Source organism: Streptomyces sp. NPDC002623 (assembly GCF_053592635.1).
In genome coordinates this window covers 1-56,819 of record NZ_JBSFWB010000045.1, presented here as the reverse complement: position 1 = coordinate 56,819, position 56,819 = coordinate 1, and the positions used below count along the sequence as shown (strand labels likewise).

General features: G+C 70.1%; 49 protein-coding genes and 5 pseudogenes (1 of these 54 running past the window's edge). 31 read left to right on the top strand and 23 right to left on the bottom strand.

Features of this window, described 5'->3' with window-relative positions:
- The 5 genes from ACWD4O_RS42725 to ACWD4O_RS42705 all read left to right on the top strand — a co-directional run.
- A protein-coding gene (locus tag ACWD4O_RS42725; RefSeq protein WP_451288447.1) for an alpha/beta hydrolase crosses the window boundary here: on the top strand, window positions 1-813 show its 3' portion. The gene continues 249 nt to the left of window position 1, outside the view; the window shows 813 of its 1,062 coding nt (coding positions 250-1,062); its start codon lies off the left edge, out of view; the stop codon is at window positions 811-813.
- A complete protein-coding gene (locus tag ACWD4O_RS42720; RefSeq protein WP_451288446.1) occupies window positions 810-2,432 on the top strand; it encodes a CocE/NonD family hydrolase in 1,623 nt (540 codons plus the stop codon). Before ACWD4O_RS42725 ends, ACWD4O_RS42720 begins: the two co-directional genes overlap by 4 nt.
- Window positions 2,433-2,621: 189 nt before the next feature.
- On the top strand, window positions 2,622-4,883 hold the full coding sequence (locus ACWD4O_RS42715; protein ID WP_451288445.1) for an ATP-binding protein: 2,262 nt from the start codon (window positions 2,622-2,624) through the stop codon (window positions 4,881-4,883).
- A gap of 196 nt (window positions 4,884-5,079) precedes the next feature.
- A complete protein-coding gene (locus ACWD4O_RS42710; protein WP_451288444.1) occupies window positions 5,080-6,153 on the top strand; it encodes a ribosome-inactivating family protein in 1,074 nt (357 codons plus the stop codon).
- A 77-nt stretch (window positions 6,154-6,230) separates the two neighbouring features.
- Window positions 6,231-7,964, top strand: coding sequence for a LamG domain-containing protein (locus ACWD4O_RS42705; protein WP_451288443.1), 1,734 nt, complete (start codon window positions 6,231-6,233; stop codon window positions 7,962-7,964).
- A 58-nt stretch (window positions 7,965-8,022) separates the two neighbouring features.
- On the opposite strand, the gene ACWD4O_RS42700 is transcribed toward ACWD4O_RS42705, so the two are convergent.
- Entirely contained in the window at window positions 8,023-8,238 is a 216-nt protein-coding gene (locus ACWD4O_RS42700; protein ID WP_451288442.1) for a hypothetical protein, read from the bottom strand.
- A 41-nt stretch (window positions 8,239-8,279) separates the two neighbouring features.
- On the opposite strand from ACWD4O_RS42700, the pseudogene ACWD4O_RS42695 reads away from it, so the two are divergent.
- Both ACWD4O_RS42695 and ACWD4O_RS42690 read left to right on the top strand, forming a co-directional pair.
- Window positions 8,280-8,486, top strand: a pseudogene (locus tag ACWD4O_RS42695) (oxidoreductase C-terminal domain-containing protein); the annotation flags it as partial.
- Between the two features lie 230 nt (window positions 8,487-8,716).
- Complete coding sequence (locus ACWD4O_RS42690) at window positions 8,717-9,103, top strand: helix-turn-helix domain-containing protein (protein WP_451288455.1); 387 nt, start codon at window positions 8,717-8,719, stop codon at window positions 9,101-9,103.
- 229 nt (window positions 9,104-9,332) lie between these two features.
- Here the strand turns inward: ACWD4O_RS42690 and ACWD4O_RS42685 are convergent, their stop codons facing one another.
- The 4 genes from ACWD4O_RS42685 to ACWD4O_RS42670 all read right to left on the bottom strand — a co-directional run bounded on the left by ACWD4O_RS42685 (window position 9,333) and on the right by ACWD4O_RS42670 (window position 14,515).
- Window positions 9,333-10,961 carry a CocE/NonD family hydrolase gene (locus ACWD4O_RS42685; RefSeq protein ID WP_451288441.1) on the bottom strand — a complete coding sequence of 543 codons (1,629 nt, stop codon included), beginning with the start codon at window positions 10,959-10,961 and terminating at the stop codon, window positions 9,333-9,335.
- A 187-nt stretch (window positions 10,962-11,148) separates the two neighbouring features.
- Window positions 11,149-12,012: a mycofactocin-coupled SDR family oxidoreductase gene (locus ACWD4O_RS42680; protein WP_451288440.1), complete on the bottom strand. Its 864-nt coding sequence runs from the start codon at window positions 12,010-12,012 to the stop codon at window positions 11,149-11,151.
- A gap of 40 nt (window positions 12,013-12,052) precedes the next feature.
- On the bottom strand, window positions 12,053-13,144 hold the full coding sequence (locus tag ACWD4O_RS42675; RefSeq protein WP_451288439.1) for an LLM class flavin-dependent oxidoreductase: 1,092 nt from the start codon (window positions 13,142-13,144) through the stop codon (window positions 12,053-12,055).
- 60 nt (window positions 13,145-13,204) lie between these two features.
- Entirely contained in the window at window positions 13,205-14,515 is a 1,311-nt protein-coding gene (locus ACWD4O_RS42670) for an aspartate aminotransferase family protein (RefSeq protein WP_451288438.1), read from the bottom strand.
- A 287-nt stretch (window positions 14,516-14,802) separates the two neighbouring features.
- Between ACWD4O_RS42670 and ACWD4O_RS42665 the strand changes: the two genes are divergently transcribed.
- Entirely contained in the window at window positions 14,803-16,323 is a 1,521-nt protein-coding gene (locus ACWD4O_RS42665) for an APC family permease (RefSeq protein WP_451288437.1), read from the top strand.
- A gap of 68 nt (window positions 16,324-16,391) precedes the next feature.
- On the opposite strand, the gene ACWD4O_RS42660 is transcribed toward ACWD4O_RS42665, so the two are convergent.
- Window positions 16,392-17,327 (bottom strand): helix-turn-helix domain-containing protein, encoded by a 936-nt coding sequence (locus tag ACWD4O_RS42660; protein ID WP_451288436.1) that lies wholly within the window; start codon window positions 17,325-17,327, stop codon window positions 16,392-16,394.
- Window positions 17,328-17,659: 332 nt separating this feature from the next.
- Here ACWD4O_RS42660 and ACWD4O_RS42655 point away from each other — a divergent pair, with 332 nt between their 5' ends.
- Window positions 17,660-17,998: a cupin domain-containing protein gene (locus tag ACWD4O_RS42655; protein WP_451288435.1), complete on the top strand. Its 339-nt coding sequence runs from the start codon at window positions 17,660-17,662 to the stop codon at window positions 17,996-17,998.
- 392 nt (window positions 17,999-18,390) lie between these two features.
- Entirely contained in the window at window positions 18,391-18,894 is a 504-nt protein-coding gene (locus tag ACWD4O_RS42650) for a flavin reductase family protein (RefSeq protein WP_451288434.1), read from the top strand.
- Between the two features lie 17 nt (window positions 18,895-18,911).
- Here the strand turns inward: ACWD4O_RS42650 and ACWD4O_RS42645 are convergent, their stop codons facing one another.
- Window positions 18,912-21,119: an ATP-binding SpoIIE family protein phosphatase gene (locus ACWD4O_RS42645; RefSeq protein ID WP_451288433.1), complete on the bottom strand. Its 2,208-nt coding sequence runs from the start codon at window positions 21,117-21,119 to the stop codon at window positions 18,912-18,914.
- 111 nt (window positions 21,120-21,230) lie between these two features.
- On the opposite strand from ACWD4O_RS42645, the gene ACWD4O_RS42640 reads away from it, so the two are divergent.
- Window positions 21,231-21,854 (top strand): TetR/AcrR family transcriptional regulator, encoded by a 624-nt coding sequence (locus tag ACWD4O_RS42640; protein WP_451288432.1) that lies wholly within the window; start codon window positions 21,231-21,233, stop codon window positions 21,852-21,854.
- A gap of 91 nt (window positions 21,855-21,945) precedes the next feature.
- Here the strand turns inward: ACWD4O_RS42640 and ACWD4O_RS42635 are convergent, their stop codons facing one another.
- Entirely contained in the window at window positions 21,946-25,164 is a 3,219-nt protein-coding gene (locus ACWD4O_RS42635) for a bifunctional cytochrome P450/NADPH--P450 reductase (protein WP_451288431.1), read from the bottom strand.
- Window positions 25,165-25,462: 298 nt separating this feature from the next.
- Here ACWD4O_RS42635 and ACWD4O_RS42630 point away from each other — a divergent pair.
- Window positions 25,463-26,172: pseudogene (locus ACWD4O_RS42630) on the top strand (AMP-binding protein); the annotation flags it as partial.
- A gap of 94 nt (window positions 26,173-26,266) precedes the next feature.
- On the opposite strand, the pseudogene ACWD4O_RS42625 reads toward ACWD4O_RS42630, so the two are convergent.
- The 4 genes and pseudogenes from ACWD4O_RS42625 to ACWD4O_RS42610 all read right to left on the bottom strand — a co-directional run.
- A pseudogene (locus ACWD4O_RS42625) lies at window positions 26,267-26,461 on the bottom strand (IS701 family transposase); the annotation flags it as partial.
- Window positions 26,462-27,160: 699 nt separating this feature from the next.
- Window positions 27,161-27,841, bottom strand: coding sequence for a DsbA family oxidoreductase (locus tag ACWD4O_RS42620; RefSeq protein WP_451288430.1), 681 nt, complete (start codon window positions 27,839-27,841; stop codon window positions 27,161-27,163).
- Entirely contained in the window at window positions 27,841-28,008 is a 168-nt protein-coding gene (locus ACWD4O_RS42615; protein WP_451288429.1) for a hypothetical protein, read from the bottom strand. The genes ACWD4O_RS42620 and ACWD4O_RS42615 overlap by 1 nt, the downstream gene beginning before the upstream one ends.
- 27 nt (window positions 28,009-28,035) lie before the next feature.
- Window positions 28,036-28,776, bottom strand: a complete 741-nt coding sequence (locus ACWD4O_RS42610) for an SDR family NAD(P)-dependent oxidoreductase (protein WP_451288428.1) — start codon at window positions 28,774-28,776, stop codon at window positions 28,036-28,038.
- A gap of 62 nt (window positions 28,777-28,838) precedes the next feature.
- Here ACWD4O_RS42610 and ACWD4O_RS42605 point away from each other — a divergent pair, with 62 nt between their 5' ends.
- Window positions 28,839-29,558 carry a TetR/AcrR family transcriptional regulator gene (locus tag ACWD4O_RS42605; protein WP_451288427.1) on the top strand — a complete coding sequence of 240 codons (720 nt, stop codon included), beginning with the start codon at window positions 28,839-28,841 and terminating at the stop codon, window positions 29,556-29,558.
- A 213-nt stretch (window positions 29,559-29,771) separates the two neighbouring features.
- Here the strand turns inward: ACWD4O_RS42605 and ACWD4O_RS42600 are convergent.
- A pseudogene (locus ACWD4O_RS42600) lies at window positions 29,772-30,092 on the bottom strand (DUF1330 domain-containing protein); the annotation flags it as partial.
- Between ACWD4O_RS42600 and ACWD4O_RS42595 the strand changes: the two are divergent.
- The 8 genes and pseudogenes from ACWD4O_RS42595 to mftG form a co-directional block, all read left to right on the top strand.
- A pseudogene (locus ACWD4O_RS42595) lies at window positions 30,010-30,684 on the top strand (AMP-binding enzyme); the annotation flags it as partial. The pseudogenes ACWD4O_RS42600 and ACWD4O_RS42595 sit on opposite strands and share 83 nt — an antisense overlap.
- A gap of 276 nt (window positions 30,685-30,960) precedes the next feature.
- A complete protein-coding gene (gene mftA, locus ACWD4O_RS42590; protein ID WP_451288426.1) occupies window positions 30,961-31,101 on the top strand; it encodes a mycofactocin precursor MftA in 141 nt (46 codons plus the stop codon).
- A gap of 11 nt (window positions 31,102-31,112) precedes the next feature.
- Window positions 31,113-31,451, top strand: coding sequence for a mycofactocin biosynthesis chaperone MftB (mftB, locus tag ACWD4O_RS42585; RefSeq protein WP_451288425.1), 339 nt, complete (start codon window positions 31,113-31,115; stop codon window positions 31,449-31,451).
- The gene (gene mftC, locus ACWD4O_RS42580; RefSeq protein WP_451288424.1) at window positions 31,448-32,671 is read left to right on the top strand and encodes a mycofactocin radical SAM maturase; all 1,224 of its coding nucleotides are present in this window, start codon (window positions 31,448-31,450) and stop codon (window positions 32,669-32,671) included. The genes mftB and mftC overlap by 4 nt, the downstream gene beginning before the upstream one ends.
- Before the next feature lie 10 nt (window positions 32,672-32,681).
- Window positions 32,682-33,884: a pre-mycofactocin synthase MftD gene (gene mftD / locus ACWD4O_RS42575; RefSeq protein WP_451288423.1), complete on the top strand. Its 1,203-nt coding sequence runs from the start codon at window positions 32,682-32,684 to the stop codon at window positions 33,882-33,884.
- Between the two features lie 2 nt (window positions 33,885-33,886).
- Window positions 33,887-34,723: a mycofactocin biosynthesis peptidyl-dipeptidase MftE gene (gene mftE, locus ACWD4O_RS42570; RefSeq protein ID WP_451288422.1), complete on the top strand. Its 837-nt coding sequence runs from the start codon at window positions 33,887-33,889 to the stop codon at window positions 34,721-34,723.
- Window positions 34,723-36,138, top strand: coding sequence for a mycofactocin biosynthesis glycosyltransferase MftF (gene mftF, locus ACWD4O_RS42565; RefSeq protein ID WP_451288421.1), 1,416 nt, complete (start codon window positions 34,723-34,725; stop codon window positions 36,136-36,138). The genes mftE and mftF overlap by 1 nt, the downstream gene beginning before the upstream one ends.
- Entirely contained in the window at window positions 36,135-37,679 is a 1,545-nt protein-coding gene (gene mftG, locus ACWD4O_RS42560; RefSeq protein WP_451288420.1) for a mycofactocin dehydrogenase MftG, read from the top strand. Before mftF ends, mftG begins: the two co-directional genes overlap by 4 nt.
- Here mftG and ACWD4O_RS42555 read toward each other — a convergent pair.
- A complete protein-coding gene (locus ACWD4O_RS42555; RefSeq protein WP_451288419.1) occupies window positions 37,664-37,978 on the bottom strand; it encodes a MarR family winged helix-turn-helix transcriptional regulator in 315 nt (104 codons plus the stop codon). The genes mftG and ACWD4O_RS42555 overlap by 16 nt on opposite strands.
- Here ACWD4O_RS42555 and ACWD4O_RS42550 point away from each other — a divergent pair.
- From ACWD4O_RS42550 to ACWD4O_RS42505, 10 genes are all read left to right on the top strand, one after another.
- A complete protein-coding gene (locus tag ACWD4O_RS42550) occupies window positions 37,968-38,219 on the top strand; it encodes a zinc-binding dehydrogenase (protein ID WP_451288418.1) in 252 nt (83 codons plus the stop codon). The genes ACWD4O_RS42555 and ACWD4O_RS42550 overlap by 11 nt on opposite strands.
- A gap of 52 nt (window positions 38,220-38,271) precedes the next feature.
- Window positions 38,272-39,018: an SDR family NAD(P)-dependent oxidoreductase gene (locus ACWD4O_RS42545; protein WP_451288417.1), complete on the top strand. Its 747-nt coding sequence runs from the start codon at window positions 38,272-38,274 to the stop codon at window positions 39,016-39,018.
- 556 nt (window positions 39,019-39,574) lie between these two features.
- Complete coding sequence (locus ACWD4O_RS42540; protein WP_451288416.1) at window positions 39,575-41,704, top strand: hypothetical protein; 2,130 nt, start codon at window positions 39,575-39,577, stop codon at window positions 41,702-41,704.
- A gap of 99 nt (window positions 41,705-41,803) precedes the next feature.
- Window positions 41,804-43,303, top strand: coding sequence for a GT4 family glycosyltransferase PelF (gene pelF / locus ACWD4O_RS42535; protein WP_451288415.1), 1,500 nt, complete (start codon window positions 41,804-41,806; stop codon window positions 43,301-43,303).
- Complete coding sequence (locus ACWD4O_RS42530) at window positions 43,300-44,718, top strand: hypothetical protein (protein ID WP_451288414.1); 1,419 nt, start codon at window positions 43,300-43,302, stop codon at window positions 44,716-44,718. The genes pelF and ACWD4O_RS42530 overlap by 4 nt, the downstream gene beginning before the upstream one ends.
- 67 nt (window positions 44,719-44,785) lie before the next feature.
- Window positions 44,786-45,787, top strand: coding sequence for a GDP-mannose 4,6-dehydratase (locus ACWD4O_RS42525; RefSeq protein WP_451288413.1), 1,002 nt, complete (start codon window positions 44,786-44,788; stop codon window positions 45,785-45,787).
- 44 nt (window positions 45,788-45,831) lie between these two features.
- Window positions 45,832-46,545: a sugar phosphate nucleotidyltransferase gene (locus ACWD4O_RS42520; protein WP_451288412.1), complete on the top strand. Its 714-nt coding sequence runs from the start codon at window positions 45,832-45,834 to the stop codon at window positions 46,543-46,545.
- A 7-nt stretch (window positions 46,546-46,552) separates the two neighbouring features.
- Window positions 46,553-47,452, top strand: a complete 900-nt coding sequence (locus tag ACWD4O_RS42515) for an NAD-dependent epimerase/dehydratase family protein (protein WP_451288411.1) — start codon at window positions 46,553-46,555, stop codon at window positions 47,450-47,452.
- The gene (locus ACWD4O_RS42510) at window positions 47,449-48,111 is read left to right on the top strand and encodes a spherulation-specific family 4 protein (protein WP_451288410.1); all 663 of its coding nucleotides are present in this window, start codon (window positions 47,449-47,451) and stop codon (window positions 48,109-48,111) included. The genes ACWD4O_RS42515 and ACWD4O_RS42510 overlap by 4 nt, the downstream gene beginning before the upstream one ends.
- Window positions 48,108-48,884, top strand: a complete 777-nt coding sequence (locus tag ACWD4O_RS42505; protein ID WP_451288409.1) for an endo alpha-1,4 polygalactosaminidase — start codon at window positions 48,108-48,110, stop codon at window positions 48,882-48,884. Before ACWD4O_RS42510 ends, ACWD4O_RS42505 begins: the two co-directional genes overlap by 4 nt.
- 144 nt (window positions 48,885-49,028) lie before the next feature.
- Here the strand turns inward: ACWD4O_RS42505 and ACWD4O_RS42500 are convergent, their stop codons facing one another.
- From ACWD4O_RS42500 to ACWD4O_RS42460, 9 genes are all read right to left on the bottom strand, one after another.
- Window positions 49,029-49,151, bottom strand: coding sequence for a hypothetical protein (locus ACWD4O_RS42500; protein WP_451288408.1), 123 nt, complete (start codon window positions 49,149-49,151; stop codon window positions 49,029-49,031).
- Window positions 49,152-49,331: 180 nt separating this feature from the next.
- Window positions 49,332-49,781: a TauD/TfdA family dioxygenase gene (locus ACWD4O_RS42495; protein ID WP_451288454.1), complete on the bottom strand. Its 450-nt coding sequence runs from the start codon at window positions 49,779-49,781 to the stop codon at window positions 49,332-49,334.
- A 1,131-nt stretch (window positions 49,782-50,912) separates the two neighbouring features.
- The gene (locus ACWD4O_RS42490; protein WP_451288407.1) at window positions 50,913-51,878 is read right to left on the bottom strand and encodes a restriction endonuclease; all 966 of its coding nucleotides are present in this window, start codon (window positions 51,876-51,878) and stop codon (window positions 50,913-50,915) included.
- A gap of 609 nt (window positions 51,879-52,487) precedes the next feature.
- Window positions 52,488-52,829, bottom strand: a complete 342-nt coding sequence (locus ACWD4O_RS42485) for an alpha/beta fold hydrolase (protein ID WP_451288406.1) — start codon at window positions 52,827-52,829, stop codon at window positions 52,488-52,490.
- Between the two features lies 1 nt (window position 52,830).
- The gene (locus ACWD4O_RS42480; protein ID WP_451288405.1) at window positions 52,831-53,349 is read right to left on the bottom strand and encodes a nuclear transport factor 2 family protein; all 519 of its coding nucleotides are present in this window, start codon (window positions 53,347-53,349) and stop codon (window positions 52,831-52,833) included.
- Between the two features lie 600 nt (window positions 53,350-53,949).
- Window positions 53,950-54,618, bottom strand: a complete 669-nt coding sequence (locus ACWD4O_RS42475; RefSeq protein ID WP_451288404.1) for a TetR/AcrR family transcriptional regulator — start codon at window positions 54,616-54,618, stop codon at window positions 53,950-53,952.
- A gap of 78 nt (window positions 54,619-54,696) precedes the next feature.
- The gene (locus ACWD4O_RS42470; protein WP_451288403.1) at window positions 54,697-55,344 is read right to left on the bottom strand and encodes an FMN reductase; all 648 of its coding nucleotides are present in this window, start codon (window positions 55,342-55,344) and stop codon (window positions 54,697-54,699) included.
- Window positions 55,341-56,429 carry an LLM class flavin-dependent oxidoreductase gene (locus ACWD4O_RS42465; protein ID WP_451288453.1) on the bottom strand — a complete coding sequence of 363 codons (1,089 nt, stop codon included), beginning with the start codon at window positions 56,427-56,429 and terminating at the stop codon, window positions 55,341-55,343. Before ACWD4O_RS42465 ends, ACWD4O_RS42470 begins: the two co-directional genes overlap by 4 nt.
- Before the next feature lie 96 nt (window positions 56,430-56,525).
- A partial coding sequence (locus ACWD4O_RS42460; RefSeq protein WP_451288402.1) for an isochorismatase family protein occupies window positions 56,526-56,819 on the bottom strand: 294 nt, incomplete at its 5' end.

Here is a 56,819-nt window from a genome sequence, read left to right as displayed (position 1 = left end):
GTGGGCGGACGGCAGCCGATAGGCAGTACCCGCGATCTCTCGGTGGACGGCGCCGAGGGCCCGTTGCCGGCCCGGCTCTACGTCCCCCGGGCATCGCCAGGCTCCGACGACGGACTCCTCGTCTTCTTCCACGGCGGCGGGTGGGCGCTGGGGGACCTGGAGGCGTACGACCCGCTGTGCCGGTTCCTCGCCGAGCAGTCCGGCGTACGCGTGCTCTCGGTGGACTACCGTCTCGCCCCCGAGCATCCGTATCCGGCCGGGCCGAACGACGCCTGGGCCGCGCTGCGATGGGCCCATGAACACGCCGCCGAACTCGGAGCGAACCCCGCGCGCGTCGCGGTCGGCGGGGACTCCGCCGGCGGGTCGCTCGCGGCGCTCACCGCGATCCGCGCCGCCGAGGAAGGCCTCCCGCTGCGGCTGCAACTGCTGATCTACCCGGCCACCCGGATCGGTGACTCCGGCCCCAGCCGCAAGTCCTTCGGCGACGGCTACATGCTGGACAAGGAGGAGCAGACCTTCCTGGAGACGCAGTACCTCGGCGGCCAGGACCTCCGTGACCCCGGGCACTCCGTGGGCTTTCGCACGGCGTTCCCGGAGGGCCTCGCCCCGGCGGTCATCGCCATCGCCGGGTTCGACCCGCTCCGGGACGAGGAGAACGACTACGCCGAACTGCTCCGGTCGGCGGGCCACACGGTGGCCGAACGGTTCTACCCGGGGCTCGTCCACGGCTTCGCCAACATCATCGGCTGCGGCCGGTCCTGCCGGACCGCGGTCGAGCAGCTCGCCGCCGACCTGAGATCAGGGGTGTCATGATGCGCCGTAGAACGTCCATCCTGGTCGGCGCGCTGCTGCTGGTGGGTTCCCTGGGCGCGGTCCCGGCCGCCGCCGAGACCGAGAGCGACCAGCTGAGCGGTACGCCCGCGTACTGGAGCTATGACCGCCCGGCCGAGTACGACGCGATCACCACGCATGTGACGGTCCCGACCCGGGACTCCGGGGTGAACCTCGGCTGCGACCTGTACCGGCCAGGGCATGGCGTCACCCCGGCGTCGGGACGCTTCCCCGGCATCGTCGCCGAGTACACCCCGTACTACGCGTTCCGCGGCATCCTCTTCTCGCTGCAGGGCAGATACTTCGCGCAGCGGGGCTACAACGTGATCGTCTGCAACATCCGCGGGACCGGCGACTCGAGTGGCACCTGGACGCAGATCAACTCGCCCGAAGAGACGAGGGACAACTACGACCTGATCGAGTGGTTCGCCGCTCAGTCCTGGTCGGACGGGAGAATAGGGCAGCAGGGCGAGAGCTACGGAGGATTCACCTCCTACCGAGTGGCGGCCCTGCAACCACCGCACCTGGTCGCCATCGCCCCGCAACAGGCCCAGGACAACTTCTACTCCGACAACCCCTACCCCGGTGGTATCTGGGCGACGCCGGGGGCGACCGTTGCCGGTGCACTCAACGGCTGGCCGCTGGACGCGCAGCTCTACAGCGGCTTGCGCATCAACTCCGCACGGGAATGGGCGTTGTGGAAGTCGCACCCGAACCAGGACGACTTCTGGGACCAGATCGCCGTCAGTACCAAGTACGACGACATCAAGGTGCCCATCCTGGCCGCCGGCGGATGGCAGGACATGTACTTCCAGAAGTCGATGATCGCGAACTACGAAGCGCTGAAGTCCCATACCTGGATGACGTACGGCCCGTGGAAGCACACCTACCTCTATGACTACCAGGGGTGTACGCCCCTGACATGTGCGTCGCACGACGCGATCCCGCCCGGCGCGCTGCTGGCCTGGTGGGATCACTGGCTGAAGGAGGACTCCTCGGCGCCCCTCCCGGAGTCGCGGTTCACCACCTACGAAGGGCCGGTCGGCACGGGGTCGGGCTGGCAGCAACTGGCCGACTGGCCGCCCGCCGATGTCCGGGACGAGCGCCTCTATCTCAACGTCGGGGGCCGTTTGGCAGCGACGGAGGGGGCTGCGGGTGAGGTGTCGTACAACCAGTCCGGCTCGATCCTGTTCCCGAACACCTCGGTGTCGTTCACGTCGACGGCCATGACGTCGGACAAGGTGCTCGCCGGTTCGGTGCGCCTGCATCTGATGGCGAAGCTGAGCGCCAGGAACGCGAACTTCTATGCACAGGTCATCGATGTCGGCCCCGACGGTTCCGAGACCCGGATGAGCCAGGGGTTCCTGCTGGCGAGCCACCGGTTGTCGGACCGGTCCCCGAACACGATCACCCCGGGAGTGCAGACCGCCTTCGACTTCGAGGTGTGGCCCGAGCACTGGCGCGTCGAGGCCGGACACCGCGTCCGGCTGACCATCTCCGGCGGGAACCCGCTGGTACTGAGCCCGCAGAGCCCGGTCACGGTCACCCTCGCGACGCGAAGCTCGTACGCGGACTTCCCGTTCCGCGGCGCCGCGACTTAGTACGCCCCTCCGCGACCCGGGATGTGCTCTGGGCCGCCTCACAGAGCGGCCCCCAGCAGCCGGCACGGGCACCCCTTCTCATCCCTCGTGCTAGACCGTCCGCTGCCGGAATAGACTGGTTTGATCGCTGTCCAGGCCGCTTGGACAGCGATACGAGCCACACCCGGGGGCGGTCGGGAGGCGAGAGTCGTGACCACCGAGGCGTCGCGGGCGGGCAACCTGCCCGCGTCGTTCGCCAGCTTCGTCGGCCGTCGGTCGGACGTCGCCGGGGTCTGCGGTCTGCTGCGGACGGCGCGGTTGGTCACGCTCACCGGGTCCGGCGGGATCGGCAAGACCCGCCTCGCACTGGAGGTCGCCGCCGACTCGGCGAAGACCTTCCCGGACGGGGCGTGGCTGGTGGACCTGGCCCCGGTGCGGGAGCCGTCGGTGGTGGCGGGCGTGGCCGCGTCGGCGCTGGGCGTTCCGGACCTGGGCCCCCGCCCCGGCCTGGAGCAACTCGCCGGGTTCCTGGCCGAGCGGCGGGCGCTGATGGTGCTGGACAACTGCGAGCACCTGGCCGGTGCCTGCGCCGAGCTGGCGAAGACCCTGCTCTCGGCCGCGCCCGAGCTGCACATCCTGGCGACCAGCCGCCACACGCTGGGGATCACGGGCGAGCATGTCTTCGCCGTCTCCCCGCTGCCGCCCGAGGATGCGGCCGACCTGCTGCGGGACCGGGCCGCCGCGGTCCGGTCCGGCTTCCAGGTCGGCGACGCGAACCGGGCCGAGGTCACCCGCCTGTGCGCCGAACTGGACGGGCTGCCGCTCGCGATCGAGCTGGCCGCGTCCCGGCTGCGCTCACTCACCGTGAAGCAGGTCGTCGACCGGCTGGAGGACCTCTTCGGCCTGCTCACGAGCGGCAGCCCGACCGCGCTGCCCCACCAGCGCACGCTCCACGGGGCCATCGGCTGGAGCTATGAGCTGTGCGAACCGGCCGAGCGCCTGCTGTGGAACAGACTGTCGGTCTTCGCCGGCGGGTTCGCGCTGGACGCGGTCGAGGGCGTCTGTGCGGGAGACGGCATCGAGGAGGACCAGGTGCTGGACCTCCTGGACCGTCTGGTCGTCCAGTCCGTCGTCCTGACCACCGAGACCGAGGGTGCGCTGCGCTACCGGCTGCTGGAGACCATCCGGCAGTACGGGCGGGAGCGGCTTGCCGCCTCCGGGGAGGAGGAGAGGCTGCTGGACCGGCATCGCGCCTTCTTCCTCACCCTGGCCCGGGGCATCGCCGAGGGCTGGTACGGCCCCACCCAGGTGGAGGACCTGACCCGGCTGCGGGTCGAGCACACCAACCTGCTGGCGGCCCTGGACCGCGACACCGACTCCCAGGCCAGGCTGGAGCTGGTCGACGCGCTGCAGCTGCACTGGTGCGTCGGTGGATTCCTCACCGAGGGACGCCGGCAGCTGGACCGCGCGCTGGCCGGGGCACCCGAGCCCACCGTGGTGCGGGCCCGGGCGCTCGTCACCGCCGTCTGGGTGGCGCAGTCACAGGGCGATCTGGTGGCGGCCGACCGGTGGCTGGACGAGGCCGAAGGTCTCGGCGAGCAGGTGGGCGACCCGGTGGTGCTGGCCTTCATGCGCGGCTTCCGTGGCCTGTCGGCGGAGTTCCGGGGACGGTCGCAGGACGCCGTCACCCGGTACAAGGAGGCGTGGACCGATCTGGCGGCGCTCGGCGAGGCGGAGGCGACCTCCTGGCTGCTCGTACTGGCATGTTCCCAGGCCTACGCCGGGGACCCCGGCGCGGTGAAGACCTGCCGGCAGGTGATCGAGGCCTTCGAAGCGAGCGGGGAACGGTGGGGACGCGCGCTGGTCCTGACGGCACTGGGCCACAACGCCTGGGAACGCGGGGACCGGGAGTCGGCCAAGGCGCTGGCCAGGTACGCACTGCAGTGCATGTCGGGGTTCAACGACTACACGATGGTCGCGCGGACACTGGAACTGCTCGCCTGGGCCACCGCCTCCGGGGGCGGTCATGAGTGGTCGGCGCGGCTGCTGGGTGCCGCCGACGCACTGTGGAAGTACGTCGGCACCGCCATCTCCGCGTTCGGCCCGCACATGGCCGGACACCACGCACGCTGCGAGAAGGCGGTCGTGGACGCTCTGGGGCTGGGTGCGTACGCGCAGGCACTTGCGGAGGGTGGCCGTCACGACAGCCCCGGCCGGGCCATTCGGTACGCTCTGGACCCCGTGCACGAGTCGACGGCGTCCATCGCCGCGGGGCCGCTCTCGCCGCGGGAGCGGGAAGTCGCCGCGCTGGTCGCCAAGGGCCTGACCAACCGGCAGATCGCCTCGACGCTCAAGGTGTCGCGGCGGACCGCCGACCGGCACGTGCAGAACATTCTGGGCAAGCTCGGCTTCGGCTCCCGGGCCCAGATCGCGTCCTGGTGGTCCACGACCCAGGTACCCACTGTCCCGTAGCTCGGTACCCACTGCTGTGCCGTACCCGTACCCATTGCCCGGCTTCGGCTACCCACTGGCCAGGCCCCCCTCGGTACAAGTGCGTATCGCGCCGCCGCCGACCGCGCGGCAATGCTCCCTCCACCGACATCCGCCGCGACGGCCTCGCACACCGCGGGGTCGTCCAGCGTGAACGTAGCGCTGTGAAGGGAAAGACATGCGAAGAAAGACTGCGGACGGGACGCTGCGCGCCCGTGCGGTGACCGCCCTCGGCCGTGGCCCGGCCTCGCCGGCCGTCTCGGCCCCGGCGAGCGGGTCCGCAAGCCTTGTCTCCGGGACCGTCGCCAGGCCCCGCCGGACAAGAATCGCCATCCTCGCCGCCATCGTCCTGGCGCTGGTTGCCACGCTGGTCGGCCCCATCGGCGGCGCGCAGCCCGCGCTCGCCAATGACAACAACCCGATGTTCAAGATCGGGGACGACGACGGCTACGACTACGTCAACTTCATCAACACCCTCCGCGCACGCGTCAACGACGGGCAGACCAGCCTGGTGCCCGGCGCGGGCACCGCGTTCCAGGTGAACCACACCGACACGCGGCTGTTTCCCGGTAGTTCCAGCTGGCCCCAGGGGCGCGACGCGCACGACGCGTATGTGCAGGTGGACGTCCGGATGTGGGGCAACGCGAACTTCGTGCGTCTTCAGCTGCGGCGCGCGGACCTGTACATCCTGGGCTGGTGGGACCGGCACAACGTCTACCACTACATGGGCAACCGCACGGTCCCGCAGGCGGAGCGCGAGCGCATGGACAGCGGCAACATGCGCAACGCCAGCAGTACCGCGCGTACTTCGTTCGACGAGAACTACGTCGGCATGCAGACCGCGGCCAACGAGCTCCGCTCGTACATGGCGATCAGCCGCGACACCATCAGCAGCGCGGCCTGGTACCTCTACGACTCGAACAACAACCAGAACATGGCACGCGGAGTGCTGAGGATGACCCAGTGGGTCTCGGAAGCCGCCCGGCAGCGCCCCCTGCGGGACAGCATCGCCACGGTCATGGGCAACAACGGGGTCTACCGCATCGACCCGGGATTCGTCTCGCAGGAGAACAACTGGGGCACGCTGAGCGTCCGCTTCAACTGGCTCCTCGGATTCCCCCAGGGCCACCGCGACCCTCAGCCCCTCACCGCCTACCGACGGGACGCGTGGGGCAACGCCGTCTCGATCGTCCTCTACACGGCGATCCAGTACGCGCAGTACGTCATGGGCACATCGAAGGGCCGCGGCTGACCTCCCGCGGCCTCGGTGCCCGCGAGCACCGCGGCCCTCGAAACGGACAGCAACGTACTGCCTCGAAAGGAAACACCATGCGAAGAAGAACTCCGGCCGGCACGGTGCGCGCAGCCGCCCCCGGCCTGTTCCCGGCGCGACGGCGGATCTCCGTCGCGGCCCTCTCCGCGGCGCTGGTCGCCGGTACGGCGCTGATGACCGCCGCCCCCGCCCAGGCCGACATCACCGACGGCCTGATCCTGCGCTACAAGCTGGACGAGACCTCCGGCACCGTCGCCCACGACTCCTCGGGCAACGGACGCGACGGCATCGTCAACGGCACCACCGGCTGGGCCGGCGAGGGGATGGCCTTCAACGGCTCCAACACCTACGTCAAGGCGCCGGACAACATCATGACCGGGCTCGACTCGATCTCCGTCGACTTCGACGTGTGGATCGATCCGACCATGGGCAAGCCGTACTTCTTCTACGGGTTCGGGAACACCAGCGGCAGCAGCGGCTATCTGTTCACCACCGGCAACACCTTCCGGACCTCGCTGTCGCTGACCGACTACACCGCCAAGCAGGACATCCAGCCGTCGAGCGGCACCTACCAGCTGGCGCGCGGCATGTGGAAGCACGTGACCTACACGCAGACCAGCACCACCGGCACCCTCTACGAGAACGGCGTGGAGAAGGCCCGCAAGACCGATGTGAGCATCACCCCGGGCTCCATCGGCAACGGGACCACGACCGCCGACTACCTCGGCCGCTCCCTCTACTCCAACGACCTGTACTTCAAGGGCCGGATGCGGGACTTCCGTGTCTACGACCGGGCGTTGGACGCCGCCGAGGTGCGGACCAGGGCCAACGCGACCGAGGAGGAGTGGGCGCAGGTGAAGGCCCTGGCCTCCTACAACCAGGCCATCGCGGTCTTCCAGGACCCCGAGATCGGCCCCGTCCTCATCTTCCCCGAGGACTACGCGGGCGACATCGACGACCTGCTGACCCCGCCGGACTGGACCGACGAGTACGGGCAGACCCCCACGTCCTGGCCCACGCCCACGACCGCGAAGAGCCCGCAGTTCACGGCCGCCGACATCGCCACCATCGAGGACGCGGTCATGACGGCGGTGCAGCCGACGGACGGCGGCGGTACCAACTACCGGCTCGACATCTCCTACGACGGAATGAGCGACCGGGTGGTGGCGCGGACCGACGCTCCGTCATCGGTCACCGATTCCCTGGTCTCCGAGTACGAGGACAAGCTGGTGGTCGAGAGCGACGCCGCGGCGTCCGGCCAGTGCGCCCCGCACGAGACCGCCGTCGCCAAGTCACTGGCCACGACCGCGACGCCGACGGGCGGCGCCGACGACGTCACCACGGAAGTGCAGTGGAAGCAGGTCCAGGCCCTGGCCGACTACAACTGCGCGCTCACCGCGTTCGACGACCCCGAGATCGGCCCCGTCCTCATCTTCCCCGAGGACTGCAGCGGTGACATCGACGACCTCCAGACCCCGCCGGACTGGACCGACGAGGACGGGCAGGTCCCGGACTCCTGGCCCACCCCCACCACCGCCAAGAGCCCCCAGTTCACCCTTGCCGAGATCCAGGACATCCAGACGGACGCCGTCGAGGAGATCGCGGGTGCCAGCACCGAGACCACCAACCACAGCGTCTCTGTCCGCTACGACGGAATGAGCGACCGGGTGGTGGTGGAAACCGACGCCCCCGCATCGGTCACCGACCCGCTGCTCACCGCCCACCCGAGCCAGGTCGTGATCAAGCCGGCGGTCGCACCGACCTACACCGACGACCAGCCGGAGCAGTGACCGACCCGCCGGCTCCCGAAAGGGGGCCGGCTCCAGGGCGGAAACGATGTGCGTCCGGTCAGGAAGCTCCGAGTTGGAGCCGCCGGCTCACCTCGATCACCGCGTTGCCGTGATCCGCCTCGACCTCGATCTCGAGGACGGTGCACACCCGGCCGAACGACCAGTAGTAACCGGTCACCTGCATCACCTCGACGATCTCCCGAGGGGACAGCCGCTCCTTGACCGGTGCGAACACCTCGTCCGGGACCGTCGGGCCGGCCACCACCGCGGCCACGAAGCGGGTGAGGGCGCGATCGTCCGCCGAGAGCGCACGCGGCGCCCGAACGGTTTCTCGCCTTCTGGCTCCGCGGGAACCACCTCGTGGCCGTGGGCGGTCTCGACGAGGCGAAGACGGTCCGGGCCGCCAAGGCCGTCCTCGACGCGGGTGCGCCGGTGTCGGCCGAAGTGCTCGCCGATCCGTCCACGGACCTGCGCGCGTTGTCACGGCTACTCGCGCGGCAGGCGCTCTCGTCAGCTGGTTAGGACATGTCCGAGCTTGTGAAATCGGGGGCGGTACAGATGGCGGCAACTGGCGAAATCATCGACGGCTTCTCTCGCCAGTGCGGTGATCAAGGGTGTGGCAGACTCGTCGACATGGGTGAGGCCGGTTCACGAGAGACGAAGCGGGCGACGCGTTCGAAGGGCCGTGAGAAGCAGCGCGTCAAGGATTCTGCGGCGACGCGCGACGGCATACTCCGCACGGCTTCACGACGATCGCCGAACGGGGCTTCGCCCATGTGACGCTCCAGGAGATCGCGGACGACGCGGGTGTCGCACCGGCGCTGGTCAACCGGTACTTCGTCTCCAAGCGCGCGCTGTTCGAGCTGGTGGCGGCCCGGGCTCGCACGGCCTGGTCATGGGACCGGGCTTCTTTCCGCCGCGAGCTGGAGACCAGGATTCGGGAGCCCTTCCAGGGCATGCTCGCGGACGACGCCGAGTCCGAGGCCAAGATTGGCCTGCCCGAGTCCCTCATCATGGGCTTCGGTCTTTTCGGGACCGGAGTGCTCGTGGGAAAGGAGAACGACGAGCGCTTCGTCGGGGACGACGCGATCGTCAGACGTCGGCTCGCCCGCATGATCAAGGCTTGCCTGGACGATTGACCGAGGAAGAGTTCGGGGCGTCTTCAGCTGCGGATCGGCGCCGGCACCGGTCGCGACCACCTCTATGACCAGCGGAGGATGAGCGTGTCGGTCACGGACGTTCGGCGGGAGCCCACGTACGCGATGGCCGAGGGACCGGACCGGCTGCTCATCGAGAGCTTCCAGCCGGATCCGGCACTCGTTCCACCGGAACTGCGTCAGTACTTCGGCCTGGACGGCTCATCCCGCTTCACGGGGTCTGCCGCACCGGCAGCACGATCGCCGACGGGCGGGCCGGGTCGTGGAAGACCTGCTGGTCGGCCGCGCGGAGGGTGGTGGCTGTGGCAGTGGGCTCACCGGTGCCCAGGTTGCGGTTGTAGCGGGGGAAGGCACCGCTGGAGACCTGGACGCGGATGCGGTGGCCGCTCTTGAAGCGGTAGGCCGTCGGCCACAGTTGCACCGTCGCACACACCGTGTCGTCGGCGTCGGTGAGGCTGAGCAAGCCGTCGCAGACGTTCCTGGAGCGACCCTTCTCGTCCACGTCGCACAGGCGGACGAACACATCGGCGTACGGCAGGCTGGAGCGGAAGAAGATCTCCGCGCTCACCTCGCCGATCACCTCCACGTCCTTGTCCAGGACGGGAGTCGTATAGGTCAGTACGTCCGGCCGGGCCTCGAGCTTGGAGTTGTCCACACGGCCGTACTTCTGGAGGGTCCACATGCGTACGCCGCCGACCGCGGGGGTGGGGTCGGCCGGGTCGTAGCGGTAGCCGTCCGCAGCCGACTCGGTGGGCAGGTCGGTGCCGAGGGCGCCGCCGGGCTGGAGGTGGAGGCGCTGCGGCGCGTATCCAGGGGGCGGCCAGTCGGGGAAGTCGCGCCACTTCTCCTCACCCATCACGAACAGACGCACGGGAGCGCGCTCCGGCGGCTGTTCGCCCCGCGCGAGGGCCAAACCGAACTGCAGCGCCTCGCGGGTGGCCAGCCCGTCCATCGCCGGCGCCCAGTGCGCCCAGGGGCCGATCGTGACCCGGTGCGGGGTGGACTGTCCGGTCTCCCGCAGGGTCTTGAAGTCGCGCAGCTGGTTCGGCAGGAACAGGTCGTACCAGCCGCCGACCAGGCTCGCCGGCACGGTAATGTCGGGGACCTTGTCGACGTGGTCGGCCGGCTGCCAGAACGGGGCGTCGCCGTCGTGGGCGAGAACGTTCTGGATGTAGTCGTTGCGGTGGCCCAGCAGGCCGACGTCGGACTGGTTCAGCGGCAGGGTGCGCATGGCGCGCAGGATCTCCCGCTCCTCGAACGCGTTGCGCACGTTGGCGAACCGGCGTTCCTGCCGTTCGACCTGGACCCCCCAGGTGAACGGGGTCTCCAGGGAGAAGCCTTCCTTGCGGTTGAACTGCATGGTGAAGGTGGCGTTGGACACCACCGGAACCATGGCCTTGACCTGGGGCGGCGCGGCGTCGGCCACCGACCACTGCGTGTAGCCGACGTAGCTGGCGCCGACCAGGACGATCGACTCACCGAACCAGGGCTGCTTGACCACCCAGTCCAGGGTGTCCAGACCGTCCTCGCGCTCGCACAGGAAGGGGTTGAACGGGCCGTCGGAGCCGAAGGTGGCGCGCGTGCTCACGATCACCGCCTGGAAGCCGCGCTCGACCAGCGGCTTGGCCGCTCCCAGGGCGAGCGTGCCCGCTCGGCCGTACGGAGTACGGATCAGTGCCACCGGCAGAGCGTCACCGCCGGACTTGGGACCCCAGCGATCGGCAAGGAGGACAGCCCCGTCCCGCAGAGGCACGCGTAGGTCGCGCTCGACAGTCAGGTCCCGGGTCTTCGGCGGAGGGAGTTTCTGGAGGTATTGGGTGAAGTGACTGTTGAGGTTCATGGGGGGAGACCTTGTCGTTCGAGGTGGTGCGCGGTGGTTCGGGTCGGGCGACTGTGGGGCGTGGAGCGAGGTGAGAGGGCAGGCGGAGGGCGAGACCCTCCGGAACGACGGGAGTCGACGGAATCCGTGTCGCCGATGAGGCAGATTGTCACGGTCACGCCCGATCCGCCTGCGTAGAACCGTCAGATCACACTTCGGGACGGACCGGGTTCATGTTGAGCCGGGGGAGCAGCGCGTGCCCGGCGTCCACCGGAATAGAGGCACCCGTGACGACAGAGGCGAGGTCGGAGTTGAGGTACGCCGCCGTGTTCGCACAGACCTCGGGATCGAGCATCCCGTGGGGCAGAGCGTTGTAGTAATAGCCCGCCGGGTCCACGTGGTCGAGGGTGCCCTCGCCCTCGTGACCGGCGAACATGTCGAGCATCGCCGGAAACTCGACCATGGCGGACCGGATCGCGCCGGGCTTGATGGCGTTACACCGGATGCCGTGCTTCGCGCCCTCGATGCCGACGCTCTTCATCAGGCCGAGCACACCGTGCTTGGTGGTCGTGTAGTGGGAGTGCAACTCCGCCGCGTCCACGCCGTTGGTCGAGGAGGTCATCACGATCGAACCGGAGCGCTGCTCGATCATGTGCGGCAGCACCGCCTTGACCGACCGCCACACACCGGTCAGGTTCACGTCGAGCATGTCCTGCCACTGCTGGTCGGTGAGCTCGTGCACCAGACCCAGGCTGACGATGCCGGCGTTGGCGATCAGGGCGTCGATCTTGCCGAACTCGGCGATGCCCCGGGCGACGGCGTCGTCGAGAGCCTGCTGAGAGCGCACGTCGGCGACCAGGCCGAGCGCACGCCGACCCTGCTTCTCGACCAGCCCGACCGTCTCGGCCAGGTCCTCCTTGGTGCCCAGCCCGTACGGCACCGTTGCGATGTCCGCGTCGATGTCCGTGACGATGACGTCCGCGCCCTCACGCGCCGACACCACGGCGTGCGCGCGCCCCTGAGCGCGTCCCGCGCCGGTGATCAGTACGACCTTGCCGTCCAGCAGACCCATGACAGTTCCCTTCGTCGTTGCGGTCGTTGTTCCGTGGTGGTCAGATCGGGGAGGTCAGCTCGCCGACGCGCGCCGTCAGCGCCGGGGCGACCTCGGTGCCCAGCAGTTCCAGGTGCCTGCGGAAGCCCTCGGGGTCGGCGTGACAGTCGTAGTTCTGGACGAGCAACGTGCCGTAGCCACCGCACCGCTCGTATTCGGCGGCCAGCTTGTCCACGACCGTCTCGGGGGAACCGACGATCCAGGCCCCGTGGATGAGGAACTCGGGAGTGATGTCCTCCGCCGAGAACCCCTCGGGCAACGACGCCAGGATCGCGTTCATGTGGTAGGGGATGACCCATTCCTCCAGCGGTCGGCGGATCCCCGTCGACAGGGCCAGCTCCAGGGCCTTCTCGTCGGTGTCGGCCACGATGACGTCGCGCAGCACCCGCCAGTCCCGGCGGTCTGCGACCAGCCCCGTGCTCGCTGCGCCCTCGGAGTAGACCTCCCAGTGCCCGGCCAGGAACTCGTCGTTGAACGCGATGCTGATCGGGATGTCGCCCCGGGTGCCGGCCTGCCGCAGTGTCGACGACCTCGGCGAGAACACGGGGACGGCCACGCGCGGGCCGCCCTCCTGGTAGGGCGTCCAGTGGTTCCCGAGCAGCAGCGGGTTGTCCATGGGGGGCACGTCGACGGAGAAGTACTTGCCCTCGATCTTCAGGCCCTCGCCCTTGTTCTTCCAGATGGCCCGGATCAGTTCCTGGCCCTCCTCCAGCATTTCGCGGTTCTGCGCGGCCAGGTCGGTGCCGAACAGCCGGGCGTCCGCCTCGTAGGCCCCGGCGCCGAAGCCGGCGATGAGCCGCCCGCGCGTGATGTGGTCCAGCGACATCAGCCGGTACGCGAGCGCCACGGGGTTGTGGTACGGCAGCAGGTTCGCGGCCGTCCCCAGCCGCAGCCGCGAGGTCTCCCGGGCGGCGGCGGCGACGTGCAGCTCGGGTGCGGGCCAGCGCTCCCAGCCCACGGCGAAGTGCTCGGCGAACCACGCCTCGGCGATCCCGTACTCCTCCGCCCAGCGAATGGTCTGCATGTCCCAGTCGAATCCGTCGGCCGGGCTGGTGTCGGGGAGCTGGTACGCGTAGAACATGCCGATGTCCATCGGGACCTCCTGATGTTTCTTCGGGATGGGGAAGGGCGTGGGGGGAAAGACCGCGGGTGGTCAGACCGCGGTGGCGTGGGGTACGGCGGGGGAGCCGACCTCGGCGAACACGTCGGCGAAGGCGGCGACGGTCTCGGAGACCTCCGCGGCGCCGTGTGCGGTGGACAGGAAGAGGCGTCCGCTGGGGAGCAGGTAGATGCCGCGGGCGAGCATCGCCGGGGCGACAAGGTCGTTCCACCAGCGCCAGTCGGCCGCGAAGTAGTCGTCGGGTCCTGTCATCGCGGACAGCCCGGGTGCGGCGAGGACGGTCGCGCCGAGATGGTGGACCGCGAGGGTGTGACCGGCGTCCGCTGCGGCGGCCCGTACGCCGTCCGCGAGGGCCTGGGCCGTCTCCCCGATCCGTGGGTACACCCCGTCCTCGCTCAGTACGTCCAGCGTGACCTCGACCGTCGCAGTGGACAGCGGGTTGCCGTTGAACGTGCCCGAGTGCATGACCCCCTGGGTCACCAGGTCGATCACGTCCGCCCGGCCCGCCACGGCCGCGGCTCCCAGGCCGCTGCCGATGGCCTTTCCGTACGCGGCGAGGTCGGGGGCGACGCCGAACCGGCCCGCCGCGCCGGCGAGTCCCAGCCGCAGGCCGGAGACGACCTCGTCGTAGACCAGCAGCGCGCCGTGCTCGTCGCACAGGCGCCGAAGGCCCTCCAGGTACCCCGGGGCGGGTGCCACGCATCCGGTGTTGGACGAGGTCGGGTCGACCAGTACCGCGGCGATCCGGCCCGGCTCGACGGTGAAGAGGGTCTCGGCGACGGACAGGTCGTTGTAGAGCGCGACCCGCAGGTCCTGCACGGAGGACGCGGGCTGCCCCTTCGAGTGGGGGACCGGGGCCCCGCCCTTGCCGTAGTCGCGGCAGCTGGCGAGGACGGTGTCGTGCCAGCCGTGGTACCCGCCGCCGATCTTGACGACGATGTCCCGGCCGGTGCGGGCACGGGCCAGCCGCAGCGAGATCTGGACGGCCTCGGTGCCGGTGTTGGTCCACAGCAGCCGGTCCGCCCAGCCGATCGCGGTCAGCAGTTTCTCGGCGGCCCGGATCTCGTGCCGGTTGCCGCCGCCGAAGAGCACTCCCCGCTCCAGCTGGGCCTGGATCACCTCGGTGACCCGGGGGTGGACGTGTCCGAGGAGGAGCGGACCCCAGCCGAGGGCGTAGTCGACGTAGCCGTTGCCCTCGATGTCGACCAGCCGCGCGCCGCGTCCGGACTCGAAGTAGATCTGGTGGGGCCGCGAGGAGCCGCGCACGCTGGAGGCGAGGCCACCGCCGATAGTCCGGCGCGCGCGTTCGAACTCCGCCTTCGAGGCGCTCCACTGCGATGCCATGCCTCTTCCTCTCGTACGCCGGTCCTCGTGTTCCCGACTGTGGCACCGCGCGACGAGCGCTCATCGGGCGCGAGTGCCAGGCCGTAGGAGGAGGGCGTCATGCCTGGAGACACGGGAAACGTGGCCGTCAGGTGAGCACGTCACGGCGACCCGATCGTGTGGCGCTCCGGTCCAATCGCGCGCCGCTCCTGGTACCCACACTTCCGCTTACCGGGTGTTGCCTCCCCCAGGGCCCATCCGTCCCGCGCGGCTCCCAGCTCCCCGCTCTCGAAAACGGAGAAAAGGCCATGGACGGAAGTACCTCCCGCAGTACCACGACACCAGAACGGTCCGCCGACACGGAATCAGCGGACGCTCCTCGCCTGGAGGGCAACCTCGGCACGGCGGGCCTGGTCCTCACAGCTCTCGCGTTCAACGCGCCGCTGGCGATGATGGCCGCGTTCATTCCCCTGATGATCGGCATGGGCATCGGAGCCGGCACACCCCTGGTCTATGCGGCCGTGGCGGGGCTGATGCTCCTCTTCGCCACCGGCGTGGTCACCATGGCGCGCCACATGGACAAGCCCGGTGCCTTCTACACCTACGTCACCGCCGGCATCGGCCGGGTGGCCGGGCTCGGCGCAGGCTTCGTCGCCCTGTTCTGCTACATCGTGATAGCGGCCGGGTCCTTCGTCCTCTCCGGCCTCATGACCAGCGAACTGGTCCACGCCCTGCACGGTCCCGGCGTGCCCTGGTGGGCCTGGTCGATCGTGTCCTGGTCGATCTGTTCGGCTCTGAGCCTGTTCAACATCGACATCTCGACGCGGGTGCTGGGCGTCTGTCTGGTGATCGAGGTCGTCATCGTGTCGGTGTGGGATGTCGCGGTCTTCGCCGACGGCGGGCCGCAGGGCCTCGGCCTCGACTTCACCGCGCAGCTCGGGACGGGGTCGATGGGCTTCGCGTTGCTGTGGGGCGTCGCCTGCCTGATGGGATTCGAGTCGATCCAGGTGTTCCGGGCCGAGACGCGGGACCCCGACCGCACCGTCCCGCGCGCCACCTATCTCACGGTCATCGTGCTCGCCGGGTTCTACATGGTCGGATCATGGGCCTATCTGGCCGCCTTCGGTACCGACGCGGCCGTCGCGACCGCGCTCAACCCGACGACCAGCTTCCTGGGCAGCCTTGAGCAGTACACGAGCGTCGTCATGCGTGACCTCGCGAACATCCTGCTCGTGAGCAGTGGCATCGCCGCCCTGCTCGCCATGCTGAACATCTCGTCCCGCTACGGCTTCTCCCTCGCCCGCGACCGAGTGCTGCCCGCCTCGCTGGCGCGCGTCCACCCTCGCCACCACGCACCGACCCGGGCCGCGGCGATGGTGTCGGGTGTGGTCTTCGTGCTGATGCTCGTGCCCGCGGTCCTGCGGCTGGACCCGGTGACGGTCTACGCCTCGATGATCGGCCTGGGGAACTGGGGGGTCCTGGGGCTCCTGGTGGCGACCTCGCTGTCGGTCGTCCTGTACTTCCGACGCAATCCGGGCCTTGTGAGCTCCCGGTGGAAGACGGTGGTCGCCCCACTGCTGGCCATGATCGGTCTGCTGGTCGTGTTCTACCAGGCCACCGTCAACCGGGACACCCTCATGGGGGGCAACATGACCGTCGCGACGGCCGCCATCGGTGTGGTCGTCGCGCTCGCGCTGGGCGGCCTGCTCTACGCCCGTTGGCTGCGGACACACCGGCCCGAGGTCTACGCACGGATCGGCGACCAGCACATCGGTGAAGGGCCGGCGCCGGTCCCGTCCACCGCGGGTGACACCGCGGATGTGCGGTAACACATCGGCTCGTGGTCCCAGCTGCTGCCCGGACGCCGGATCCCACCGGCGTCCGGGGCGTCTGCCCGTCAACCGCGCGACTGGCCGGCCTGACGGTAACTGACGGGCGTCATGCCGTGGACACGCTTGAAGTCGCTGATGAAGTGGCTGGCGTCGGAGTAGCCCCAGCGCACCGCGATGCTCTGGACCTTGTCGTCGGTCGCCATCAGGTCGCGCCAGGCGCGGTCCAGGCGCCGCCGCCGGACCAGCGAACCGAAGGTCTCCCCGGTCCCGGCGAAGAGACGGTGCAGCGATCGGACCGAGACGGCGTGGTGTTCGGCCGCGTCGGCCGGGGAGAGCTGGCCGAGGTGCAGACGCTCGTCGATCCATGTGCCGATGGCCCGTCGCATGGCCTCGCTCTCGATCCCGGTCGGGGTGGCGGACCGGAGCCTTGTCGCGACCAGCATCAGCTCCACGATGGAGTTGCGGGCCGCCGTGACCTCGGCCGGCGCCATCCGGTCGGCCTCCGCGGCGACAGCCAGGAGCAGGTCCCGGAGCATCCGGAGCGACGAGCACTCCTGGAGGGCGACCATTTCGCCCATGGTGAGGGGCAGTCCGTTCCGGAGGTGCAGAGCCGACTTCGGCACCAGGACCATCGTCTGCGCGATCGGGCTGAGGACCTCCGACTCCACGAGCCGGGCCGGGTCCCACACGCCGACGGGCGAGGTCTGGATGTGCTCGCTGCGGTCGTCGAACACGAACCGCTCCATGCTCTCCAGGTGGTTCACGCCGAACCCGATGTAGTCGTAGGCCGGGGAACCGGGCCGGTAGCGGACACCGAACGGCTCGGCCTCCATGTCGACCAGGGTCAGGTCCCCCAGCTGTCGCCAGCGGACCACACCGGCGAACGACTTCCCCTCTTCGGGAAGCCGGACGGAGTCGGCGATGCCACGGGAGACGCACACCTCGCGCCACGCCGCCGCCTGCTCCGCGTTGACGGGTCCGCGCACTTGAATGCTGGCCACGATTACCTCCAGCAGGAAACCGGAAAGAGGCCCGGCCCGCCCTGACAGCACACAACATGCCAGCCGGTCGGTTGGTTCGCAGCATATGCAGGCGGCGCAATGTCTGGCCACCCGTCGGCCGCTCGTTACTCATCATTGTCCCGCCGGAAACCGAACCGGTTTCCGGACTCCCGGAGGAGCGGGGGCGCGGCCGCGTCGCCGATGGCATCCGGACGAGACCGCTTGACGCCCTGGTCCAATGTTCCGCGATCGCTCCACAGGACAGTGAGGATGCCGACCTGCCGATTCGGTCTCCCCGGCACTCGGTACCGCATCCCCTGAAGGAGGAACCCGTGAAGAGTGTCCAGTTCGACCCGGCCGCTGTCGAAACGGTCACCTACCCGGTGGACCCGGCGCGGGTGACCCCCGGCACCGAGATCGTCGTCGGTCCCGTCTGGAACCGGGAGGACGGCTCCGAGGTCCGCGGGGTCTGGCAGATGGACCCCGGAGTGCTGGAGGGCGTCGAGGGCGACGAGATGTTCGTCATCGTGAGCGGTCGGGCCACGGCGGAGTTCGCGGACGGCAGGGTATGGCAGCTCGGTCCCGGTGACGTCGGCATCATGGTCCCCGGTGATGTCTGTCGCTGGACCACCCACGAGACGCTCCGGAAGGTGTTCGCCCGCCGGATCTGAGCCGACGCGGTGCCGGCCCGGCGAACCAACCCGGGCCGGCTCGTCGGCGAGCGGGGTGACAGAGGCGTCCTACCGCTTGGCGCGCTCACTCAATGAGCGACCGCGGCCGTGGCCGATAGTCGGAGCAGGCGGCGGATCCACACCGGGCCGATCAGGCCCGGCGACGGGCGGACCGTCGACGAGGCCGACGTGGCCCGCCCGGCTGCTCGATGTCCGGAACCCGGCAGACGGATGCCGTCGGCCCGGGCTCGACCCACGGGTCGCCGTGTCCGCGCTCACCGTGAAGTTCCTCGCCGCGCACCGCGCGGCCTCTGGCTCACTCCCGTCGGCGCGGACCGGCGGAGTCCTCGTGCCGTCCCTCAGGGGACGTTCTCAGCGGAAGGTGTCCACGAATGCGTCCGATCACCGAGCTTGCGGACCCGGCCGAACTGCGCCGTGTCTACGGCTGCTTCCCCAGCGGGGTCGCGGCGATCTGCGCGGTCGGCGACGACGGCGTCCCCGACGGGATGGCGGTCAGCTCCTTCACGTCGGTGTCCCTGGACCCACCCCTGGTGTCGGTCTGCATGCAGAACACGTCCACGACCTGGCCGCGGTTGCGCGGTGCCGCCCGGCTGGGCGTCAGCGTCCTCGCCGAGGGGCAGGATGCCGTGGCGCGCTCGCTCGCGGCGCGGGGCGGGGACCGCTTCGCCGGGGTGGAGTGGAGCGTGACCGAGGGAGGGGCCGTCCTCGTCGGCGGCGCGGCGGCCTGGCTCGACTGCGAGGTGGAGGGCGAGTACGCGGCCGGCGACCACACGGTCGTACTGCTGCGGGTCCGTTCGCTGTCCGGGGACCCCGAGCGGGCGCCGCTCGTCTTCCACGGAAGCCGGTTCCGGGCGCTGACCGCACCTGTCGGCTGAGGCCGGCGCCTCGAGTCTCACGGCGCGGTCGCGAGACCACCGGCCTCCGCAACAGCCACTGTCGGCAGGGACTGTTCCGCCCAGATGACCTTTCCCTCGCGACCGTGCCGGGTGCCCCAGCGTTCCGCCAGCTGGGCGACCAGGAGCAGACCACGCCCGCCTTCGTCGAAGACGCGCGCCCGGCGCAGGTGCGGGGCGGTGCCGCTGGTGTCGGAGATCTCGCACATCAGGGTGGACTGGAGGATCAGCCTCAGCCGGATGGGGTCCTTGCCGTAGCGGATCGCGTTCGTCACCAGCTCGCTGACCATCAGCTCGGTGGTGAAGATCAGCTCTTCCAGGCCCCAGGCGGTCAGTCTCTCGGATGTGTAGGCGCGGGCCGCGGAGACGACCGCCGGGTCGGAGGGCACGTCCAGCGTGGCGACGTGGTCCGGGTCGAGGGCCCGGGTCCGTGCCAGGAGAAGAGCGATGTCGTCGGAGGGGCGGTCGGGCAGCAGCGTGGCGAGCAGCCTGTCGCAGGTGTCTTCGAGCGATGCCGGTGCCTGGGCGAGGACACCGCGCAGCAGGATGAGCGCGGCGTCCACGTCGCGAGCGCGGCTCTCTACGAGGCCGTCGGTGTGCAGGGCCAGCAGGCTGCCCGGTGGCAGTTCGAACTGGACTGTCTCGAAGGGGAGCCCGCCCAGGCCCAGGGGCGGGCCGATCGGCACGGAGGGGAGGACGACCGTTCGGGAGATCGTGCCGTCGTCGCCGAGGACCGGGGGAGTGGCGACGGCGGGCGGCACGTGTCCGGCGCTGGCCACGGAGCACAGGCCGGAGACGGGGTCGTAGACGGCGTACAGGCACGTCGCGGTGAAGCCGTCCGTCGTGTCCTGCGCCTCCTCGCGCTGGAGGCGGATCACCACGTCGTCCAGGTGGGTGAGCAGCTCGTCGGGCATCAGGTCGATGTCGGCGAGAGTGCGGACCGCGGTGCGCAGCCGGCCCATGGTGGCCGCGGCGCCGAGGCCGCGTCCCACGACGTCGCCCACGACGAGGGCGACGCGGGCTCCGGAGAGCTGTATCACGTCGTACCAGTCACCGCCCGCACCGGTCCGTCCGCTGGGCAGGTAGCGGGAGGCCAACTCGACGGCGGACTGTTCCGGCATGTGCTGCGGCAGCAGGCTGCGCTGGAGCGTCAGTGCGACGGAGCGTTCGTGGGTGTAGCGACGGGCGTTGTCGATGGAGACGGCCGCTCTGGACGCGATCTCGTGGGCCAGCAGCAGATCGTCGTCGTCGAAGGGCTCCGCGTTGTTGCGGTGACGGAGGAACTGCGCGAGACCCAGGGTGCTCCCACGGGCCCATAGGGGCACCAACAGCACCGAGTGGACGCCGACGGATCGCAGAGCTCGCCTGTCGTCGGGAGACGGCGCGAGCCATGCCGGGATGTCGGGAGGTGTGATGGTGTGCCGCGAGGGCTGTCCGTCGGCCAGGGCGCGAGAGGGATCCGAGCCCTCCGGGTAGGTGTGCGCCTGACCCGCTTCGACCGGTGAGACCGGGCAGTCGTCCACCACGGAACTCCGGGCGATCCGCCGGAGTGCGAACGGACCGCTTTCGGGGAAGGCGCCGTCTTCGTGGAGTACGGAGTCGAGCAGGTCGACGGTGACGAGGTCGGCGAAGCGGCCCGTACCGAAGTCGGCCAGCTCCTGGGCGGTCAGGGTGGTGTCCAGGGTGGTTCCGATGCGCGTGCCGGCCTCACCGATCATGATCAGCCGCTGCTGGAGCCGGCGGTCCCGCACCTTCTGGTAGGCCGTGACGACCTGCTCCGAGGTGCGGTCGACGTACTGGAAACTCATCTCGGTCACCGCGGCGATCGTCGCGGTGACCAGCTCCTGGTCCCCGCTGAGACCGGCCGCCTCCTCGTAGAGCAGCTGAAGCATGCCGGCGTGGCTGAGCCGGTAGAGGCGCAGGAGATCCCTGAGGGGCACGCCGTGCTCGGCCACCAGTCGAGCGAACTCGATGGACCCGGGGGGCGTCTGCACTTCCGCCACGTCCACCCGGTGTTCGAGAACGGCCAGCATGGCGGCGACCTCTTCGTGCGCGGAGTGCTTGGCCAGAGCGGCGAGGTCCTCGTACTGCCACATGCCGGGAAAGTCGTCGCGCAGAACCCCCCTCAACAGCTCGGCCAGCTCATCCGCCCGGGGGCCCAGCCCTCGGGCGAGATCACGGATGAAGGCATCGGTGTCGGGCCCCACACCTCAGAATCTACGTGTGAATCAGCAGGCAGGCACCTGCTGACCCCTGGCATCCTCGACCCGCTCTCGTCGATCGACTTTGTCGACAGACCAAGTCGATATCATCTACCTATGGCTCACGTCTCAGCGGCTGAACGCCGCCCCCAGCTGATCAAAGCGGCGATCGACCTCATGGCCCGGGAGGGCGTCGCGGCGGGAAGCACGCGTGCCATCGCCGCCGAGCTCGGCGTGGCCCAGGCGACGGTGCACTACATGTTCGGTACCAAGGACGGCCTGTACCGCGCCGTGCTGAAGCAGCTCACGGACGACCTCCTCGCGCAGCTCGAACTGGCGGCGCCGGAGGACGGGGGCTTCGCGGAGACGATCGCCGCGCTGGCCGCGGCCCTGTGGCGCACCGTGCGGGACGAGCCCGCGAACTACCAGTTGCTGAACGAGTTGAGCATGTTCGCTCTTCGCACACCCGGCCTGAGCGAGGTCCTGGGGGACCAGTACCGCGATCTGATCGACGTGACGACGAATCTCGTGGCCCGGACCGCGGAGCGAACCGGTCAGGTCCTCACCCACCCGCCGGAGACCGTCGCGCGGTTCTTCCTGGCCGGTTTCGACGGGCTCTCCCTCCAGCGCCTCGCACTGCGGGACGAGGACGCCGAGATCGCGTGCCTGCGGGCCCTGGTCTCCTCCACCGTGGCCCTGGCCGACGGCCGGCTGGACCTCGTGACCGTCCCGATCGACTGACCCCGCCCGGCCCGTGCCGAAGCCGAAGGGGCGACGGGCCGGTGGAGTGGGGGATCCCGGCCCGTCGCCCCTTCGGGGGCTGCCGCCGTGCTCAGCCGGCCCAGACGTCCTCGACGTAGTGGCCGGACTCGACGAGGGCGGCCAGCCATGCGGTGGCCTCTTCGTCCCCCGTGCCGGTGTGTTCGCGGTGGACGGCCATGAATGCCTCCCGCACCGCGGGCGCCATGCGGCGACTGTCTCCGCAGACGTAGACGCGTCCGCCGGCTTCCAGTACGGCCCAGACCTCGTCGCTCTCCCTGGCGATCCGGTCCTGGACGAAGCGGACGCCGTCCTCGGGGGCGTACATGAAGGTGGGCCGCAGGCTGGCGGCCCCGGTGGCCTGCGCCGCCTCCAGCTCCTCGCGGTGGAGGTAGTCGACGTCGGGGTGGTCGCAGCCGAAGTAGCACAGCAGCGTTCCGGTGGAACCGGTGTGCGCGCGGTCGAGGACCGCGCCACGGAAGGGCGCGAGGCCGGTGCCCGCGCTGACCAGGATGACCGGTACGGCCTCGTCCTCGGGCAGGCGGAAGGCCTCGCGGCAGGGAAGTACCCGGGCCTGCACGGTGTCGCCCGCCCGGACGGTTCCCAGATAGTGCGAGGCGACGCCGCGGAACGTGCCCTCCCCACCGCGGTGCGGCGCGGCGAGCAGCGACACCATGAGGTCGACCTCGCCCGGTGCCGCTTGGGCGGGCGAGGAGACGGAGTAGTGGCGGGGACGCAGGACCGGCATCAGCTCCAGGAAGCTCTCGAACGGCAGCTCACAGGCGCGGTAGCGCTCCAGGAGGTCGAGGACGCTCGGTCCTGCGGCGGTCACTCGGTCACGGAAGGCCTCGGCGTCCGCTTCGGTGAGCTCGGCCAGGGGGCGGCGCTCGGGCGGGCAGCCGGTGTGCTCGGCGAGCACCGCGACCTGCTCCTGGGTGGCGGAGTCCTGCAGATCCACGAAGTCGGTGAGCAGGTGGCGCAGGGTCAGCGGCCTGTCGACGGGCAGGACGTTGCGGGTGCGTCGCCGGGCGCGCAGCCGGACGGTGCGGTCCAGGTCGAGGCCGAACCGGTCGGCGACGCGCTGGACCAGCTCCTCGGAGTTGCGTGGAAGCACGGCCAGGTGATCCCCGGTGCGATAGGCGACCCCCTCCGGCAGCCGAAGCCTGAGGAAGCGCTTGGATCGGCCCAACGGGTGGTCCAGGTCGGCCAGTTCGTAGGCGTCGAGCACCTCCATGGGCTGGACGCCGTGCCGCGCGGCGAGTTCACCGATGGCCGAGTCCGTCGCGTCCTGCAGCTCGTACAGTCCCTCGTCGGCCTCCGGGTCGGCCTGCGGCACGGCCCCCTCGGTGTCCGCCGGGGCCCCGTACCGGTCGAGCAGGGTGTCCCAGAGATCGGCGGTCCACCGGTCCACCGCGCCGGCGAAGTCACCGGACGCGTCCGCGATGCCGCGCGCCAGCAGGGGTGTGGCACCGGCACCTGTCAGCCGGTCGTCGATGAGGGTGGGGATGCGCTGGTAGGTGGCGGCCCAGTTGCGGTCGCCTATGCCGAGTACGGCGTACTGGACGCCGTCGAGCGAGCCGGGCTCCAGCTCTTCCACCCAGGTGACGAACTCCGCGGCGTCGTCGGTGGGTTTGCCGTTGTAGGAGGCGGCCACGATCACGACGGGGCCGTGGGCGTCCTTGAGCCGGCCCACGGCGTCGTCGAGGGGAGCGACGGACGTCGTGAAGCCGCGGTCGTCACCCTCCGCGGCCAGGTCCTGGGCGATGCCCTTGCCGGTCGAGAGGTTGGAGCCGTGCAGGAAGGTCAGTGCGGTGGCGGTGCCCCGCCGGGCCGTGGGCCGTTCCTGGTGCGTGGGCGCGCCGCTCGTGGCGACGGCGGGCAGGCGCCGCTCGGCGCTGCCGCGCCGCGCCAGCTGGAGGAAGAAGTCGTCGGCCTTGATGGTGATGGTCTGCTTGATCTTCAGCTGGTAGTCGGTGTGGTCGATCAGCCGGTAGCGGTGGACCAACAGGCCCAGCAGCAGGGTGGCCTCGTGCAGCGCGAACTGCCTTCCGATGCAGGCCCGTTCACCGTTGCCGAACGGTTTGAACAGGTGGACGGGGCGCTCCTGCTCCCGCTCGGGCGTGAACCGGTCCGGGTCGAACAGCTCCACGTTCTCGCCCCAGGCGGCGTCGCGGTGCAGCCCCGGCGTGAGCACCATGAGCGAATCGCCCTTGCGTACGGCGTACTTGCCGCCGATGACAGTGTCCTCCAGCGGCTCGACGGCGTAGGCGGGCGCCGTGGGCCACAGCCGCAGGCTCTCGTTGAGGACCTGGCGGATGTACGTCAGCTTGCCGATGTCCGCGTACTCGGGGTCGGGCTCGTCGGTGTCCCCCCACAGGGAGTCCACCTCCGCCTGGGCGTGGGCCAGCACCTCGGGGTGCTTGGTGAGGTAGTACATGGCGAACGACAGCGCGCCGCTGGTGGTCTCGTGCCCGGCGATGAGGAACGTGATCACCTGGTGCCGGATGTTCATGTCGTCGAGCGGCTCACCGGTCGCCGCGTCCCGGGTGTGCAGCATCCGCCCGAGCAGGTCGTCCGTGCTGGTGTCGCCGGAGGCCCGGCGCTGCCGGATCACCTCGTCGACCAGGTCGGCCATCAGCTCGGAGTCCTTGCGGAACCGGTCGGCCTGCTTCCACTTGAACACCTCCGTGCCCGGGAGCGATTCGTTCTTCTCCTGGACGGTGGCGAGCGAACGGGTCATGGCCTCGATGAAGGGGTGCAGTTCGTCGCGGGTGAACGACTCGAAGTCGTAGCCGAACCCGCACAGCCCGATCGTGTCGAAGGTCAGCCGGGTGGCGTCGCCCGGTATGTCGACGGGGCGCAGCCCGGCTGCGGCGTCCCACTTGGCGATCAGGCTCCGGGCCACGCGCAGCATCGTCGAGTGGTAGCCGCGCATCGCGCCGAGCGAGAACGCGGGCATCAGGATGTCGTGCGCCTTCTGCCAGTTCGGTTCGTGGTTGAAGGCGGTGAACAGCCCGTCGCCGGCGACTCGGCGGATCTCGACCAGTTCCCCGTGCACGTTCTTGCGGAAGCGGGTCTCGTCCGCCAGCTCGGTCACCAGATCCAGACCGGCGATCATCACGATCTCGGACCCGAAGACGCGGAGCCGGTACAGGGGGCCCAGCTCCTTGAACTCCTTCACGAGGTGGAGCAGGCCGTCGGGGCCCTTGGGCACGCCGAAGGCGTGGCCGATGTAGGGCAGGGCCGGGCGCTCGGGGATCGCCTCGGTGGCCTGAACGGTCGGATGCGTCATGCGGGGGCCTTCCTTCCGGGTCTGGCAGTCGCCTGCCATTCACCGTACAGTCGACATTGTCGAGTGACAAAGTCTCTTGGCTGTGTCGAATGACATGATTGACTGACGCAACCGTGGGCTTCGGAACGGCGTCGGACGTGGCTCCGTGTCGCGGGCGCGCGCACGGCCGTGGTCCGGGCCGGCGGCGGCAGGCGCGTCCTCGGCCTCAGGCGCCGGGTCCGACCGCCGCTGCCGCGCGTGCCCCGCCGCCCCGCTGCCGGCCCCATCGATCCCGCCCCATGCTGAGGAGGAACACCCGATGGCCACGCCGTACTCGTCATCCCTCGCGGACCCCTTCTGGACCCCCGATCCGGAGACCGCCGAGCGCAGCCGCATCGCGGACTTCGCCCGTTGGGCGGCCGGGGCGCCAGGGTGTCGCCGTCGACGCGGACTACGCCTCCCTGCACCGTTGGCCGGTCACCGACCTGGAGGGGTTCTGGGGCGCGGTCTGGGAGTACTTCGACATCGAGGAGGACGCCCGTACGAGCGGGTGCTGGTGGAGGAGCGGATGCCCGGGGCCCAGTGGTTCCCCGGCGCCACGCTCAACTGCACCGACCACGCCCTGGGCAAGCTCACCGACGACGCCCCAGTGATCGTCGCCCTCGATGAGACGGGCTCCGGATACGAGGTCACCGGGCGGCAGCTGCGAGCCCGGGCCGCCTCGGTCGCCGCGACGCTGCGCGATCTGGGGGCGGGGCAGGGTGACCTGGTCGTGGGCCATCTGCCCAACACCCCGCACGCGATCATCGCGTTCCTCGCCGCCGCGAGCCTCGGCGCCGTCTGGTCGGTGTGCGGCCAGGACTACGCCCCAGGGCCGCCGCCGAGCGCTTCGCCCAGCTCGAACCGACCGTGCTGATCGCGGCCGACGGCTACCTCTTCAACGGCACCGCGCACGATCGCTGCGAGGTCGTCCTCGAACTGGCGCGTGCCCTGCCCGGTCTGAAGGCCACGGTCCTTGTGGACCACCTAGTAGGAATCCGTTAGGTCCATCTCGCTCTCGGCCTTGAGTGCGACCCGCTGGGGAGGGGTTGGTGGCAGGTGGTGCAGATGCCGGCCCAGCACCTCAGGACGTCCTGGAGGACGTCGGGGACCTGGTAGAGGGTGAGACCGATTCGGACACTTTTGGGGCCAGGCGCTGTTCGGTGAGGAAGGCGTGGGGGGCAGTCACGAGGGTGACGTGATGGAGCCGGCCCGGCCAGGAATGCCCCTCGAAGTGGTCCAGGCCCAGGCGGTGCTTGGGCTCGCGGTAGTCGAGCTCGCCCTCCTGCTGCTCGCCGGAGGCCTGCTGGCGGAGGTCGGTCCGCCAAGTACCTCCTGCTCACCCACCGAGGCGTCGCAGGCACAGTGGAATACGCCAACCTGCTGGAGCAATACCGGCAGCTCGGCAGTCACGGCCCCGACGACCTCATGGTTCGCAACGAGCCCTACATCCAGTACCTGACGCAGATCGAAGCCCTGTCCACGGCATACCACGCCAGGGACTTCGTGGGGCTGACCAGCCTGTTGGCCCAGGGAAAAAGACACATCACCCAGCGGCGTTCTGGACCTCATGGCCTACAGTCCTCTCCTGGCCGTGCCCGGAAACGAGAACGTCGTCGCTGTGATCGACGACTCCGCCTGGACCATGCACAGCAACGGCAAGATGCCGGGCCAGTCAGGCCCCCCACCGGGTGGTCTCGCTGGTTACCCGTGAGGCGGCCGATGAGCTGGTCCCGCCGTGCAGCGGAGTTTTGGGAGTAGCGGCCCGTCCTACGGCACGAGGCGGCCTCGCCCCCCAACGGCCGCCGAGCCCGAGACGCAGGCCACGCCAGCCACCGCGCCGTACGAGCAGTCCGTAGCCGGCCGAGTCGCGAATCTGCCTCGGCACCCCTGGGGGGTCATCCGACGCGGGAACCAACCTGACCTGTCAGACAACTACCTGCCCGTTGGATTCGAAGGGGGATATGCGGCCGTCCGCTCATGCGCTCTTGGCGAATTTTCCCTTCCAGGCGACGTCGAGTGCCTGCAGAAACGCTTCGACCGGCTGGGCGCCGGAGACGGCGTACTGGCCGTCGAAGACGAAGAACGGCACGCCGGTGATGCCGAGTTGCCCGGCGTGCCGCACATCGGCATCGACCTCGGCGTCGAACGCGCCGGTGTCGAGTGCTTCACGGGCGGCACTACGGTCAAGGCCGATCTCCGCGGCGAGGCCGGCGAGAGCGTCGTGATCGCCGACGTTGAGGCCGTCGGTGAAGTAGGCGCGGAACAGCCGCTGGACCATGTCGTGCTGACGGCCCTGGCTCTCGGCGAAGTAGATCAGCCGGTGGGCAGCGCGGGTGTTGATCGCGATCGCGGAGTCGAGCCGGAAGTCCAGCCCGATCTGGGCCGCGCGGGCCGAGACCTGAGCGTTCATCGCTTTGGCCTGCGCCTTGGGGAAACCGCGCTCCTTCGACAGGATTTCGTTCAGGTCGACGCCGCGGTCGGTCGGCAGATGCGGCATCAACTGGTAACTGTGGTAGCGGATCTCGACGTCGGAGCCGTGGGGAAACTTCTCCAGGGCCTGCGCGAGCAGGGTGTCGCCGATGTAGCAGAACGGACACATGATGTCGCTCCACACATCTATGACGAGCCGGTCCTCCGAGTGTGCGTACGCGCTCATCAGGAACACACCCCGTCCACCGTGCACACGCCCACGGTGTCGTCCGCCGCGAGCGTCACGAATGCGGGACGTACCTCGGTCGCTCCGGCCCGGTCGTCCTGATCAGGAATGTGCTGAGCGACCGTGTCATCCGCCTGCACGGAGACGGTCTTCTGACTTGATGTCATGTTCGACGTACCTCTTCCCAGTGAGTGTTATGCAGCAGCCTGCGGTGTCAGCGTCTCGGGGTGGAACTGCTCGACGCGGTCGCGATTGACGTACATGTCCCAGTAGTGCGCGGCGAGTTCGTCCGGGTCGACGACCGGGAACTGGGCACTGTCGGCCGCCTCGGCATCGACCTGGGCCGCCGCGGCCTCGGCCATTTCGCTGCGGGTGATGGAGGCCCCGATGGTCAGCGTGCCGGCGTAGACCCCCGTACCGGCCAGCTCGGCGTTGAGGGAATACAGGTAGTTACGGGCAGCCGACATCACCGGGCCCACGCCGCTGAGGTGTGGGAACGGCTGCGCCGCCGAGTAGCCGTGGGTCAGCAGGAAGGCTCCGTCGCCGCGCTCGGTCCACTCCGGCAGTACGGCCTGGACCACCTCGACCGGGGTGAGCAGCAGAAGCGGGAGCAGACCCTCCAGCGTCACCGCGTTCACCTGGGCGGCCGGGGTGAAGCCCTGGTCGCCGCTGATCGGCCCGTACTCGACGACATCGATCCGGCCGAAGCGGTCGCGGATCGCCTCGATGAGGGCAGGCACCTCGGCGGACTTGGACAGATCGGCGGAGAACGCGACCGCCTCGATGCCCTCACCGGCCAGCTCCTCGACAAGGGTGTCCAGGCGGTCCTTGCGCCGGGCCACCAAGGCGACCCGGAAACCCTCCCGCCCGAAACGGCGGGCCACAGATGCGCCGAGACCTGTGCCGGCACCGAAGACGGCGATCACCTTGGACATGGGACTGCTCCTTGTTCTGGGAGTAATCTTGACCCTAGGGTCAACTTAGTCACGACGGTAACATGCATCTTGACCCCGTGGTCAAGTTGGTGCTGTCGGGGGAGTGCGACCATGGAGGCCTCAACGCCAGGACCAGGAGGGACGACCGGATGCGAGCCGACGCACGACGCAACGCGGAGAAACTGCGGACAGCCGCCACAGAGCTCTTCCAGGAGCGCGGTCTCCAGGTGCCCCTCAAGGACATCGCCCGTCGGGCCGGCGTGAGCCATGGCACCCTCTACAACCTCTTCGGCACCCGCGAGGCGCTCATCGACGAGGTCGTGACCGACCTGGCCGCGAGTCGCCTCGACGAGGTCGCCGAGCGCGCCCTGGCCTTCGAGGACGCCTGGGAGGGGTTCGCGTACTACATCGAGAAGCTCTGCGAACTGCAGGCTGTAGATCCCGTGGTCGCCGGCGTGGTCAGTGGGCGCTATCCGGATGCCGAGCGCCTGATGGCCGTGTGCGGCCGGACACAGGACGCCGCTACGCGGATCATCGAGCGCGCCCAGTGCGCCGGCACCCTCCGGCCGGACTTCACCGGCGAGGACCTCCTGTTCGTCCTCGGCACCAACGCCCTCCTCGCCCACGCGGCCGCGGACGTCGCGCCCGACGCCTGGCGGCGCGGTGTCGCCTTCCTGCTCGACGGATTGCGCACACAAGCCGCACAAGGGCCGCTGCCCGTCGGTCCACTGACCCGGCAGCAGATGTACGACGTGATGGGCAGGCTCGCCGGTACGCCGTAGCCGGTGCGGACGCGGCAGGCAGCGGCTGTCAGCCGACTCACACACGGCGGACGAGGAGCGTGGCGCGGAGTCAGTCCGCGCCGCAACCGGCCGAGCTACTCGCCACCTCGCGGCCGCCGCCGACAGCAGCCCTCTCAGGCCGCCGACGGAAGGGCCCTTGAAGATGACGACATTGCAGCGGGTGCTCTCCTCCCACAGCCGCCTCAGCGGGGCGTACTCGGGCGAGTCGAACCACTCCTTCGCCCGCTCGAGCGAGGGGAACTCCAGCAGCGCCACCCACCCGGGCTTCCAGTCACCCTCACCCACCGTCGCGTTCCCGCCGATGATCCTTGGTCCCGTCGGCCAGCGTCGGGTTGTGCTGGATGTAGTCGGGCCGCGCGAAGCGGTCGATGACGGAAAGGTTCCCGCGGACGCGCCCTGGCCGAAGAAGGTCACCACCAGCGCCTCGTAAGCGCTGGCCCCGTACGATGCCGAAGGCTTCCCGGTGGTGGACCGGGTCGGCGAGCTGGTGGTCACCCGGCCGATGCCGTCCATGCCGCTCTACTTCTGGAACGATCCCGAGGGCAGCCGCTACCGCGAGGCGTACTTCTCGGCGTACCCCGGCGTGTGGCGGCACGGCGACTGGATCACCCTTACCGGCCACGGCGCGGTCATCGTGCGCGGCCGCTCCGACTCCACCCTCAACCGCCTCGGCGTACGTCTCGGCAGCGCCGACATCCACGACGTCGTCGAACGCCTCCCCGAGATCACCGAGGCCCTGGTCATCGGAGCGGAGGAATCCGATGGCGGCTACTGGATGCCGCTGTTCGTGGTTCCCACGCCCGGGGTGACACTGGACGACGCCCTCCGCGACCGCATTCGCGACGCCGTCCGGACCGGTGCCTCGCCCCGCCATGTCCCCGACGAGATCCTCGTCGTCCCGGCGATCCCGCACACCCGCACCGGCAAGAACTCGAGGTCCCGGTCAAGCGGCTCCTCCAGGGAGCCCGGCCGCACAGGTCGTCGACCCTGCCACGGTGGATGCCCCGCCCTCATCGAGTACTACGCGGGCCTGGGCGCCGAGCGCCGACACCGCAGGGGCTCCGGGCCGGGCCGCTCCCCGGGCGATGGGGCAGAAGGCGCCTGACGCCACGGGTCCGTACCGACCGCCCCCCCGCCGGATCGTTCCTGGACGCGCCCCGGAGAGCGGCGCTGTCGCCCACAGGGACGCGGCCCACCTCTCGGCGTGGGGAGAGCCGCGGCTCGGAGGTTGGCATCCCCCGCCCATCGGCTGGCACTCGCTCCCAATGTCGGGATCGTCCGGCCGCATAGCGTCGACGGGACAGACCAAGCACGGCACCGGGTGCCGTCATGCAGTGGGCGCGCCGCGGACAGCGCGTCCCGGGCAATCAGGGAGTTCTCCATGACCGACCTTGCGCAGGCCGCGGTTCCCGCTTCGGCCGGCTCCGCCACCGAGGACGAGCAGTCCGTCGTACAGGACCTCGTCGACCAGGATCTGCTGGTCGAGGAAGTGTCCATCGACGGCATGTGCGGCGTGTACTGAGCCGGCCCGTGATGTCCGCCCCCCACACCCCCGCCACCGCAGGTTTCGCGCTGGACGGCGCCTGGACGCTGGACCCGCAGGTCGCCGTGCGGCCTGAACCGTTCGGCGCCCTGCTGTACCACTTCGGCACCCGGCGGCTGTCGTTCGTCAAGGACCGCACCCTGCTGGCCGTGATCCGGGCCCTGGCCGACCAGCCCAGCGCCCGTGCCGCCTGCCACGTCGCAGACGTGCCGGAGGCGGACATGCCCCGGTACCGGACCGCGCTGGCCACCCTGGCTGCCTCCCGCATGATCACCCCGCGAGACGAGTTGCCGCGGGGCGACGCACCTCGAACCAAGGAAGCACCGTGACCAGCGCTCCCGTAGCCCCTGACCGGCAGGCCGGCCCGGGCCGTCTCGTGGACCACTTCCAGTACGGCCTGGACGCACCGATCTGTCTGACCTGGGAGCTGACCTACGCCTGCAACCTCGCGTGTGTGCACTGCCTGTCCAGCTCCGGACGGCGCGACCCGCGCGAGCTGACCACCGCCGAGTGCAAGGCGGTGATCGACGAGCTGGAGCGGATGCAGGTCTTCTACGTCAACATCGGCGGCGGAGAGCCCACCATCCGCCCCGACTTCTTCGAGCTGGTCGACTACGCCACCGCGCACCGCGTAGGGGTGAAGTTCTCAACCAACGGCGTCAGGCTCACGCCCGAAGTGGCGAGCCGGCTGGCCGCCAACAGCTACGTGGACGTGCAGATCTCGCTCGACGGCGCGACGGCCGAGGTCAACGACGCCGTCCGCGGCGCCGGCTCCTACGCCACCGCGATCCGCGCGATGGAGAATCTCGCCGCGGTCGGCTTCGGCGGCTTCAAGATCTCGGTGGTGGTGACCCGGCACAACGCCGGCCAGCTCGACGCGTTCAAGGAGATCGCAGACTGGTACGGCGCCCAACTGCGGCTGACCCGACTGCGTCCCTCCGGGCGCGGCGCGGACGTATGGCACGAGTTGCACCCGACCGCCGAGCAACAGCGCGATCTCTACCACTGGCTGGTCGACCACGGTGAGGAAGTCCTCACCGGGGACTCCTTCTTCCACCTGTCCGCCTACGGGGAAGCGCTGCCGGGACTGAACCTGTGCGGGGCCGGCCGGGTGGTGTGCCTGATCGATCCGGTCGGGGACGTGTACGCCTGCCCGTTCGCCATCCACGACACCTTCATGGCCGGGAACGTACGGGCCGAGGGCGGCTTCACGGGAGTCTGGCGCGAGTCGCCGCTCTTCGCCGACCTGCGCCGGCCGCAGACGGGCGGGGCGTGCACCGCGTGCCCGGCCTTCGACGCCTGCCGGGGCGGCTGCATGGCCGCGAAGTTCTTCATCGGGCTGCCGCTGGACGGACCGGACCCCGAATGCGTGCAGGGGCACGGCGCCGCGGCACTGTCCTCGGTCGACCAGGCCGGTGCGCCCCGCCCCAGCGGAGACCACTCACATCGAGGACCGGTGCGGCAGGCGCCGGTGCCGCTCGGCATACCGACGCTGCGCCGCCCCGAGCGTGACTGCGACGAAAGCCCCCTCGCGGGGCTGGAACTCTGAGGGAGGCCCCGTGGGCAACAACGGATGGTTCGAGACGGTGGCCGAAGCCCAGCGACGGGCCGAGAAGCGGCTCCCCAAGTCGGTCTACAGCGCCCTGCTGGCCGGCTCCGAACGCGGGGTGTCCTACCGCGACAACACCGACGCCTTCGCCGAACTGGGCTTCGTGCCCCATGTGGCGGACCTGCCGGCCAAGCGTGACCTGACGACCACGGTGCTGGGACAGTCGGTTTCCCTGCCGGTGCTCATCTCCCCGACCGGGGTCCAGGCGGTGCACCCCGACGGCGAGCTGGCGGTGGCGCGCGCGGCGGCGGCCCGGGGCACGGCGATGGGGCTCAGTTCCTTCGCCAGCAAGGCAGTTGAGGACGTCGTCGCGGCCAACCCGCAGATGTTCTTCCAGATGTACTGGATGGGCAGCAAGGACTTCATGCTGGCGCAGCTGGACCGGGCCCGCACCGCCGGGGCGAAGGGGCTGATCGTCACCCTGGACTGGTCCTTCTCCCACGGCCGGGACTGGGGCAGCCCGTGGATCCCCGAGCGGCTGAACCTCAGGGCGATGGCCCGGTTCGCGCCCGAGGGAATCTCGCGTCCGGGCTGGCTGTGGGACTTCGCCAAGTCCCGGCGCCTGCCGGACCTGACCACGCCCAACCTCCAGCAGCCCGGCGAGGACGCGCCCACGTTCTTCGGCGCCTACGGACAGTGGATGCAGACCCCGCCCGCCACCTGGCAGGACGTCGCCTGGCTGCGGGAGCAGTGGGGCGGGCCGTTCCTGCTCAAGGGGATCAGCCGGGTGGACGACGCCCAACGGGCCGTGGACGCGGGCGTCACCGCCATCTCGGTGTCCAACCACGGCGGCAACAACCTGGACGGCACCCCGGCCCCCATCCGTACCCTGCCAGCCATCGCCGAGGCCGTGGGGGAGCAGATTGAGGTGCTGCTCGACGGGGGTGTGCGGCGCGGCAGTGACGTGGTCAAGGCTCTGGCGCTCGGCGCGAGGGCCGTGCTGATCGGGCGCGCGTACCTGTGGGGGCTGGCGGCGGGCGGCCAGGCCGGTGTGGAGAACGTGCTGGACATCCTGCGCGGCGGCATCGACTCGGCGCTGCTCGGGCTGGGTCGCTCCTCCGTCGAGGAGCTGACACCCGACGACGTCGTCGTCCCTGCAGGCTTCGCCAGGGGCCCGGGCGCCGGTACCCGCACGCCGTCCCCGATCGGCTGATCATGTCGCCGCACACCGGAGGGGGCGCAGCCGGGCGTGATCTGGCGCGCACCGTCTGGCCGACGGTTCCCTCCGGAGCGCTGGTCCTGGTGCCCCTCGGATCGACGGAACAGCACGGGCCACATCTGCCGTTCCACACGGACAGCGCCATTGCGTCCGTCGTCGCGCGGCGGACGGCGGACGCGCTGCCTGCGGGGCCGCAGGGGCCGCCGCTGGTGGCGCCCACGCTGCCGTACGGTGCCAGCGGCGAGCACGCGGGCTTCCCCGGAACCGTTTCCATCGGCCATGAGGCACTGCACGCGGTGCTGGTGGAGACGGTGCGGTCGCTGGCGCTGTGGGCGGGGCGGGTGGTCTTCGTCAACGGCCACGGCGGCAATGTCGCGACCCTGGGCACCACGGTCGCCCAACTGCGCGCCGAGGGCCACGACGTCGCCTGGACCTGCTGCGACGTGCCGGGAGGCGACGCGCACGCCGGTCGCACGGAGACCTCGGTGATGCTGCACGTGGCCCCCGCCGAGGTGCGGATCGACGCGGCCGTCGCCGGTGAGACCCGGCCGCTGGCCGCCGTCATGCCGGAGCTCATCGCCCATGGCGTCCGCGCGGTCTCGCCTTCGGGCGTGCTCGGCGACCCGACCGGAGCCTCGGCCGGGGAAGGGGCCGGGATCGTGGCCGCGATGGTGTCCACGACGGTCCGCAGGATCACCCGGGGCCACGTCGACGGCCGGGGCCGCCTGGTCGATCCCGTCGGTCGCGTCGATCCCGTCAACCCCGTCGATCCCGTACGCCCCTCGGCGGAACCGAGAGGCGCCCGGACCTACGGGGCGGAGGTGGAGCACTGATGCCGCTGCCCCAGGGCTTCACGGTCACACTCGACCGGCGCACCCAGCTCATCGACGGCGGCGGAGCCCTCCTCGGCGGGTTCCCGACGCGATTGCTGCGGCTCACCGCACGCGCCCGACCGCTCCTCACCGGGCGGGAGGTGCGCGTGACCGGTCCGGCGAGCGGGTTGCTGGCGGAACGGCTGCTCGACGCCGGCCTGGTCAATCCTGTCGTGTCCTCCCTCCCGGAACCGCCCGACGCCCGGTACACGTTCGTCGTGCCGGTCCGCGACCGCCCCCGCGAACTCGACCGCCTCCTCACCAGCATCGGGACAGGCCGGCCGGTCATCGTCGTGGACGACGCGTCACAGCGCCCGGGAGCCGTCCGGGCCGTCGCCCTCAGACACGGGGCCAGGTTCGTCCCGCTCGCCGTCAACGTCGGACCGGGCGGAGCCCGCAACGCGGGGCTCCGGCTCGTCACCACGCCCTACGTGGTCTTCGTCGACTCCGACGTGGTCCTGACCCCCGACACGGTCCCCACCCTGCTCAGGCACTTCACCGACCCGAAGGTCGCCCTGGCCGTACCCCGCGTCACGGCCGTGTCGACCACCGCCTCCGTGAACTGGCTCGGCCGCTACGAGAGCGCCCGCTCCTCGCTCGACCTGGGCGCCCACCCGGCCGCCGTACGCCCCGGCACCCCTGTCTCCTGGGCGCCGACGGCCTGTGCCGTGGCACGGGTGGAAGCCCTGCGGGACGGGTTCGACGAGCGGATGCGGGTCGGCGAGGACGTCGACCTGTGCTGGCGGCTGATCGAGAACGGCTGGCGGCTGCGCTACGAGCCTGCCGTGGAGGCCGCTCACGAACACCGGGTCCGCGTTCACGACTGGTTCCTGCGCAAGGCGGTGTACGGAACGGGCGCGCACCCGCTGGCCGAGCGCCACCCCGAGTTCATCGCCCCGGCCGTACTCGCTCCCTGGAGCACCGCGCTGCTCCTCGCCCTGGTCGCCCAGCGGCGCTGGTCGCTGCCCGTCGCCGGGGCCGTCTGCGGGATCACCGCCGTCAGGATCGCCCGCAAGCTTTCCGGCACCGAGGACCCGCACCGGCTGGCGCTGCGGCTCACCGCCCACGGCACGGTCGCGGCCCTGTCGCAGGCCTCCGCCCTGGTGACCCGGCACTGGTGGCCGCTCACCGCACTCGGCTGCGTCGCGTCGCGCCGTGTCCGCAGGGTGGCGGCGGTCGCCGCGCTGACCGACATTGCGCTCGAATACCGTCGCGACCGCGCCCCTCTGGACCCGATCCGCTACGGCATCGCCCGACGCCTGGACGACCTCGCCTACGGGGCCGGAGTGTGGCTCTCCGCCCTCAAGGGCCGCTCCACCGCTGCCCTGCGTCCGCGTATCGTCCGGACCTCCGACCAGCGGAAGCCGGCTCGATGAGCCGGTCCGACGTGATCGTGGTCGGTGCGGGGGGCTCGGGTGCGGCACTGGCCGCGCGGCTGAGCGAGGACGCCGACCGCAGGGTGCTGCTGCTGGAGGCCGGACCGCTTCCACCCGACCCTTCCCGGTTTCCCGCGGAACTGCTCGACGCCCGCCTCGTCCCCGGCGCCCAGCCCGGTCACCCGGCGGTCCGGACCTACCCTGCCCGCCTGACCCGTCGCCGCCCCTACACGGTGGTCCGCGGCCAGTACCTCGGCGGCTCGACGACCGTCAACGGCGGCTACTTCATCCGCGCCCGGCGCGAGGACTTCGACCGCTGGGCGGCGGCCGGCAATCCCGCCTGGGCCTACGAACGGGTCCTGCCGTTTCTCCGCGCGCTGGAGACCGACCTCGACTTCGGGCCGGGCGAGTCGCACGGCGCCGACGGTCCGATGCTCGTCCGCCGTGGCGAACTCAGGCATCAGGCGGCGGTGGCCTTCGCCGCCGCGGCACGGGAGTTGGGGTTCCCCGAGGAGCCGGACAAGAACGCCCAGGGCACACCGGGTTTCGGCCCGGTGCCGTCGAACGCCGTCGACGGTCTGCGACTCAACACCGGGATCGGTTACCTGCGTTCTGCCCTCGACCGCCCGAACCTGAAGGTGCTGGGCGACTGCCGGGTGCTGAGGGTGGTCATCACCGAGGGCCGTGCCACCGGAGTCCTCGTCGAGCGGGGTGGGCGGCGCAGCGTGGTGGAGGCGGGCGAAGTCGTGCTCTGTGCCGGGGCGTTCTCCACCCCGCACCTGCTGCTCCTGTCAGGGGTGGGACCGCGCGCGGATCTCGAACGCCTGGGCCTGCCCGTGGTGAAGGACGCCCCCGCCGTCGGTGCCCGCCTCAGCGACCATCCCCAGGTGGTACTGGAATGGGCCCCGAGCCAGGACCTGCCCGACCCCACCGACTCCTGGCTCGGCGGCTGCCTCCACCTGTCCTCCTCCGACGGCGCCCACCCCGGTGACCTGGAAGTCCTCCAGTCCCTGGCCCCGATGGCGGCCCTGGTCGGCGGAACCGTGACCGCCCCGGGCGCCCCCCTGGCCTTCCTGGTGTCAGCCCAGACCCCTCGGCGTACGGGCGGATTGCGCCTGGGCTCGGCCGACTCCGCGACGCCCCCGCGCATCCACTACGGCTATCTACGGGCACCCGAGGACCGGCGCCGACTGCGTGAAGTCGTCCGCGCCACGGCGTCGTTGATCGCCACCCGCGCCTTCGGCGAGGTGTCCCGCGGCCTCCTCGGCCCCGACTCCGGGGCGCTCGCCGACGACCGTGCCCTCGACGCGTGGATCTCGGCGCGCCTCGGGACCGCCCAGCACACCTGCGGCACGGCCCCGATGGGACCGGCCGACGACCCCGCCACCGCCGTCGACCAGTACGGCCGGGTCCATGGCATCGCCGGGATCCGCGTCGCCGACACGTCGATCCTCCCGGAGGCCCCCCTGCGCGGCCCCGCGGCCACTGCCGTACTCATCGGCGAGCTCATCGCTCACGCCATGCGTCACGACCTGCGCTGAGCCGCGCTTCTCCGCTCTGTCTGTACGTGAGTTCCCCCGTCGCTCCTCAGGCCAGGGCAGGCGGCCAAGAGGTCCCGGAGCGCGGTGGTCGCCGCGTCGACGACCGCCGTCGGCGCACCTTCGAAGAGGGCGTGGTGTGCGGCGGCGTTCGCGAGGACCGCGCGCTCGGCCAGCGCGACACCGTCCGGTGTCAGCCGAAGCCAGGTGCTGCGGGCATCGGCGGGGTCGCTCTCCCGCTCGACGAGACGGCGGGCCACCAGACGGTGGGTGACGTTGGTGGTGCCGCCGGTGGAGAGCATCAGGGAGCGGGCGAGCTGGAGACGGGATGCCGACGCCCTCGCCGCCGCCGGGCTCACCGGCGCACAGGTTTTCGCCCGGCCCGTACGGGAGACCACCGCGCCGCTCGCCGAGCAGGCCGCCGCCGGTGCCCTCGCCATCGACGTACACATCGTGCTGCCGCTGGAGCGGGCCGCCGAGGGGCTCGTCGTCATCGCTGCGGGAAAGGCCCGCGGAAAGATCGTCATCACCATCGGCGACTGAGGCGAAATCCCGCAGCAACAACAAAACCCTTGGAAACAGGAGGAGTTGTGTCATGACTGGACGCCTGACAGGAAAGACCGCCGTAGTGACCGGTGGCAGTGCCGGAATCGGGCGGGTGATCGCGCAGAAGCTGTCCGCCGAGGGCGCCGACATCGCGGTTCTCGACGTCAACCCGGCGGACGAGACGCGGGCGCTCGTCGAAGAGAACGGCCGCCGGTTCTTCGCCGTGGAGGGCGACGTCTCCGACGAGTCCTCGGTGAACGCCTTCGCCGCGCAGGTCCACGCGGAGTTCGGCACCGTCGACATCGTCGTCAACAACGCGGCCATCGCCATGCTGCGCGACTTCGAGAACACGTCGTTCGAGCAGTGGACGAACCTCTTCTCCATCAACGTGAACGGCGCGTTCCTGGTGACGAAGGCCTTCCTGGAGGACGTCAAGGCCTCGGCGGCCGGTCGCGTGATCAACATGTCGTCATCGAGCTACTGGGAGGCTCCGCCGAGGTTCCTCGCGTACGTATCCGCGAAGGGTGCCATCAACGGCTTCACCCACGCGCTGGCGACCGACCTCGCGCGGTACGACGTCACGGTCAACGCGCTCGCTCCGAGCGTCGTGCGTACCCCCACCACACTCCGCGAGCTCAACGACGAATTCTTCGCGCACCACGCGCAGTTGCAGAACCTGAAGCGGGAGCAGACGCCCGAGGACGTGGCCAACCTGGTCGCGTTCCTCGCCTCCGACGAGGCCGCCTTCATCACCGGTCAGGTCATTCTCGTCGACGGCGGGCTGATTCGCCGCTGACCCGGGTCACGGGGAATCCAGGACGTCTGTCCTCATCCGCGAACCATCCGCGAAAGCATCCCAAATCACTGTCATTGCTGTTCAGAGGCGCTTTCCGCCCTCCTCGACCACTGGTCTGACGGCCCTCGTCGTGGAGGTGCATGGCTGATATTCAGCCGGTTCCAGACGTGCTTCCGTGGTATGGACCATCGATGTTCGGTGGGTGGGGCGCAGGGTTCGCCTACTCGTGTAATGGCGCGCTGACCAGTACTTGAGCCCCTCGCGCCCCATCCGCCCCAGCGGCACCCCTGACGGGAAACAGCCGAATCGGTTGCCCGGCGGACCTGTTGAACAGCTGTGATTTTCCGTCAGGCCTGACAGGGTGACCACAAAGGGCTCACAGTTTCTCCACTATGTTGACTCAGTCGAAGCGGAACGGCTGGCCCCTGAGGGAGATGCCGGCGTCCCGCGAAGGAGTCACGTTCGCTCCCAGGGAGCCGTACTCCGTCCCGCGCAAGGAGTATGTCCGCTCCCAGAGAGCCGTGCTCCCCCCTGCCCCGAGAGGGAACCTCACCGCATGAAGCGGACCACACGCACTGCCGCACTGACGGCGGGCGCGCTCATCGCCGCGCTCGGCCTGCCCGCCGGTACGGCATACGCTGACGACATCCCGCCCCGAGTGGACCTGCGGGTCCTCGTCGTGAGCGACGGGGGACCGGCGACCGATGCCATCACGGCGGAACTCGACACCGTCGGCACGCCGTACACCGAGATAGAACTCGGCGTGGCCGGCAGACAGATCATCAATGCGACCTTCCTCGCGGACACCGTGGCCGGCCGGCCACGCGCCAAGTTCCAGGCCGTCGTGCTGCCCAACGACAACCCGTTCGCGGCCGGTTCGGCGGAGATGGCGGCGCTCGCGGCCTACGAGCGGACGTACGGGATCCCCCAGGTCGACGCGTACACCTACGCGCGCCCGGAGGCGGGACTGCAGGACGCCGTCCAGAGCGGCTACGCCGGTACCGTCGACGGCGTACAGGCGGCGGTGACCACCGCCGGCAAGGCGGGCCCCTTCGGCTACCTCGACGGGCCGGTCCCCTTCTCGAACAACGACCCGGCGGTGAGCGAGAGTTACGCGTACCTGTCGACCCCCGCGGCGGGCGCCGACTTCACGTCGTACGTGGACGCCCCGATCCCCGGTAAGGCGACGCGGGGCTCGCTGGTGGGCGAGTACCGGCACGACGGACGGCGTGAGCTGGTCGTCACCTTCGTCTACAACCAGAACCAGCAGCAGTTCCGGCTGCTGGCCCGCGGCATCGTGGAGTGGATGACCGGCGGGGTCCACCTCGGCGCCTCCCGCAACTACTTCGCCGTGCACGTGGACGACGTGTTCGCGTCCGACGACCGCTGGAACAGCACCCTCAACTGCACGCCCGGCGACGTCGACTGCACCGACCCGAACGCCACCTCGGACCCGATCCGCATGAACGCCGTGGACGTCACCTTCGCCACCGACTGGCAGACCCGCCAGGGCATCACCCTGGACCTGGCCTACAACGCGGTCGGCACCGTCGACCAGCGCGCCGACAACAACGGCGTGGACCTCCTGGCCGACGCGCTCCTCGCCAAGAAGAGCCAGTTCCGCTGGATCAACCACACCTACACCCACGCCTTCCTGGGCTGTGTGCAGAACATCACCGTGGTCCCGTGGAAGTGCGACACCAACACCAACGGCACCACCAAGTGGGTCAGTACGGCCGACATCTCCACCGAGATCGCCCAGAACCGCACCTGGGGCCAGACCGCCGGACTCCCGCTGAACAACAAGGAGTTGGTCACCGGCGAGCACTCCGGCATGAAGGTGCTGCCGCAGCAGCCGGTCGACAACCCCAACCTGGCCCTCGCCCTCTCCCTGAACGGCATCACCTGGCTCGGCTCGGACAACTCCCGTGAGCCCGCCCAGCGTCTGCTCGGCCCGGCCACGACGGTGCCCCGCTACCCGATGAACGTCTTCTACAACGCGGGCCGCGCGGCCGAGCAGGTCGACGAGTACAACTGGATCTACACCAAGCGTTCCCAGGGCGGCAGCGGCATCTGCGAGGACAACCCGGCCACCAGCACCTGCCTGCCGGCGCCGCTGAACACGGCCACCGGCTACACCGGCCACATCGTGCCGCAGGAGACCCGCGCCGCGCTCGGGCACGTGCTCTCGGGCGACCCTAAGCCGCACTTCATCCACCAGTCGAACCTCACCGAGGACCGCCTCGCCTACCCGGTCCTCAACGGCGTCCTCGACGGCTACCGCGCCCTGTTCGCGGACAACACCCCCGTGGTGAACCCGCGGATGGAGGACATCGGCATCGAACTCCAGCGCAGGGCCGCCTGGCAGAAGGCGCTCCAGGCCGGCCAGGTGACCGCCTACCGCATCGGCAACGCGGTCACCGTCCAGGCACCGTTCGGGCTGGCCGTCAGCGGCTCCGCGCCGATCGGGACCACCTTGCTCGGCGCCGCCTTCGGAACGGCGTACGCGGGCCGGCTCTCCGGCTGGAACATCTCCAACGGCCTCCCGGTCACGCTCACTCTCCCGGCCTCCGCCACGGCCGCGGCCGCAACCGGCTCCGGGAGCCGCACGGCGACGAAGCCCGCCCCGGACACCAGCGTCCCCGCGGGCGTCACCGAGCAGGCGACGGACACCACGTCCGACTGAACGGCGCACCGACCCACGCACAGGACCGAACGGTGCGCCCCTCCACCGGGGGCGCACCGGACGGGAACGACCCCCACACCTCGGCCGTGGAGCCCATTGATGCACGTTCCCTACGACGCGAGACGCCCCAGAGGGGCCCACGTCACCCTGCTCACCGAAGGCACCTACCCACACAGTCACGGCGGCGTGAGCGTCTGGTGCGACCAGCTCGTCCAGGGCATGCCCGACTTCGACTTCAACGTCATCGCCGTCACCGGCACCGGACGCGAACCGATCGTCTGGGGGCTGCCCGCGCATGTCTCGCGGGTCCGGTCCGTCCCCATGTGGGGCGACCCGCCCGAGGGCCGCGCGCCCCGGGGCCGCGCCCGCGCCCGACTGAGCGACGCCTACGAGGAGTTCCTCACCGCCCTGCTCGACCCGCGCGCCGAGGCTCGTTTCGCGCACGCCCTGTATGTGCTGGCCCGGGCGGCGGCGGGCAGGACGCTCAGTCCCTTCCTGCGCGGCGACCAGGCGATCGCGATCCTCTCCGCGGTGTGGAACCGGCCAGGACTGGCCGTGCGCGAGGCCGCCCCGAGCCTGCACGACGCGCTCACCGCGACCGCCCTTCTGGAACACGCCCTGCGCCCGCTGGCCGTACCGCTCCCGCGCACCGGTGTCGCGCACGCGGTCAGCGGGGGTCTCGCCGTCCTGCCGGGCCTCGCGGCACTCGATCAGCACGGTGTACCCCTGCTGTTGACCGAGCACGGCGTCTATCTGCGCGAGCGCTACCTGGGCTACCGCATCGCGCCCTACCGCTGGCCGGTGAAGGCGGTCGTGCTCGGCTTCTTCCGGCTGTTGGCACAGGAGAGCTATCGCCGGGCCGCCCTGATCACCCCCGGCAACCGGTACAACCGGCTGTGGGAGGAACAGGGCGGCGCGGCGCCGGAGTCGATCCGCACGGTGTACAACGGCGTGGACCCGACGGCCTTTCCCCCCGCCGGACCCGAGCCGCACGGGCTCACCCTCAGCTGGGCGGGCCGGGTCGACCCGATCAAGGACCTGGAGACCCTGATCCGCGCCTTCGCACTGGTACGGGCTGAACTCCCGCACACCCGGCTGCGGTTGTTCGGCGGTACACCGCGCGGCGGCGAGGCCTACCGGGAGCGCTGCGAGGCTCTGGCCGCCGAACTCGGGCACGCCGACGCCGTCACCTTCGAGGGGCGCGTCGACGACATCCGGGACGCCTACGCGGCAGGCAATGTGGTGATGCTGTCCAGCATCAGTGAGGGCTTCCCGTTCACCCTCATCGAGGCCATGTCCTGCGGGCGGGCGACCGTCTCCACCGACGTGGGCGGAGTGCGGGAGGCGGTCGGCGACACCGGATTCGTGGTGCCACCGCGCGATCCCGCGTCGATGGCCGCGGCGGCGCTGGAACTGCTGGGCGACCCGGCGCGGCGCCGGGCGATGGGCGAGGCGGCGCGGCTGCGGGTGATCGAGCAGTTCACGCTGCGCCAGACCGTCGACACCTTCCGCGCGATCTATCTCGAACTGCCTGCGCTGGAGCGGGAGTTCGAACGCATACCGGTCCTGGCGGAGCCCGTCGTCGCGGTCGCCGGATGAGCGGGCCGATATTCCTGGAGCCCAGCGGTTCCGAGCAGGACACACTGATGCTGCGGCTTTCCGACATCCAGCCGCCACGCCGTCGGCCGCGCTGGGCCGCCGACGACTCCACGCTCACCATCCGGCTGCCGTGGCTCGGTCCCGACGAGGAGGCGGTGAGCCGGCTCGCCGCCGAACTCGCCGACCGGATCGGGCCCGCCGTCCACCCCTACGAGGTGGCCGCGGTCCTGGAGGTGGAGGGCCTGTCCGCGTCGATGATCAGGGAGCGATACGGCCACCCCACCCTGTTCTCGCTGGCCGCCGCGCTGTTCGACCTGGTGCCGCGGACGTTCCCGGAACCGGCCCCGGCGGCCGACCCGTGGCGTCCCGACACCGCGCGCTGTCTGCTGAGGGGGGTGCTGTTCGCCCTGCCGGGCCTCGCGTACCTGCTCACCGCGCCGCTCTGGAACGCCGGGGAGCACGCCCCCGCGCTGATCGCGGCGGGACTGGTCTCCTGGGCCTGGGGTCAGGCACTCGGTCACCGCGCCCACCTGCGGATGGCGACCGGTCGGCGGGAAGGGGGCCGTACCCTGCTGGCCGGCGCGCCCATGGGGGCCGTACTGGCCACCGCGGTGGCCGCACCGCTCGCCGACGGCATGCCGGTGCTCCTGGCGGCGGCCGCGCAGTCGCTGTATCTGGCGGCGGCCGGGGTGTTGCTGGTACTGGCCCGTGAGCGGCTGCTGCTCGCCGCGCTCTCCCCGCTGGTCGCCGGGGCCGTCGTGCTGCCCTGGTGGGAGCCGGGCGACCCCGCGAGGGCCGGGCTGCCGGCGCTGGCCCTGCTGGGGACGCTCGCCGCGACCGCTCGGGCGCTCAGTGGCCCCCTCGCCGCGCCTGCGGTGTCCGGCGCGGTCCGGCCGCCCGCGCTACGGTCTCTTCCGTACGGCCTGTTCGGGCTGGCGGCCGGGGTGCTGGTGCTGCTGGAGGCGCGCGAGGAGCCGTACGCGGTGATCGTGCTGACCGTCAGCATGGGGCCCGCGGAGTGGCTGCTGTACCGCTACCGAGGGCTGTCGGTGGCCGCGCTGCGCGCCGTCGCGACACCGGCGGGGTTCCTGCTGCACTCGGCCGGCGTCCTCGGGCTCTGTCTGGTCGGCTACCTGCTGCTGCTGTGGCCGGCGGCCCTGCTCACCGGTGTCGGACCCGCCGCGCTGCTGTCGCTCGGGGCGGCCCTGTGGACGGCCCTGCTGCTCCAGGCGTTCGGGGTGGCCTGGCCGTCGGCGGTCGTCTGTCTCACCGCGGCGGGCGGTGCCGGGGTGCTGACGCTCCTCGACCTGCCGCCGGGCCCGGCCGACGCGCTCGCCCTGTGCTGCGGCGCCGCCGCGCTGTATCTGTCGGCGTGCGCGCTGTGGCTGCTCGGCCGTCCCGCGCCACACGCGTAGGCGGCCTGCCCCACACGTGTTCGCCGTTCCACTCCCCACACATCAACTCATTGGAAGGAACATCGAGTTGACCTCCGCACTGCTCGCTGCCGTCACCGGAGCCGAGGGCTTCATCGGCTCCCACCTGACCGAGGCGCTGGTCGCCTCCGGGCACCGGGTCCGGGCCATGGCCCAGTACAACTCCTTCTCCTCCTACGGCTGGCTGGAGACCCTGCACCCGGACGTCCTGGCCCAGGTGGAGATCGTCCTCGGCGACGTCCGCGACCCCGGCTCCGTCCGCGGGCTCCTCGACGGCGCCGACACCGCCTACCACCTGGCCGCCCTCATCGCGATCCCGTACTCCTACCAGGCACCCCACAGCTATGTGGACACCAACGTCACCGGCACCCTCAACGTCCTGGAGGCCGTCCGCGCCCTGGGCACACCCCGCCTGGTGCACACCTCCACCAGCGAGACGTACGGCACCGCGCAGACCGTGCCGATCACCGAGGACCATCCGATCAACACCCAGTCCCCGTACGCCGCTTCGAAGGCGGGCGGGGACCGACTGGCCGACAGCTACTTCGCCAGCTTCGACACCCCAGTGGTGACGCTGCGGCCGTTCAACACCTTCGGGCCACGTCAGTCGATGCGGGCGGTGATTCCCACGGTCATCGGCCAGGTCGCGGCGGGGGAGCGGACCATCACCCTGGGCGATCTGCGCCCCACCCGGGACTTCACCTTCGTCAAGGACACCGCGCAGGCCTTCCTGGCCGTGGGCACTGCGCCCGCCGCTCAGGTGGTAGGCCGAACCTTCAACGCCGGTACCGGCGGCGAGATCTCGGTCGGTGACCTGGTCGCGCTGATCGGCAAGGTGATGGACACCGCGCTCGACGTGCGTGAGGACGAGGCGCGCATCCGGCCCGCGGGCTCCGAGGTGATGCGGCTGGTCGCGGACGCGAGCCGGCTCACCGCCACCACCGGCTGGCAGCCCGCGCACACCCTGGAGGAAGGGCTCGCGCACACCGTGGAGTTCTTCCGCGACCCGGCCAACCTGGCCCGGTACAAGACCGGCATCTACAACACCTGAACCGTCGGGCACTGTCCTCACGAACCTCACGAAGGAGGAGTCCCATGCATGCAGTGATCCTGGCGGGAGGCAAGGGTGTCCGGCTGCGGCCCTACACCACGGCGCTGCCCAAGCCGCTCGTCCCCATCGGCGACCAGCACGCCATCCTGGAGATCGTGCTGCGTCAGCTGGCCACGGCCGGCTTCACCCACGTCACCATCGCCATCGGCCACCTCGGCGAGATCATCCGCGCCTACGTCGGCGACGGAGCCCAGTGGGGCATGGACATCGACTACGCCACCGAGGAGAGCCCCCTCGGCACCATGGGCCCGCTGCTCACGCTGCGCGAGAAGCTGCCCGAGACGTTCCTGGTGATGAACGGCGACGTCCTGACCGACCTCGACTACGCGGACATGCTGCGCACGCACGAGGAGTCGGGGGCGCCGCTGACCATCGCGACGTACGCCCGCAAGGTGAACGTCGACTTCGGGGTGCTGACCACCGACCTGTCGAAGGTGGTCGCCTTCACCGAGAAGCCGAGCATCGACTACCGCGTCTCCATGGGCGTCTACGGTGTGTCCCGCGACACCCTGGACGGTTACACCCCCGGACTGCCCCTGGGCTTCGACGAACTGGTCCTGGACCTGATAAGGGATCAGAACCAGCCGCACGCCTATGACTTCGCGGGCTACTGGCTCGACATCGGGCGCCCCGACGACTACGACCGGGCCAACGCCGAGTTCACCTCCCGCAAGACCCATCTCCTCAAGGGAGCCTGAGCAAAACATGCGCATTCTCGTCCTGGGTTCCACCGGCTATCTCGGAGCTCATGTCGCCGAACGGCTGCGCGCCCTGCCGGGTGCGCGGGTCCTCGGCGCCGGCCGTTCCCCCGGCGCGGACCACGGCGTCGACCTCGCCTTCGTCCGTCCGGAGGAGCTGGCCAAGACCCTGGTGTCGGCCGAGCCCGACGCGGTGGTCAACTGCGCCGGCGCGACCGGCGGCGACGCCGTGACCCTCGCCGAGGTCAACACCCGCGGCCCGGCGGTGCTGTGCGCCGCGCTGCGGGAGGCGGCCCCGGAGGCCCGGCTGGTGCATCTGGGCTCGGCCGCCGAGTACGGGCCGGGCGAGCCGGGGATCCCGGTGACGGAGTCCGCGGCGACCCGCCCGGTCGGCCCGTACGGTGCGACCAAGCTGGCGGGCACGGCCGTGGTGGCCTCGTCCGGGCTGGACTCGGTGGTGCTGCGGGTGGGCAATCCGGTGGGCCCCGGGACGCCGCCCGCCGGGCTGCCGGGCCGGCTGACCGCGCTGCTGCGGGACGCCGGCCGCGGCTTCGACGCGGTGCTGCGGGTCGGCGACCTGTCCGCCCACCGTGACTTCGTGGACGTACGCGATGTGGCGCGGGCGGTCGAGCTCGCGGTCACCGCGCCCGAACCGCTGCCACCGGTGCTGAACGTCGGCTCCGGCCGGGCCGTCCCGGTGCGCGAACTGGCACACGGCTTGGCGGCGAAGGCCGGTTTCCGGGGCCGAATGGAGGAGAACGCGGGGAGTGGAGGCTCGACCCGCTCCGGCGAGGTGTCCTGGCAGTGCTCCGCGATCGGTGCCGCAGAGGAAGCCCTGGGCTGGCGCCCCCTGCACACCCTCGACGAGGCGCTGGCCGCGCTGTGGGAAAGCGACGGCTCACCGTGAACCTGCTGGTTCCGCTGTATGTGCATCCGGCCGAGGACCCGGGTGCCTGGCACCGGCTGATCCAGGCGGCCGGGCGCACGTACGGCGTGGTCCTCAACCCCGCGAACGGGCCCGGCGAGCGCCCCGACCCCGCGTTCACCGCGGCGGCCGGGACGCTCAGGGAGGCCGGCGCGCGGCTCCTCGGCTACGTCGACACCGACTACGGGGTGCGCGCACAGGCCGAGGTCGCCGACGACATGCGTCGGCACCAGGAGTGGTACGCGGCCGACGGCTGCTTCCTCGACCGGGTGACGGCGACACCGCACGCGCTGCCCGCCTGCCGGCGACTGGTGCGGACGCTGCGCAAACTGGGCGCCCGGACGGTGGTTCTCAACCCCGGGATGCATCCGGCACCCGGCTACGCCAAGCTGGCCGACCTGACCGTCACGTTCGAGGGCCACTGGTCGACGTATGTGTCGGTGTTCAGCCGCCCGTCGTGGGCCGTGCGTCTTCCGCCCGACCGGCTGTGCCACCTCGTGTACGGCGTCCCCGAGGCGCTGGTGCCGCTCGCGGTGCGCACCGCGAACGAGCGGGGCGCCGGTGTCAGCGGCCCGGTGACCGGTGAACTACCCAATCCGTGGGCCGAGTTGACGCCCGCGCTGACCGGAACGGACCGATGAGGTACTCGGCACGAGTGATCCTGGTGGCGCTGGCCCTGGCGTTGGCGGGCTGTTCCGGCACGGAGCCGGAGGGAGACCGCTGGCAGCCCCGCCCCGGGCTGGCCTGGCAGTGGCAGCTCGACTCCAGGGTGGACCCGTCGGTGGACGTGCCCGTCTACGACATCGACGGCTTCGAGAACACGGCGGCGGACGTGGCCCGGCTGCACCGCGACGGCCGCAAGGTCATCTGTTACATCAACGCCGGCGCGTGGGAGGACTTCCGGCCCGACCAGGACGCCTTCCCCAAGTCGGTGCTGGGCGAGGAGAACGGCTGGGCGGGCGAACTCTGGCTGGACATCCGGGAGCTCTCCGTGCTGCGGCCGATCATGGAGCGGCGCTTCGACATGTGCCGTGACAAGGGCTTCGACGCGGTGGAGCCGGACCTGGTGGAGGGTTACAACAACGACACCGGTTTCCCGCTCACCGCCGCCGACCAGCTCCGCTACAACCGTATGATCGCGTCGATCGCGCACGAGCGCGGGCTGTCCGTGGGTCTGAAGAACGACCTGCCGCAGATTCCCCAGCTCGTGTCCGACTTCGACTTCGCGGTCAACGAGGAGTGCGCCCAGTACGACGAGTGCGCGCGGCTCAGCCCGTTCGTCGAGGCCGGCAAGGCGGTGTTCCATGTCGAGTACGCCGTACCGACGGGCCGTTTCTGCGCCGAGTCGCGGCGGCTGAAGCTGTCGTCGATGCAGAAGCGACTGGAGCTCGGGGTGTGGCGCAAGCCGTGCTGAAGTGGGAACACCCACGGCGGTGACTGACACGCCGGCCCCCGAGAGGGAGCCGGCGAAGCCTCGGCGGGCAGGCGAACGCCTCGTCGGCGGTCCTGGTCCTGGTCCTGGACGCCACCGTGTGGATCAGGGCCCGGATGGACCACGTCACATGCCTTGCAGGCCGGGGAACAGCGCGCGGGCGCGGTCGGGATCCGGTGAGACGAAGACACCGTCCGCTGCCACCAGGACGGTGGAGAGATCCTCTGCGGTGGTGATGGTGCCGGACACGGGCGTGGATCAACTTATGAGACGAGCGGACCTGCGCGGATACCGGCTCCGGCGTAGACAGCAAAGAACTTCGTCTCGCCCGACTCGAATCGGGGCGAAGCCGTTGGGCAGACCGAAGCGGGGTTCGCCGAGGGCACATAGGCAGAGCCGATCGCCCGAGAAGCGAGTACGGGCGTGCAGTCAGCGGTGGTTGTCCAGCACGTAGCCCTGGCCCGGTGTGAGAGTCAGCCGACGCTGGCAGCCTGCGATCACTCGCTGCAGCGTGGGCAGGTAGGGCTGGGCGATGGGGCTCCAGCAGGCCAAGCCGTCCTGCCGGAGCCGGATCGACACGCGATTGTCGGCGTGCACGGTGAAGACCTGGGAGGCGTGCCCGGCCCCGGCTCCGAAGTACGCGGTGCGCGGCTTGGCCGGCGTCACGGCCGCCTCTCGGCCGTGATGGGAGAGGCCGGCGCGTATGTCGCGGCCGTCGGCCAGGAGGATGTCTCCGCCGACGGCAGCGGTCCGCAGGCATACGAGGAGCAAGAGACGCGGGGGAGCGGGGACGCCGGCGCGTTCGCTGTGCGCCTTGAGTTCTCCGTTGCCCAGTCCGGCGAATCCCGCGCGGTGGGCGTGCGCGCCGGTGTCCCGGATGGCGGTGAGCCCGTCAGGAGCGCTGTGGGGGTGTGCGGGGTGACGACCATCAGCCGTGAGGCGAAGGCCAGGACCGACTCCCGGGACGTGAGGCCGTCGATCGTGATCAAGCCGGATTCGCGAAGCTGCGCGGCGATCGCGTCGACGGAATACGCCGCGCGGACGTCGACGTAGTGGGACGCGAAGAACGGAGTGGACGGTGTGACGACATCACGCATCGCCGAACTCCTTCGATCGGGGCCAGTGCGGTCAGAGTGGGGAGGAGCTGCGGGCGCGGTAGAGCGACAGATTGTCGACTCGGTCGATTCGCCCAGCTCGAAGGCACGTTGCGAGGAGCGTGCTACGTTCCGAAGACACTGGTCGCCCACCGCACGACGAGGATCGCGATGACCTACACGCCGCCTCTGTGGCCCGTTTCCGTGAAGGGCGTCGCCGTCGACGCGCAGGACCGTGTGCTCCTGCTGAAGAACGAGCGAGACGAATGGGAACTGCAGGCAGCGCGTCAGCCAATGCGAAGCACACGAGGGCTGAACCGTCGGTTTGGTCCGTGACTGGTCCGGAAGCACTGGTCAGGAGGGGTACGGCAGTGGGAGCAACTGGTAGTTGGCACGCAAGCCGGTCTCGGTCCAGAGTAGGTTGAGCGGAAGGTGCCTGACGGGTGAAAGCCCAGGTCAGGCACCGTTTGTCGTGTGTTTAGAAGAAGCCCAGCTTCTTCGGCGAATAGCTCACCAGCAGATTCTTCGTCTGCTGGTGGTACACGCCTGACCTCGCTTCTGACCTGCGTTAAAGGGATGGAATCGTCTGCTGCGAAGCCGAGTTGGTCCGCGCCTGGTCCGGATCTTGGTGAGTACTCCGTGGTGCAAGCGAGTGGGCCTCGCGGTACCACATGGCACATGTCGTAGAAGCCGTCTCTGGGCGTCCAGCTGGTCCAGGACGGGCGCGTAAGTCCAGGTCGGAGCCCTGTGACACGCAAGCGTCCATGGGGCTCGTGACACGGACGTCACAGAAGATGCGCAGCGGATCCCCTGTGTGCAGCGACGGTATTGGAGGAGCGTCTTGCCGTCGGTATTGGGCGAACGACTGCCTGGCTGGACGCTGTGCGCTTGAGTGTTCTGATGGTGCGTAGGGTGCTCAGAAATCGGAGCCCAGCAGGGCGAGAGGACGACGTTCGAGCTGCGCGAAGCGGACCTTTTCGCGCAGCCAGGCCGCAACATCACCTTGCTGTTCGAGCAGGAGAACGAGTTCCCGGAGTTCGCCCAGGACGATCACTCGCTGGTTCAGTGCGCGTTCGCTCTCTTCGATGGCCGGCCCGGTGAAGCCAGATGCAGAAATGAATAGGGCGCGGACTTCCGAGCGCCCGTACACCCGTACCAGGTGGCGGCTCATCGCGTTGATCTCGACAGGCTCACCCCACCACTTGATCTCTACGAGGTACGCGGATCCGTCGACTTCGAGGGCGCCGTCGATCTGTTCAACGGGATGCCCCTCCTCGCTGCGCAGCGTGAAGGATTCCCTGATCAAGATGCCTTCGGTTGCGAACAGGTCGTTGAGCACACCTTCCAGGGCGGTGCCTCGCTTTCTCGGGTCGTCTTCGTTGAACAGATCGTTGAGTCGGTCTCGGAGTGCTTGAAACCTTGTCTTCCGTCGAGCAAGGCGCTCAAGCTCGCTTGTGCGTGCTTTGATGCGAGCTGCTCGCTCTTCATCATGCGCCTGGCTCATCCGCGTGAATGAGTCCTTGACGTTCACGAGTCGTCGCACGCTTGCTTGTAGCCCCTGGGCCGGGAGACGGTCGTCCGGCCACAGTGTGGAGAAGTCCTCGAATTCGATCGCTCGTTTGAGGATCTCCCTGCGAACGCCCAAGCCTGCATCGCCCTGTTCATTGATCCGGCTGAGCACGGCACGAACGATCTTGTACTTGCTGACTGCTGACTTGTCCGCGGCGAGCTGGTGTCGGTGGGGCGCGAGCAGGTCTTCGCTGACGCCAGCGCCCCGCAAGAATCCAAGGACTCCTTCTTTGCTCCGGTTGAGCCGGGGCACCAGTTCGATCAGCAGGTCCAAAAGCTCAGGCGGCCAGTGGTAGGCGTCGTTGTGGGCCACTCGTCATCTGCACCTTCCGCGCGGGAGCCGCTCTCCGGGGTGCTTCGATCTGGACGATGTCCGAACGGCGCAACCCTATGAACCTGATTGTGCAGCGGCTGCCGCTGCTTGAGACCGGGTTTCGCGGGATGCGCTGCATGAGGCTGGTGCGGAGATCTCGATGGCGCCTCTCGGTACGCTGGAAGACTGGGGCCTGCGGTTCGTCGCCGTCGGGATGTCGGTGGTCGCGGTCCTGGCGGGCGCCGCCTTGGTCGGCCTCCCGGAGGCCGCACTCGGTGCCCTGCTGCCTGTGTTGGCCATCGGGGCTGCAATCGTCTTGAACCGAGGTAAGGCACCCACTCCCGGACAGCTGACCGACCTGATCACCCCCGGTAGAGGAGGAGGCACTCAACCGCACTTCTTCGGCCCGTCTCTGGTCGGCTGTCGGGAGGCCACGTCGGTGAGCCGTAGGAAGGCCGGCGCCGCGTACGTGTCACCACCATGCGGCAGTGACTTCATCGGAGACCTGCCCGTCAGTTCCTTCATCCACCCTGACGGCCTGCCCGTCACACCTCCACAATCAAGGTGTTGCGACGACCGGTTGAATCCGCCGAGGTGCCGGCAGGGGCCTCAGCGTTCCTCAACGGCGAGGTCCGATCCTCGATTAGACCCTTCGTGGCCGACGACGGTCACGTCACGCAGGTCGAGGAGCCGCACGAGCTCCGCGAGGTCCTGGGCGACGGTGACGCCGTCGTAGCCGGCGGCCGGCTTGCCCGAATAGCCGAAGCCGCGCAGATCGGGTGCGACGACGGTGTATCCGGAGAGCCCGGACATGACGTGGCGCCACTCGTACCAGGTCTGTGGCCACCCGTGCAGCAGCAGTACGGCGGGACCGGAGCCGCCGATCACGTAGTGCAGGCGAAGGCCGTTGACGTTCGCGGTCCGGTGCTCGAAACCGGTGGGCGTGCCCACGTCAGGCACCGAAGATGGCGACGGCAGCGGCCTGCCACGCGGGATCGCTGACGTCGATCAGTGTCGGGTTGCCGTCGCACCACTGGAAGGTGTGCTTGAGCCGCGAGATCTTCCAGTCGTCGTCGGTGCGCCGGAAACTGTTCTCGTACCAGCCGTACTGCGTGTAGTGGTCGTCCCCGTTGCGGTTGGACATCCGGTGACGGGACACGTGGTAGAAGATGCCGTCCGCCTCGTCGCCTCGGACGTCGATGGAGAAGTTCGAGTACTGGTGCATCACGACCAGCCGTCCGAGGCATGCGGCGGCGAACTCGGCCCAGACCGACGGCGTCGTCGTCGCCGCGGGTCGGCCCGTCAGGTCGTAGAAGTCCACCTCGAACGGGTCCGCCAGCGTGTCGGCGTACAGCTTCCAGTCGTGCAGGTCGAGCCCGCGGCCGAAGCGCAGCATCACGTCGGAGATCTGCTGCCTGTCCCAGAGGTTCTGCACGATCACGTCGGTGTTCGGCGGCGTTGACAAGCCCATCGTCGACTCCTTTGTCCGAGGCGCACGCGATGCAGTCGCACCGTGCTCTCGCGATGTGGGGCGAACGTAATGTGTATGCAGTTTGAGTGTCAATGCGTTTGACGCATGCTCGTGAATGAAGTGATGCGCAAAGGCTGACACCCTCGACCGGACATGTGGACGGCCGTCTTGGGTGATCGCGATCGCAGTGTTGTGAGGGGGTCACTCGGTGGCGGGGCGGCTTCTCCGTGCTGGTCTTAGTGCTGCCCTTCCCGGGTGGGCCCCTTGTCGGCAGGTAAAGGGTCCGCCTCTGTCGGGGGTCCCGGCCCGTGGGCATGGCTTGGATGGGTTGATCTCAGCTTCGCCAATAACTGCATACAGTTGAGTCTTGTGGTTCTGTGTCGACACCATCTCCACGCGACAAGTTGCCCGGCGAGGACTGACTCACCTGGATGGCAGGCAGCGTGGTGTCGCCCAGGGGTCCGTGCCTGCCCACCTCCAGATCGCTGGTCCTGGAGTGATCCAATCGCCCCGAAGATCACTTCACGGGAGTTCTTGCGGGGACGGAGTGGGCTTGGGCGTCATCCGTGGTCAGCCGTTCGGAACGGCGTCAAGGGCCCGTCACCCCGACCCCTTCACGATCTTCAGCAGGTTCCGCCACCCGTCTTCCACGCGCTCCTGCGGCATGCGGCGTCCATGGACGAGGTGGTTGAGGAGGGCCGTGTCGAGGTAGGCCATCAGTGATTCGGCGAGCAGTTCCACGTCGCCCTCGGCGCCCGCTTCCCGCAGCAGGGCCACGATGTGGGTGCGGCGGACGCGGACGGCCGGGGCGGAGAAGCGGCGCTCGGGCGGTGGGGCCGCCGCCAGGCCCAGTTCGCGGTGGGCCAGCAGATATCCGATCGTGGCCACGCCGAAGGCCTCGAGCCGCTCGATCGCGGGCGCGCCGGGGCCCAGCGGCGGCGGGCCGGTCAGGAAGGACGCCTGGTAGGCCTGCTCGGCATGGTCGAGCAGCGCCATCAGCAGCCTGGACCGGTCGCCGAAGTGCCGGAAGACGGTGCCCTTGCCCACCGAGGCGGCACGCGCGACCGCGTCCATGGTGAGGTGCCGGACGCCGTCCTCGGCGGCGAGCCGGGCCGCCGCTTCCAGCAGGCGCGCACGGTTGCGTACGGCGTCGGCGCGCATCGGCCGGTCGGTCGTCCGGGCCGGCTGCCCGTCCGACAGGGCCGCTTGCGGCAGCGTCAGCCGCCTCGACTCAGGCGCGTCGTGTCCGGGCGGTGCGGCTGGAGTCATGGCCCTTCCTCGGCGTAGCGGTTCGACGAAGGGAGACGGCCGCCCACGTGCCGCGATCCCGGTTCCTGACGCCGTGCGTCACGCGGGCCGCAGCGCGGCCAGTTGCTGTGCGAACGGCACGACGGCGGTGTCGTCGGTCACTTGCGCGGCAGACCCCGCGCGCCCACGCATCAGCCCCGCCAGTTCGCCGCCCGCGCGTGTGATCCGGTTGGGCAGCGTGTCGGTCAGGGGATCGCCGTTGCCGCCCCAGTCCTCGGAGGCCGCGTACACGGTGGTCGGTACGACGACCGCGCGCAGGTAGGCGAAGAGCGGACGCAGCGCGTGCTCCAGGGCGAGGGAGTGCCGTGCCGTCCCGCCGGTCGCCGCGGCCAGCACGGCCTTGCCGGTGAGGGCGTCGTTGTCGACGACGTCGAAGAACGACTTGAAAAGCCCGCTGTACGACGCGGTGAAGACCGGAGTGACGGCGATCAGACCGTCCGCCGAGGAGACCGCCTCCACGGCGTCCGCCAGGGCGGGCGAGGGGAAGCCGGTGACGAAGTTGTTGGCGATGTCGACGGCCAGGTCGCGCAGTTCGACGACCCGTGTCTCGACATCGCTCCCGGCGTCGGCCAACTGCTGCCGGACCGCCTCGGCGAGACGGTCGGCCAGCAGCCGGGTGGACGAGGGGACGCTCAGTCCGGCCGAGACGACCGTGAGGCGGAGCGGCCGGGCGGTGTTCGCGGTCACTTGGCCACCTCCTCGGAGCGCGCGGCGAGCAGCGAGGCGTGCGTGGGAGCCTCCGCGACACCGGCGGGGCGTACGGAAGCGAACTCCTTGCGCAGGGCGGGAAGCACCTCCTCGCCGAGCAGGTCGAGCTGTTCGAGGACGGTCTTCAGCGGCAGTCCGGCCATGTCGATGTTGAACAACTGGCGCTGGTAGTCGCCGAAGTGCTCGCGGAAGGACAGCGTCTTGTCGATGATCTGCTGCGGGCTGCCGACGGTGAGCGAGGTCTGCGCCATGTACTGCTCCATCGACGGACCGCCGCCGTAGACGGGGGAGTTGTCGAAGTAGGGGCGGTACTCGCGGACGGCGTCCTGGGAGTTCTTGCGGACGAAGACATGGCCGCCCGCTCCGACGACGGCCTGCTCCTGGGTACCGTGACCGTAGTGGGCGTAGCGCTCGCGGTAGACGTTGATCAGCTTCGTGAAGTGGCTCATGGGCCCGAAGAGGTTGTTCACGAAGAAGCCGTCACCGTAGTAGGCGGCCTGCTCGGCGATCTCGGGGCTGCGGACGGAGCCGTGCCAGACGAAGGGCGGGATGCCGTCCAGGGGGCGCGGGGTCGAGGTGAAGCCCTGGAGAGGGGTGCGGAAGCGGCCCTCCCAGTCGACGACGTCCTCGCGCCACAGCTGGTGCAGCAGCGCGTAGTTCTCGATGGCCAGCGGGATCCCGTGGCGGATGTCCTTGCCGAACCAGGGATAGACGGGGCCGGTGTTGCCGCGGCCCATCATCAGGTCCACGCGTCCGTCGGCGAGGTGCTGGAGCACCGCGTAGTCCTCGGCGATCTTCACCGGGTCGTTGGTGGTGATCAGCGTGGTCGACGTCGACAGGATGAGCCGGTCGGTGCGGGCGGCGATATGGCTGAGCAGGGTGGTCGGTGAGGAGGAGACGAACGGCGGGTTGTGGTGCTCACCGGTCGCGAAGACGTCGAAGCCGACCTCTTCGGCCTTGACCGCGGTGGCGACCATCGCCTTGAGCCGTTCGTGCTCGGTGCGGGTCCGGCCCGTGGCGGGGTCGGCGGTGACGTCACCGATGCTGAAGATGCCGAACTGCATGGAGCCCTCCCGGGCGAGAGAAGTGCTGGTGGCGCCGGGCGGGGTGCGGGTCTGGCTGCGGCTCCGCACTCCGCCCGGCCGTCCTGGCGGGTTGGTTCAGCTCTGCGGGAGGAGTTCCATGACGATGTTGATGATCTTGCCGCCGTTTTCGGTGGTCCAGTTGTGGGCGAGTTCGGCGAGGAGCTGGTTGGTGGAGGTGATGGTGGCGCCGGCCTTGTCCATGCGGCGGATGGCGATGTCGTCGGCGATCTTGGCGGGGGAGCCTCCGGCGTCGGCGACGACCTGGACGGGGTGACCCGCCTCGAGGGCGGTGAGGGTGGGGAAGACGGTGCAGACGTCGTTGGTGACGCCGGCGATGATCAGGTTCGTGCGGCCGGTGGCCTTGACGGC

What these genes read in the sequence shown, in the direction of transcription:
- ACWD4O_RS42720 (WP_451288446.1), top strand. Translation starts at nt 810, where the DNA reads ATGATGCGCCGTAGAACGTCCATCCTGGTCGGCGCGCTGCTGCTGGTG.
- ACWD4O_RS42710 (WP_451288444.1), top strand. Translation starts at nt 5,080, where the DNA reads ATGCGAAGAAAGACTGCGGACGGGACGCTGCGCGCCCGTGCGGTGACC.
- ACWD4O_RS42705 (WP_451288443.1), top strand. Translation starts at nt 6,231, where the DNA reads ATGCGAAGAAGAACTCCGGCCGGCACGGTGCGCGCAGCCGCCCCCGGC.
- ACWD4O_RS42685 (WP_451288441.1), bottom strand. Translation starts at nt 10,961, where the DNA reads ATGAACCTCAACAGTCACTTCACCCAATACCTCCAGAAACTCCCTCCG.
- ACWD4O_RS42680 (WP_451288440.1), bottom strand. Translation starts at nt 12,012, where the DNA reads ATGGGTCTGCTGGACGGCAAGGTCGTACTGATCACCGGCGCGGGACGC.
- ACWD4O_RS42675 (WP_451288439.1), bottom strand. Translation starts at nt 13,144, where the DNA reads ATGGACATCGGCATGTTCTACGCGTACCAGCTCCCCGACACCAGCCCG.
- ACWD4O_RS42670 (WP_451288438.1), bottom strand. Translation starts at nt 14,515, where the DNA reads ATGGCATCGCAGTGGAGCGCCTCGAAGGCGGAGTTCGAACGCGCGCGC.
- ACWD4O_RS42665 (WP_451288437.1), top strand. Translation starts at nt 14,803, where the DNA reads ATGGACGGAAGTACCTCCCGCAGTACCACGACACCAGAACGGTCCGCC.
- ACWD4O_RS42650 (WP_451288434.1), top strand. Translation starts at nt 18,391, where the DNA reads ATGCGTCCGATCACCGAGCTTGCGGACCCGGCCGAACTGCGCCGTGTC.
- ACWD4O_RS42640 (WP_451288432.1), top strand. Translation starts at nt 21,231, where the DNA reads ATGGCTCACGTCTCAGCGGCTGAACGCCGCCCCCAGCTGATCAAAGCG.
- ACWD4O_RS42635 (WP_451288431.1), bottom strand. Translation starts at nt 25,164, where the DNA reads ATGACGCATCCGACCGTTCAGGCCACCGAGGCGATCCCCGAGCGCCCG.
- ACWD4O_RS42620 (WP_451288430.1), bottom strand. Translation starts at nt 27,841, where the DNA reads ATGAGCGCGTACGCACACTCGGAGGACCGGCTCGTCATAGATGTGTGG.
- ACWD4O_RS42615 (WP_451288429.1), bottom strand. Translation starts at nt 28,008, where the DNA reads ATGACATCAAGTCAGAAGACCGTCTCCGTGCAGGCGGATGACACGGTC.
- ACWD4O_RS42610 (WP_451288428.1), bottom strand. Translation starts at nt 28,776, where the DNA reads ATGTCCAAGGTGATCGCCGTCTTCGGTGCCGGCACAGGTCTCGGCGCA.
- ACWD4O_RS42605 (WP_451288427.1), top strand. Translation starts at nt 28,839, where the DNA reads ATGCATCTTGACCCCGTGGTCAAGTTGGTGCTGTCGGGGGAGTGCGAC.
- mftA (WP_451288426.1), top strand. Translation starts at nt 30,961, where the DNA reads ATGACCGACCTTGCGCAGGCCGCGGTTCCCGCTTCGGCCGGCTCCGCC.
- mftB (WP_451288425.1), top strand. Translation starts at nt 31,113, where the DNA reads ATGTCCGCCCCCCACACCCCCGCCACCGCAGGTTTCGCGCTGGACGGC.
- mftE (WP_451288422.1), top strand. Translation starts at nt 33,887, where the DNA reads ATGTCGCCGCACACCGGAGGGGGCGCAGCCGGGCGTGATCTGGCGCGC.
- mftF (WP_451288421.1), top strand. Translation starts at nt 34,723, where the DNA reads ATGCCGCTGCCCCAGGGCTTCACGGTCACACTCGACCGGCGCACCCAG.
- mftG (WP_451288420.1), top strand. Translation starts at nt 36,135, where the DNA reads ATGAGCCGGTCCGACGTGATCGTGGTCGGTGCGGGGGGCTCGGGTGCG.
- ACWD4O_RS42555 (WP_451288419.1), bottom strand. Translation starts at nt 37,978, where the DNA reads ATGCTCTCCACCGGCGGCACCACCAACGTCACCCACCGTCTGGTGGCC.
- ACWD4O_RS42545 (WP_451288417.1), top strand. Translation starts at nt 38,272, where the DNA reads ATGACTGGACGCCTGACAGGAAAGACCGCCGTAGTGACCGGTGGCAGT.
- ACWD4O_RS42540 (WP_451288416.1), top strand. Translation starts at nt 39,575, where the DNA reads ATGAAGCGGACCACACGCACTGCCGCACTGACGGCGGGCGCGCTCATC.
- pelF (WP_451288415.1), top strand. Translation starts at nt 41,804, where the DNA reads ATGCACGTTCCCTACGACGCGAGACGCCCCAGAGGGGCCCACGTCACC.
- ACWD4O_RS42530 (WP_451288414.1), top strand. Translation starts at nt 43,300, where the DNA reads ATGAGCGGGCCGATATTCCTGGAGCCCAGCGGTTCCGAGCAGGACACA.
- ACWD4O_RS42520 (WP_451288412.1), top strand. Translation starts at nt 45,832, where the DNA reads ATGCATGCAGTGATCCTGGCGGGAGGCAAGGGTGTCCGGCTGCGGCCC.
- ACWD4O_RS42515 (WP_451288411.1), top strand. Translation starts at nt 46,553, where the DNA reads ATGCGCATTCTCGTCCTGGGTTCCACCGGCTATCTCGGAGCTCATGTC.
- ACWD4O_RS42505 (WP_451288409.1), top strand. Translation starts at nt 48,108, where the DNA reads ATGAGGTACTCGGCACGAGTGATCCTGGTGGCGCTGGCCCTGGCGTTG.
- ACWD4O_RS42480 (WP_451288405.1), bottom strand. Translation starts at nt 53,349, where the DNA reads ATGGGCTTGTCAACGCCGCCGAACACCGACGTGATCGTGCAGAACCTC.
- ACWD4O_RS42475 (WP_451288404.1), bottom strand. Translation starts at nt 54,618, where the DNA reads ATGACTCCAGCCGCACCGCCCGGACACGACGCGCCTGAGTCGAGGCGG.
- ACWD4O_RS42465 (WP_451288453.1), bottom strand. Translation starts at nt 56,429, where the DNA reads ATGCAGTTCGGCATCTTCAGCATCGGTGACGTCACCGCCGACCCCGCC.